Raw genomic sequence first — 40,552 nt, 5'->3', positions numbered from 1 at the left:
GGACGTAAAGCGAAGCAGTCCACACAACCGGCCCCGGAGGACCGTCACCGCACCCACAACAACCCAGCCCGCCGCAGGCGCAACGACGAGACGCCCCACGGCGGGACAGACAGGTACGTACGGGGGCGCCGCAAAGCGGCGGGGGCGGGGAGGATTACCGAGCGGTGCGGCTGCCGCCCGGTCGTGGTGACAGGGCCGCCATGACCAGGACGTCGTGCCATTCGCCGTCCCAGTAAAGCGCCTCGCGCAGCCGGCCCTCCACCTCGAAGCCGCACTTCTCGTAGGCCCGTCGGGCGCGCGGGTTGTAGGGGAAGACCTCCAGTTCGACGCGGTGCAGGCGCACCCGCTCGAAGGCGTAGGCCAACAGGAGGCGGATCGCCTCGGGGCCGATACCGCGGCCGGTGGCGGCGTCGGCGAGGGAAATGCGGAAGCTGCCGTGCGCGTTGTCCTTGTCGATCTGGCTCAGTGCCAGTTCGCCGAGGTAGCCGCCGGTTTCCCGGTCCTCGATGGCGAGGTCGAGGCGGTCGGGGCGCCCGGCGGCGGCTGCGCACCAGTCCTGCAGTTCGGGCAGCGTCCAGTCGCGGTGGGTGCCGGTCAGCCGGCGTATCCCGGGGTCCAGGAAGGTGGTGTGGAAGGCGTCCGCATGCCGGAGCGTGAGCGGTACCAGCCGGATCCGCTCGCCCGTGAGCACCGGCTTCTCGGAGAGGGCGGTGGCGTCGATCATGACGGGATGATGGCGGACGACGAACGGTGCGACAACCGTATTGCGGCGCCCCCGCACGTACCCGTCTACGGCGCCGCGGGGCTTGCTCACCGTGCCCCGGAGGACCGTCACCGCACCCAACACCCCCTAGTAGCCCGCCGCAGGCGCCACGGCGAGGCGCCCCGCGGCGGGAAAGCCAAGTACGTGGGAGGCGCCGCCAAGCGCAGCGTCACGGTGGATCGGCGTGTGCGCGCCCGTCAGCGGCGTCCCCGTGCCGCCGCGGCGGTTGGCGACGATTTCGGCGGCGATGGAGAGCGCGGTCTCCTCGGGGGTGCGTGCCCCGAGGTCGAGGCCGATCGGCGAGCGGAGGCGGTTGAGTTCGAGTTCGGTCAGGCCCACGTCGCGGAGCCGTTGCAGGCGGTCCAGGTGGGTGCGGCGGGAGCCCATCGCGCCGATGTAGGCGACGGGGAGTTTCAGCGCGCGCTCCAGCAGCGGTACGTCGAACTTGGCGTCGTGGGTGAGGACGCACAGGACCGTACGGCCGTCCAGGGTGCCCGCCGCATCTTGGGAGTCGAGGTAGCGGTGCGGCCAGTCGACGACGATCTGGTCGGCGTCCGGGAAGCGGGTGCGGGTCGCGAAGACGGGGCGGGCGTCGCAGACCGTGACGTGGTAGTTGAGGAATTTTCCGACCCTGACCAGCGCGGACGCGAAATCGATGGCGCCGAAGACGATCATGCGCGGGGCGGGGACGGAGGATTCGACGAGGAGGACGACCGGCTGCCCGCACTGCGAGCCGCCGGCGCCGATTTCGAGTGTGGTCGTGCGGCCCGCGTCGAGCAGGGCGCGGGTCTCCTCGATCGCGGTGCGGTCGAGGGCGGGGTGGCCGCCGAGGGTGCCCTCGTGGGTGCCGTCGGGGCGGACGAGCAGCGCCCGGCCGACGAGTTCGGCGGGGCCCTCGATGATCCGGGCGACCGCCGCCGCTTCCCCGGCGGCAGCGGCGGCCAGTCCGGTGGCGAGCGTGTCGGCGGTGCGGTCCGCCCACTCCCCCGCGGCTCCGCTGGGTGCGGAGCGCGGGGCGCCCGTCCGTATCGGCTGGACGAGGATGTCGATGATGCCGCCGCAGGTCAGGCCCACGGCGAAGGCGTCCTCGTCGCTGTACCCGAAGCGTTCCAGGACCGGTTCGCCGGTCCGCAGCGCCTCCTGGCACAGTTCGTAGACCGCGCCCTCCACACATCCGCCGGAGACCGAACCGATCGCCGTGCCGTCGCCGTCCACGGCGAGGGCGGCTCCTGGCTGGCGGGGCGCGCTGCCGTTGGTGGCCACGACGGTGGCCACCGCGAACTCACGGCCCTGCTCGACCCACCGGTGCAGCTCGTCGGCGATGTCCAGCATGTCGGTCTCCTTACGGATAACGGATGGGTGGATGCGGCGGATCAGTGGTGTACGCCCAGCCAGTTCTCGATCGGGTTGAGCGAGAAGTAGGCCAGGAACACCAGGGAGAGCACCCACATCAGCCAGCCGGGCTCGCGCCACTTGCCCTGCACGGCCTTGATGGCGACGTGGGCGAGGACGCCGGCCGCGATGCCCGCGGTGATGGAGTACGTGAACGGCATCAGGACCGTCGTCAGGAACACCGGGATGGCGGTCGCCGGGTCGTCCCAGTTGATGTGCTTGGCGTTGGTCAGCATCATCGAGCCGATCACCACCAGCGCGGCGGCGGCGACCTGGGTGGGGATGACCTGGGCCAACGGCGTGAAGAAGAGGCAGAGCGCGAAGCCCAGACCGGTGATGACGCTGGCGAAGCCGGTCCGTGCGCCGTCGCCGACGCCCGCGGTGGACTCGACGAACACGGTCTGGCCGGAGGCGCCGGTGAGACCGCCGAGGACTCCGCCCGCGCCGTCGATGGCCAGGGCCTTGTTCAGCCCGGGCATCTTGCCGTCCTTGTCGGCGAGGTTGGCCTGTTGGCCGATGCCGATGATGGTGCCCATGGCGTCGAAGAAGCCGGCCAGGACGAGGGTGAAGACGATGACGCCGATGGTGATGCCGCCGACGTTGCCCAGGCCGCTGAAGGAGACATGGCCCAGCAGTCCGAAGTCGGGGGTGTCGACGACGGATCCGGAGATCACCGGGGCGTTGCGGCCGCCCCAGTCCTTGACGGTCAGCCCGGCGACCTGGTGGACGATCGCGGAGAAGACCGTGCCGCCGACGATGCCGATGAGGATCGCGCCGGGGACCTTGCGGACCTGCAGCAGGAAGATCAGCAGGACGGTGAAGGCGAAGCAGAGCACCGGCCAGCCGGTGAGCATGTCGGCGGTGCCGAGCTGGATGGGCTTGGCGCCGGCCATACCGCCCGGGCCGGGCATGGAGGTGACGAAGCCCGCCTGGACGAGGCCGATGAGGCAGACGAACAGGCCGATGCCCATGGTGATGGCGTGCTTGAGCGGCAACGGGATCGCGTTCATGATCAGTTCCCGTGCGCCGGTGACCACCAGCAGAACGATCACGGCACCGTAGATGATGCACATCGCGAAGGCGTTGTCCCAGGTCATCTGCGGGGCGACCTGGAAGGACATCACGGCGGACACGCTCAGGCCGGCGGCCAGGGCGAGCGGGACGTTGCCGAGGAATCCCATGACGATGGTGGTGACGGCGGCGGCGAGCGCGGTGGCCGTGGTCACCTGGTCCGCGTTGAGGGTGGCGCCGGTGATGTCCTTCGTCGTCGTCAGGATCACCGGGTTCAGGAGGATGATGTACGCCATCGCCATGAAGGTGGTGACGCCGCCACGCACCTCCCGGCCGACCGTCGACCCTCTGTCGGATATGTGGAAGTACCGGTCGAGCCAGGACCGGCCGGCGGGCTGGCGCGAGCCGTTGCCCGCGTCTTCCGCCGTGGTCCTCGGCTCAGTGGACTGCTGGGTCATGGTGCCTTACTCCCAAGGTTCAAAGGGGCACTCGCAGCGTTGCGAGATTTGGGATGGATATTCGGCTGCACGACCCGGGGGACGGCCCGAGACGAACGTGGGGTACTGACTGCGGACGAGGCAGCAGCGACTGCGGTGGTGCGAGGGGGGAGGCTCCGGGCGGTGCACGGAGGAGGACGGACAGGGACACCCCTTGTCGCGTACCGCCCGGAGGCCGGGGTCCGGGGGCGTGCCCCCGGACGGCTCACTGGGTGCCGGTGAGGTGCTCCGGGCGCACCGGCGTCTTGTTGAGCTCCAGTCCGGTCGCGTTCCGGATCGCCGCGAGGACGGCCGGGGTGGACGACAGGGTCGGGGCCTCGCCGATGCCGCGCAGCCCGTAGGGGGCGTGCTCGTCGGCGAGTTCGAGCACATCGACCGGGATGGTCGGGGTGTCGAGGATCGTGGGGATCAGGTAGTCCGTGAAGGAGGGATTGCGCACCTTCGCGGTCTTGGGGTCGACGATGATCTCCTCCATGACCGCCACGCCCAGGCCCTGGGTGGTGCCACCCTGGATCTGGCCGACGACGGACAGCGGGTTGAGCGCCTTGCCGACGTCCTGGGCGACGGCCAGTTCGATGACCTTGACCAGGCCGAGCTCGGTGTCCACCTCGACGACCGCACGGTGTGCCGCGAAGGAGTACTGGACGTGGCCGTTGCCCTGTCCGGTGTGCAGGTCGAACGCCTCGGTGGGCCGGTGGCGCCACTCCAGTTCGAGCTCGACGGCCTCGTCCTCCAGGACGTCGACGATGTTGGTGAGGACCTCGCCGCCGTCGGTGACGACCTTGCCGTCCTCCAGGAGGAGTTCGGCGGTGGCCCAGGCCGGGTGGTACGAGCCGAACTTGCGCCGCCCGATCTCCAGGACCTTCTCGCGCACGGCCTCGCAGGAGTTCTTCACCGCGCCGCCGGTGACGTACGTCTGGCGGGAGGCCGAGGTCGAACCGGCCGAGCCCACCTGGGTGTCGGCGGGGTGGATGGTGACCTGCTGGACGCCGAGTTCGGTGCGGGCGATCTGGGCGTGGACGGTGACGCCGCCCTGGCCGACCTCGGCCATCGCGGTGTGCACGGTCGCGACCGGCTCGCCGTTGATGACCTCCATGCGCACCTTGGCGGTGGAGTAGTCGTCGAAGCCCTCGGAGAAGCCGACGTTCTTGATGCCGACCGCGTAGCCGATGCCGCGGACCACGCCCTCGCCGTGGGTGGTGTTGGACAGTCCGCCGGGCAGCGCGCGGACGTCGGCGCCCTCGGTGGTCTCCCACTGGTTCTCCGGCGGGAGCGGCATCGCCTTGACCCGGCGCAGGAGTTCGGCGACCGGGGCCGGGGAGTCGACCGGCTGCCCGGTCGGCATGATCGTGCCCTGCTCCATGGCGTTGAGCTGCCGGAACTCCACCGGGTCCATGCCCAGCTTCTTGGCGAGCTTGTCCATCTGGGCCTCGTAGGCGAAGCACGCCTGGACCGCGCCGAAGCCGCGCATCGCGCCGCAGGGCGGGTTGTTGCTGTAGAGCGCGATCGCCTCGATGTCGACGTCGTCGATGACGTACGGGCCGACGGAGAGGGACGAGGCGTTGCCGACGACCGCCGGGGAGGCCGACGCGTAGGCGCCGCCGTCCAGGACGATCTTGCACTTCATGTGTGTGAGCTTGCCGTCCTTGGTGGCGCCGTGCTCGTAGTAGAGCTTGGCCGGGTGCCGGTGGACGTGGCCGAAGAACGACTCGAACCGGTTGTAGACCATCTTCACCGGCTTGCCCGTGCGCAGCGCGAGCAGGCAGGCGTGGATCTGCATCGAGATGTCCTCGCGGCCGCCGAAGGCGCCGCCGACGCCGGAGAGCGTCATCCGGACCTTCTCCTCGGGCAGGCCGAGGACCGGGGCGATCTGGCGCAGGTCGGAGTGGAGCCACTGGGTGGCGACGTAGAGGTCGACGCCGCCGTCCTCGGCGGGTACGGCCAGGCCGGACTCCGGGCCGAGGAACGCCTGGTCCTGCATGCCGAAGGTGTACTCGCCCTTGACGATGACGTCGGCGCGCTTGGCGGCCTCGTCGGCGTTGCCGCGGATGATCGGCTGGCGGTGCACGATGTTGGGGTGCGGGACGTGACCGATGTGGTGGTCGTCGCGGTTCTCGTGGACCAGGACCGCGTCCGGCGCCAGGGCGCTCGCCTCGTCGGTGATCAGCGGCAGTTCGGCGTAGTCGATCTTGATCTTGGCTGCGGCGCGCCGGGCGGTCTCCGGGTGGTCGGCGGCGACCAGCGCCACCGGCTCGCCGTGGTGGCGGACCTTCTGGTGCGCGAGGACCGGGGTGTCCTGGATCTCCAGGCCGTAGTTCTTCACGTCGGTGGGCAGGTCGTCGTACGTGAGCACGGCGTAGACGCCCGGCATGGCCACGGCTTCGGAGATGTCGATCGACCTGATCTCGGCGTGCGCGACGGTGGAGCGCAGCGTCTGGCCCCACAGCATGTCCTCGTGCCACATGTCGGACGAGTACGCGAACTCGCCGGTGACCTTGAGGGTGCCGTCCGGCCGCAGCGTGGACTCGCCGATACCGGCCTTGGTCTTGCTGCCCTGGGTCAGCTCGGTGGGTGTGCGGGTGACACCGGCCATCGTGATCAGACCCCCTGTCCGGTGGTCGCGGCGGAAGCGGACTCACCGCGGGCGGCCGCGAGGCGGACCGCGTCGAGGATCTTCTCGTAGCCCGTGCAGCGGCACAGGTTGCCCGACAGCGCCTCGCGGATGTCGGCGTCCGACGGGGAGTCGTTGCGCTCCAGCAGTTCGTCGGCGGCGACCAGCAGGCCCGGGGTGCAGAAACCGCACTGGACCGCGCCGGCGTCGATGAACGCCTGCTGGATCGGGGAGAGTTCGGTGGTCTCGCCCGGCTTCGCCTGCCACTGCTTGGCGGCGTCGATGCTCGTGCCGGAGCTGCCGCAGGCGCCGCTCGCGCAGCCGCCGTGCTCGGCCCGCTGCTTGGCGTAGTCCGCCAGGCCCTCGACGGTCACCACCTCGCGGCCCTCGACCTGGCCGGCGGCGACCAGGCAGGAGCACACCGGCACACCGTCCAGGCGGACCGTACAAGAGCCGCATTCGCCCTGCTCACAGGCGTTCTTGGAGCCCGGGAGGCCCATCCGCTCGCGGAGGACGTACAGCAGGCTCTCGCCTTCCCAGACGTCGTCGGCCTCCTGGTGGCGGCCGTTGACGGTGAATGTCACGCGCACTGTGCGCTCCTCTCCTTGCCGCGGTAGGACTCCCAGGTCCAGCCGAGGGTGCGGCGCGCCATGATGCCGACCGCGTGCCGGCGGTACTTGGCGCTGCCGCGCACGTCGTCGATCGGGTTGCAGGCGCCGGAGGCGAGCTGCGCGAACTGCTTGGCCACGGACGGCGGGATGGGGTTGCCGGACTCCCAGAAGCCGCCCTCCTCCAGTGCCGCGGCGAGGAAGTCCTCGGCCTCGCGGGCCCGTACGGGGGTGGGTGCGGCGGAGCCGATGCCGGTGCGGACCGTGCGGGTCTCGGGGTGCAGGGCGATGCCGAAGGCGCACACCGCGATGACCATGGCGTTGCGGGTGCCGACCTTGGAGAACTGCTGCGGGCCGTCGGCCTTGGGCAGATGCACCGAACGGATCAGCTCGTCGGGCGCGAGGGCGTTGCGCTTGACGCCGACGTAGAACTCGTCGATCGGGATCATGCGGCGGCCGCGGACGGACTCGGCCTCGACCTCGCAGCCGGAGGCGAGCAGCGCGGGGTGGGCGTCACCGGCCGGGGAGGCGGTGCCGAGATTGCCGCCGACCCCGCCGCGGTTGCGGATCTGCGGGGAGGCGACGGTGTGGGAGGCGAGCGCGAGACCGGGGAGTTCGGTCCGCAGGTTCTCCATGATGTTGGTGTAAGGAACGGAGGCGCCGAGGCGCACGGTCTTCTCTCCGACCTCCCACTCGCTCAGGTCACCGATGCGGTTCAGGTCGAGCAGGTACTCGGGGCGGCGGTGGTCGAAGTTGATCTCGACCATCACGTCCGTGCCGCCCGCGATGGGCACAGCGGTGGGGTGCTCGGCCTTTGCGGCGAGCGCCTCCTCCCAGCTGGCGGGGCGCAGGAAGTCCATGGGTGGCCTCTTCTACGAAAAAGATGGGGTCGTTCGCTGCTCATGGTGAGGAGCCGGGGCCCTCGTCGCCATCGAGCCGTTCATGTCTTGTTCACGCGGTTGGACTCAGTGAACGCGCCCGGCACCCACCCGGTGCAGTCACCGAAAACATGAAGCGGTTGGCTGGCCAAGCCACCCGTCTTGTAGATTCGAACGAAAGACGAGGCTCTGAAACCTCGCGGCATTCCACCGGCAACACCAGACAGCAAAGAACGGCGGGCGAGGTCATGCGGCTCCGCGCACTCCTGGAAACCCACACCCTGGGCCTTCGGCTGCTCGGCGGCGAGGACGAACTGGACCGCACTGTACGCGGTGTGATGACCACGGACCTGCGGGATCCCAGCCGCTATCTCTCCGGCGGCGAGCTGGTGCTGACCGGTCTCGCGTGGCGCCGGGAGCCGGAGGACTCCGAACGGTTCGTACGGATCCTGGCCTCGGCCGGGGTCGCCGGGCTCGGCGCGGGCGAGGCCGAGCTGGGGTCGATCCCCGACGATCTCGTCCAGGCCTGCGCCCGGCACCGCCTGCCGCTGTTCTCGGTGGACGAGACGGTCTCGTTCGCGTCCATCACCGAGCACGTGGTGCGGCAGGTCTCCAGCGAGCGGGCCGGCGACCTGGCCGCCGTGGTGGACCGGCACCGCCGGCTGATGACGTCGGGCCCCACGGGCGGCGGCCCGGAGGTCGTCCTGGACCTGCTCGGCTCCGACCTGGACCTGCGGGCGTGGGTGCTCTCCCCCACCGGCCGGCAGATCGCCGGATCGACGCTGGCGGGCTCCGGGCCCGAGCTGCCCGCCGACCTGGCCGCCCGGCTCGCGGGTGAGCATCTGGCGGCCGCCCGCAGCGGCCGGCGCGGCCCCCACCGGGTCGGCCTGGACGGTGTCACGTACTCGCTGTTCCCGATCCGTCACGAGAGCCGTGACCTGCGGCAGACGCTGCTGAGCGACTGGCTGCTGGCGGTCGAGGCGGACGCCGGCGACTGGTCCGAGGAGCGGCTCGACCTGCTGCACGGCGTCACCCAGCTGATCGCCGTCGAACGGGACCGGCGCGACGCCGCCCGTACGGTCCGCCGGCGGCTCGCACAGGAGGTGCTGGAGCTCGTCCAGACCGGTGCGCCGCCCGCCGAGATCGCGGCCCGGCTGCGGGTCGCGGCGCCGGTGCTGCTGCCCGGCCTGGGCACCGCCCCGCACTGGCAGATCGTGGTGGCCAGGGTCGAGTGGGAGGGCGGCGATCTGCCCGGCGGCCCGGTGGCGCAGTCCCTCCTGGAGGAGGTGCTGGTGGACCCGGGCACCTTCGGGCCGGAGCCCTCCGACCGGATCGCGGTGGCGCACACCGGCGACGAGGCGGTGGCGCTGGTGCCGCTGCCGGTCCCGGACGAGCCCGGTGACGGCTCGGCGGCCGGCCTGCACGCCGATGCGCTGCTCTCCGTCGTCCGGGAGCCGCTGGGCCGCGGGCTGGACGGCGACGGACGGCTGACCGTCGGGGTGAGCGCCTCGGTGCACTCGGCGGAGGGGCTGCGCGGTGCCCTGGAGGAGGCCCGGCACGCCCGCCGGGTGGCCGCGGCCCGCCCGGGCCGGGTCTGCGCCGCCGGCCACGAGGAGCTGGCCTCGCACGTCCTGCTGCTCCCGTTCGTCCCCGACGACGTCCGCCGCGCCTTCACCGCCCGCCTCCTCGACCCGCTCCGCGACTACGACCGCCGGCACCGCGCCGAGCTGATCCCCACCCTGGAGGCGTTCCTCGACTGCGACGGCTCCTGGACCCGCTGCGCCACCCGCCTCCACCTGCACGTCAACACGCTCCGCTACCGGGTCGGCCGGATCGAGCAACTGACGGGACGGGACCTGTCGCGCCTGGAGGACAAGCTGGACTTCTTCTTGGCCTTGCGGATGAGCTGAGGGGCGGCCTGAGGGGGGAGGGTCGGTGGAGCTGGTTCGGCTTGTGGCCCGGGGGGGGTCGGCTTGGGGTTGCTCACGCCGGGGGTTCGGCTTGGGCCTAGAGGCTCCGCTTGGGCCGGGCGTTCGGCTTGCGCCGAGAGGTTCCGCTTGGGCCGGTGGGGCCGGTGGGGCTGGTCGGGGTGGGCTGGGCGTGAGCGGTCGGGGTCAGCGGCCGGGCGTGAGCGGCCGAGCGTGAACGGCTGGCGTGAACGGCTGGGCGCGAGCGACTGGGCGTGCGGATTCCGCGGGCCGGCTCGTCGGCCAGGCCGCCGCATGGGCCGGGCCGGCGTGGGGGCCGGGCCCGGCGTGTAAGCCAAGCCAGCAGAGGCCGGGCCGGTCACGGGCCCGGTGCGCACTGCCCCGCGCCCACCCGCCACCGTTCCGGAATCGGCCATTCGGGGTAACCCGAACGGGCGTCATCGCGCCAACTCCAAAGGGTGACTCACCGCCCCCGCCACCGCACGACGGCCCCGCGATGGCCCCGCGACAGGCCCGTTCAGGGCCGCCTCGCCCCTCCGTACCGGCCACGGCGCGATTGTGAATTCATTCACCCACCCCCTTGGCCGCACCACGGAATCCGTGCTGAGATTCGCCCAGGCTTCCTGTTTCCAGCTCAATGGCGCGCTCGGGGAGGGCAATGTGGCGGATACCGCCATGCCAGGATCCGCGGATGCCGCGGATTCCGTCAGTTCCACCGATCCGGTATCGCTCGCGGTACCAGCACCGGCACCCGCACCGGAAGTACCGCCAGCCAGAACGGTCGAGGGGGACGATCCCCTCGACCGTGCTGTTTGGCGGCTGCGCTCCCGTGGCTGTTGGGACGACGCGGCCGCACTCCTGGAACCACACTCCGCCCGTCACGCCCCCGCCGCGCTGCGGCGGGCCGCGCTTCTGGTGGAGCGCTGCATGTTCACGGCCACCGGCTGGGCCCAGGCGGAGGACGCACTGCGCGCCGCCGAGGCGCTGGCCGGCGACGACGACGAGCGGGGCGGCGCGGCCTGCGAACGCGGCCATCTCGCCTACGCCGCAACGGTGTTGGGCGTACGGGACCGGGCCGACGAGGCCCGTTCGGCGCTCGGTCGGGCGGCCGCGCTGCTCGCCCCGACCGCGCCCGGCCGCCCGCTGCTGGACTTCCGGCGCGGGCTGATGGCCGAACACGTCGCGGACAGCCCGGACTCGGCCCGCGCCGCCTACCGCCGTGCGCACGCCGGCGCCACCGCCCAGGGCGACACCCTTTTGCTGTCGTTCACCTGGCGCCATCTGGCCGGACTCGCCCTGCGGGACGGGGAGTTGACGGAGGCCCGGCACGGGTTCGCCGAGTCCCTGCGGATCCGCGAGGAACTCGGCTTCCTCGTGGGTACGGCCCCGGCGCTCGCGGCACTGGCCGACGCCGCCCCGGAGGACGACGCGGACCGCCTCCGCGCCGAGGCCGCCCGCCTCTTCCGCCTCATGGGCGGCGTCCCGACCTGGCTCGCCGACCACCTTTCGACGGCCACGGCAGCCACGTAACGCGACAAGCAGTGGGCCCGGGGCACCCCGTAAGACCCCGGGCCCCGGAGCGCCCCAGAATCACCCACCACGGCCCGCCGACCCGCCCTCCCCCAAACCCACCCCGCCCCCCATCCCCCACCCGACCGGGACATGTCAAGGCCCCGTCGTCGGCCATGCCCCTATTCGCTGCGAATGGCTGGAACGAGTCTGTCCTGGCGGCGGATCGGCCGGGGCGCGACGGTCGGTTGGTGGCGGTCTGTGGCGGTGCGAGGGACGAACCGTGAGGTGGGCGACGCGCACCGGCCGGGTGGGCGGCGGGGATGCGACGTGCCCCGTCTGCCACGAGAATGGCCTCAAGTCGCACTGTGAGCGGGCGGTGCGGCCTGGATGCTGGTCCAGGACCAGCTGGGCCCCTTCCCCATCGACAGAGTCCACCAGGAGGCCATCTGTGGCAGCAGGAGTGACCAACACGACCGCTGGAACCGACTGGGGCAAGGCGGATTTCGAGGCGATCTACAACTGCCCTGATCCCCGTCGGTACTTCACCACACTGCAACCCCTGGAGTACCAGATTCCGCACCACGGCCAGGCGGTGTTCCGCGCGCTGGCCGAGAACCTGCGACGACGCCGCGGTGATCGCCCCCCGCTGAGCATCGTGGACCTGTGCTGCTCATACGGGGTCAACGCGGCGCTGCTCAACCACCGGCTGTCCCTGACCGACCTCTACGCGCGCTATGCCGGATACCGCCCGGACGGTCCGACGACCGGCCAACTGATCGACGAGGACCGAACGTTCTACGCCACCCGGCGACGCGCCGAAGCCGTGCGGGTGACCGGCATCGACGCGGCGGACCGGGCCGTGGGGTACGCCCGCGCGGTCGGGCTGCTCGACCACGGGTTCGCGGAGAACCTGGAGCTCGACGAACCGAGCGCGGAGCTGCGCGCCGTACTGGCCGGCACCGATCTGATCACCGTCACCGGCGGCGTCGGCTACATCACCGCCCGTACCTTCGGCCGGCTCTTCGACTGTGTGAGCCGGCCGCCCTGGGTCGCGGCGTTCGTGCTGCGGACGGTCTCCTACCGGCCGGTGTCCGACCTGCTGTCCCGGGCCGGGCTGGTGACCGAGCAGCTCACCACCCGTACGTTCCGCCAGCGGCGGTTCGCCGACGCCGACGAGCGCCGCGCGGCGTTCGAGGCGCTGGCCCGGCGTGGGCTGTCCATCGCCGGCAAGGAGTCCGACGGCTTCTACCACGCCGACTTCTACCTCTCCCGGCCGGCCGCCGAGGTCGCGGAGCTACCTCTGGCGGAACTGCTGCCCGGCTGAGCGAGTCGGGTCAGGTGGTCGAGCCGGATCAGGTGGACGAGTCGGGTCAGGTGGAGGAGCCGGCCCCGCCGCCGCACGCCGTCAATGCGGGTGCCGGGCCACCGACACGTGCTCCCGGGCGATGCGTTCGGCGACCGTGTACTCCTGGGCGATCAGGGCGTCGAGCAGGGCGGTGTGCTCGGAGGCGTCGGCCAGTAGCTCGGCGGTGCGCAGCCGGGTGCCGCCGGCCGCCGACCACTGGGCGCGGCGGAGCAGGTCGCCGGTGACCTCGGTGAGCCGGCGGTTGCCGGTGAGCGACATCACGGCCTGGTGGAAGGCGTGGTCGGCCTCGGCGTAGTCGGCGCGGTCGCCGCGGGCGGCGGCCGCGACGCCCGAGGCGGCGAGCGGGCGCAGCTCCTCCCAGCGTTCCGGGGGCAGCGCCCGGGCCAGCCGGACGATCGCGGGCACCTCCAGCATGGTGCGGACCTCGGCCAGCTCGGCGAGGTCGCGGGAGCTGCGTTCGGCGATCCGGAAGCCTCGGTTGGGCACGACCTCGACGGCGCCCTCGCCGGCGAGCTGCTGCATGGCCTCCCGGACCGGGGTCGCGGACACTCCGTAGCGCTCGGCGAGGGCCGGGCCGGAGTAGACCTCGCCGGGGGCCAGCTCACCGTCGACGAGGGCCCGGCGCAGTGCGGCCAGCACCTGGGCGCGGACCGAGTGCCGCCGGGGCGCGGCGGGACCGGGCTGCGCGGGCACCCAGGCCCGTGCGCGCGGCTGCTGCTCCGCTGTGCCCTGCTCCATGGCGGCTCCTTCTGACATTCCCAGCACGATAGGCGGCCTTGGCGATAGTTCAAATCCGGAAGGAGCGGAACGGCCGGTCCTGGCCCCCTTACAGGTGGTGCAGGACTGGCTCGCGAAGGGCACGGGTAAGGTTTCGGATAAGGTAAGCCTTACCTGCCCAACGCTCGCGATTCGGTGGTCACCCCCATGGCTTCTGCCCTCGCCGCCCCGCCCGTCACGCACCCCGTCGCCGAGTCCTACGCGCGTCTCTCCGCGGTGTTCCCCGGCCTGCGGGTGTCGCTGTGGGACGCGGCGCCGCCGACCGGGGACGGCTGGGTGTGCGCGGCCGGGCTCGCGGCCGGCGGGGAGGCCCTGGAGTCCTTCCTGGCCTGGGACGCCGCCCAGATCCAGCGGGACTACGGGCAGTCCGCCCGGCCGGACGTCGTCGCCAGTTTCGCGCTGCACCGTTACGCCTGGCCGGCCTGTCTGCTGATCACCATCCCGTGGTTCCTGCACCGCCGGGTGCCGTACCTGCCCGTGCAGGACGTCTGCTTCCAGCGCGAGCTGGGCCGGATGGCGGTGCGCATCGGGTCGTTCGGGTGCCTTCCGGACGACCCGGCGGCGGCGCTGCCCGGTGCCCGGGTGGTGCCGGACGAGGAGGCCCTGCGCGCGGAGGTGCGGGCGGCGGTGGCGGGGCATCTGGCGCCCGTCCTGGAAGGTTTCCGCCGGCGGATGCGGCGCGGTCCGCGGGCGCTGTGGGGCATGGCCTCCGACGAGATCGTCGAGGGGCTGTGGTACCTGGGGCACCTGCTGGGCGAGGAGCCGCGCGCGGTGGCGGAGCTGGAGCGGCTGCTGCCGGGCGCCACCGCCCCGTACGTGGGCGGCGCGGGATTCCGTACGCTGACCGGTCCGGACGGGGCGGCGCTGCAGACCCGGGACCGGGCCAGCTGCTGCATGTTCTACACGCTGCGCCCCGAGGACACCTGCATCACCTGTCCGCGCACCTGCGACGCTGAGCGCCTCACCCGTCTCACCGCAACCAGCTGACCCCCACACCACCCGTTCGGGTCGCCGCATTCGAACTCAACTCGCCGTGCGCATACGGAAGTTCGAGGGCGGCGTCCGCTATCTGCCGGTCCTCCGCCTCCTTGGCGTTCTCTTGCCCCGAAAGCCCTTGGGGGCCGAGTGGATTCCGCCAGGATGTCGCGCGAAATCGCGTATCCGAGGCAAGGGATCCCCGCAATGAGAACGACCGAGATATCGCTGGACTGGCTGGTTCCCGGCATCCTGTCGCTGGGTGCCGTGATGGGCGCCGCGACGCTGGTGGTGCGCGGCCGCCGGGCGGCCGCGCAGTCGGGCTCCGACGACTCCTGGGAACGCAGCGAGGAGCGCCGCCGCCGCAAGGAGGCCATCTTCGCCTCCGCCTCCTATCTGCTGCTCTTCTGCTGTGCCGCGGTCGCCGCCGCGCTGTCCTTCCACGGACTGGTCGGCTTCGGCGTCCAGAACCTCGGCCTCACCGACGGCTGGGAGTACCTGGTGCCGTTCGGGCTCGACGGCGCGGCGATGTTCTGCTCGGTCCTCGCCGTGCGCGAGGCCAGTCACGGCGACGCGGCGCTGGGTTCGCGCATGCTGGTGTGGACGTTCGCGGGCGCCGCGGCGTGGTTCAACTGGGTGCATGCGCCGCGCGGCCTGGACCATGCCGGCGCCCCGCAGTTCTTCGCCGGGATGTCGCTGTCGGCCGCGGTGCTCTTCGACCGCGCGCTGAAGCAGACCCGCCGGGCCGCGCTGCGGGAGCAGGGACTGGTGCCCCGGCCGCTGCCGCAGATCCGGATCGTGCGCTGGCTGCGCGCGCCCCGCGAGACCTTCGCGGCCTGGTCGCTGATGCTGCTGGAGGGCGTACGGACGCTGGACGAGGCCGTCGAGGAGGTCCGCGAGGACCGGCGGGAGCGGGAGCGGAACCGCTTGCGCCGCCGCGAGCAGGGCAAACTCGACCGGGCCCGGATCAAGGCGATCAACCGCCAGCACCGGGGCTGGGGCATCGGCCGGGGCGGCGGGCGGCAGCTGGCGGTCACACCCGCCGGCGCCGAGATGGCCGGTCCGGACTCCGCCATAGCCGGCGATCCGCCGCCCCTGCCCGCCGTAGAGCTGCCGGTGCGCTCCCGCCCGGCCCTCAAGGCCGTATCCGGCGCTGACCCCGACGCGGTCACCGCCACCGATACCGTCGATCCCACGACCCGGTCCTGGCGGGCCGTGGACCTCACCGCGGAGGACGACACCCAGACGCTGCCCCGTCTGGACTCCCTGGAGGAGAAACTCGCCGAGATCGAACGACAATTCGGCTGACCGGCGGCGGACCGCGCCGACCGACACCCCCGACTCCTGGTCAGGCCGGTCCGCCGCCCAGCTCGAACCAGACGCATTTGCCGAATCCCTCGCTGCGTATCCCCCATGCGTCGGCCAGGGCGCGGACCAGCATCAGCCCCCGGCCCGACGTCCCGTCGGTGCTCGCCGCACGTACCTCCGGGCGCCCGGGCGCGCAGTCCCGCACCTCGACCCGCAGCCGGTCGCCGACCTTCGCCGTGACCACCGCATCGCCCTCGGCGTGGACCAGGGCGTTGGTGACCAACTCGCTGGTGAGCAGCGTGGCGACCTCCGCGAGCTCGCCGCCACCGGGTGCCGCCCACCGGCTGAGTAATTGCCGCAGTTCCCGCCGCACCTCGCCGACCGCGCGCAGATCGGCCCGGCGCACCTTCCGCTCCAGCACGCCCGGCGCCCGCGCCGCGCCCCCCGCGCCCTGCTCGGTCGTCGTCTGTCGTCTTTCCCGTTCCTCGCGCCGCACAGGCTGACGCATACTCTCCCCCGCCCCCCACGGACCTCGGCGTCCGGTCTCGAACAGCCTCACGGTCAGCATGCCCATCGGATCAGTCGCCATGCTTCCGTCCGCTTCCGCTTCGGGGCGCGCGGTCGCCCGCGCGCCGGGTGGCCGGCCGGCCCGCACCGGGTATGCCTGTCGGGTGGGGCCGGACGAGCGGGAGGAGCCGCCGTGCACGACGACCGACTGCTGGTGGAGGGGCGCCTGGAACGGGCGCTGGGGCAGTTCATCCGGCCCGCGGTGTACGCGGCGCGGGTGCCGCTGCGGCTGGCCGTCCGGCATGCGCCGGGCGAACCGCGGCCGGTGGCGGAGGCGCTGGGCGCCGATTACGTGCCGTTCGCGGCGGGCGAGATGTGGGGGCCGCCGTGGTCGACGAGCTGGTTCCGGCTGGCGGGTGAGGTGCCCGAGGAGTGGGCGGGGCGGCGGGTGGAGGCCGTCATCGATCCCGGGTTCAGCGGCGACGGGCCCGGCTTCCAGGCGGAGGGCCTGGTGTACGACGCCGAGGGCGTACCGCTGAAGGGGATCCATCCGCGCAACCGCCATGTTCCCGTCGCCGCCCCGGCCCGCGGTGGCGAGGAGGTGCGGCTGCTGCTGGAGGCCGCCGCGAACCCGGCGGTGCTGCGGGACTTCCGCCCCACCGATCTCGGTGACGTGCGCACCGCGCCGGACCGTCCGCTGTACCGCTTCGCCTCGGCGGACCTGGCCGTCCTCGACGAGACCGTCTGGCATCTCGTGCTCGACATCGAGGTGCTGGCCGAGCTGATGCCGGAGCTGCCGGCCGACCGCCCGCGCCGGCACGAGATCCTGCGGGCGCTGGAGGACATGCTGGACGCGCTGGACCTGCACGACGTCGCGGGCACGGCGGAGGCCGCCCGGACCGCGCTGGCCGAGGTCCTCCGCCGCCCGGCCGCGGCCAGCGCCCACCGGCTCTCGGCCACCGGGCACGCCCATATCGACTCCGCCTGGCTGTGGCCGCTGCGGGAGACCGTCCGCAAGGCGTCCCGCACCTTCGCCAACGTCACCCAACTGGCCGGGGAATACCCGGAGTTGGTGTTCGCGTGCTCGCAGGCGCAGCAGTACGCCTGGGTCAAGGAGCACCAGCCGCACATCTGGGAGCGGATCAAGGAGGCGGTGCGCAACGGCACCTGGGCGCCGGTCGGTTCGATGTGGGTGGAGTCGGACGCCAACATGCCCGGCGGCGAGGCGCTGGCCCGGCAGCTGGTGCACGGCAAGCGTTTCTTCCTGGAGGAGCTGGGGGTGGAGACCGAGGAGATCTGGCTGCCGGACTCCTTCGGCTACACCGCGGCCTTCCCGCAGCTGGCCCGGCTGGCCGGCGCGCGGTGGTTCCTGACGCAGAAGCTGTCCTGGAACCAGACCGACCGGATGCCGCACCACACCTTCTGGTGGGAGGGCATCGACGGCACCCGCGTCTTCACCCACTTCCCGCCGGTCGACACCTACAACTCGCGGCTGCACGGTGCCGAACTCGCCCATGCCGAACGGAACTTCGCCGAGAAGGGCCGCGCCACCCGCTCCCTGGTCCCGTTCGGTTGGGGCGACGGCGGGGGCGGTCCGACCCGCGAGATGCTGGAGCGGGCCCGCCGGCTGCGTTCCCTGGAGGGCTCCCCGCGGGTCGAGATCGAGCCGCCGGCCCGGTTCTTCGCGGCGGCCCACGAGGAGTACGGGGCGACCGCGCCGGTCTGGTCGGGCGAGCTGTACCTGGAGTACCACCGCGGCACGTACACCTCACAGGCCAAGACCAAACAGGGCAACCGGCGCAGTGAACACCTGCTGCGCGAGGCGGAGTTGTGGGCGGCGACGGCGGCGGTCCGGGCGGCGGCCGGGGACGCGGAGGCCGGGTACGCGTATCCGTACGACGCGCTGGACCGGATCTGGAAGACCGTGCTGCTGCACCAGTTCCACGACATCCTGCCGGGCTCGTCGATCGCCTGGGTGCACCGGGAGGCCCGGGACACTTACGCGGCGGTCGAGGCGGAGCTGACCGGCATCATCGAGGAGGCACTCGCCGCACTGGGCCGGGCGTCGGACGGCGCGCCGCCCACGGTGTTCAACGCCTCGCCGTACGACCGGGACGAGATCGTCGAGCTGCCGGGGGACGGGGACGGCGCGGGTTCGGCCATCGCGGTCCGCGTCCCCGCGCTGGGTGCGGCGGCGGTCCGCCCGCCCGGCCCGGACTCCCCCGTTCCGCCGCCCGCGCCCGTCCGCGCCACCACCGGCGACGACGGCACCCGCACGCTCGACAACGGGCTGCTCCGGGTCCGCGTCGACACCGACGGCCTGCTGACCTCGGTCCGCGATCTGCACGCCGGGCGGGAGGTGCTGGCGCCCGGCGCCCGGGGCAATCTGCTCCAGCTGCACCCCGACCACCCGACCAAGTACGACGCCTGGGACCTCGACCGGCACTACCGCCACCGGCACACCGATCTGACCGCCGCCGAGTCCGTCGAACTGCTCGCCTCCGGGCCGCTGACCGCGACCGTGCGGGTGACCAGGTCGTTCGGCGCGTCCCGGGTCGTCCAGGAGCTGACGCTGCGGGCCGGTGCGCACCGCCTCGACGTGCTCACCGACATCGACTGGCACGAGTCGGAGAAGGTCCTCAAGGCCGCCTTCCCGTTGGACGTGCACGCCGAACGGTCCACCGCGGAGATCCAGTTCGGGCACGTCCACCGCCCCACCCACACCAACACCAGCTGGGACGCCGCCCGTTTCGAGATCTGCGCGCACCGCTGGCTGCGGGTGGCCGAGCCGGGCTACGGCGTCGCGCTGCTCAACGACTCCACCTACGGCCACGACGTCACCCGCGTCCCGCACGCCGAGGGACTGGGCACGACCGTACGGCTGACCCTGCTGCGCGCCCCGCACAGCCCCGACCCGGCGACCGACCAGGGCAGCCACCGGTTCCGCTACGCGCTGCTGCCGGGGGCCACGACCGGTGCCGCGGTCGCCGAGGGCCTCGCCCTCAACCTCCCCCTCCGGACCGCCGCCGCGCCGCCGGTGCCGCCGCTGATCCGCGTGGACCACCCGGCGCTCACCGTCGAGTCGGTCAAGCTCGCCGAGGACCGCAGCGGCGACGTGGTGGTCCGGCTCTACGAGTCCCGGGGCGGCCGGGTCACCGCCACCCTCTCGCCCGGTTTCCCGGTCGAACGGGCCATCGTGACCGACCTGTTGGAGCGTCCGCTGCACGACGAGGAGGCGGGGCCGACCGCGGAGCTGACGCTGGAGCTGCGCCCGTTCCAGATCCTGACGCTCCGGCTCCGGCCGCAGCGCCCCGCCGGCTGACCGCGCGCCCCCGGCGGCTCACACCCGGGGGATGTTGCGCAGGTTGGAGCGGGCCATCTGGAGCATCCGGCCGACCCCGCCGTCCAGCACGATCTTGCCGGCCGACAGCGCGAAGCCGGACACCATCTCCGCGCTGATCTTCGGCGGGATGGACAGCGCATGCGGATCGGTGACGACGTCGACCAGCGCGGGCCCGTCGTGCTGGAAGGCGTCGCGCAGCGCCCCGCGCAGCTGCTTGGGCTTCTCCACCCGGACGCCGTACACCCCGGCCGCCCGGGCGATCGCCGCGAAGTCCGGGTTGTGGTTGGTGGTGCCGTACGACGGCAGGCCGGAGACCATCATCTCCAGCTCGACCATGCCCAGCGAGGAGTTGTTGAACAGCACCACCTTCACCGGCAGGTCGTACTGGACCAGGGTGAGGAAGTCGCCCATCAGCATGGCGAATCCGCCGTCGCCGGACATCGAGACGATCTGGCGGCGGCGGTCGAGGAACTGGGCGCCGATCGCCTGCGGCAGCGCGTTGGCCATGGAACCGTGGCTGAAGGAACCGATGACCCGGCGGCGGCCGTTGGGGGTGAGGTAGCGCGCCGCCCAGACGTTGCACATCCCGGTGTCGACGGTGAAGACCGCGTCGTCGGCGGCCTCCTCGTCCAGCACCGAGGCGACGAACTCGGGGTGGATCGGCAGATGCTTCTCCACCTTCCTGGTGTACGCCTTGACCACACCCTCCAGCGCGTCCGCGTGCTTCTTCAGCATCCGGTCGAGGAACTTCCGGTCCGTCTTCGCCCGGACCTTGGGGATCAGACAGCGCAGCGTCTCGCGGACGTCGCCCCAGACGGCGAGATCGAGCTTGGTGCGGCGGCCCAGGTGTTCGGGCCGGACGTCGACCTGGACGATCTTGACGTCGTCGGGCAGGAACGCGTTGTAGGGGAAGTCCGTGCCGAGCAGGAGCAGCAGATCGCACTCATGGGTGGCCTCGTAGGCCGCGCCGTACCCGAGCAGTCCGCTCATGCCCACGTCGTAGGGGTTGTTGTACTGGATGAACTCCTTGCCGCGCAGGGCGTGCCCCACCGGGGCCTTCACGCGCTCGGCGAACTCCATCACCTCGGCGTGCGCACCGGCCGTACCGCTGCCGCAGAACAGTGTGACGGTGCGGGCCTCGTCGACCATCCGGGCCAGTGCGTCGATCTCGTCGTCCCCGGGCCGCGCCAGGGGCCGGGTGGTGACGAGTGCGTGCTGGAAGGCGCGTTCGGGCGCCGGTTCGGCGGCGATGTCCCCGGGCAGGGAGACCACCGCGACGCCGCTCTGCCCGACGGCGTGCTGGATGGCGGTCTGCAGTACCCGCGGCATCTGTTTGGTGCTGGAGATCAGCTCGCTGTAGTGGCTGCACTCGGCGAACAGCCGGTCGGGGTGGGTCTCCTGGAAGAAGGTGGTGCCGATCTCGCTGGAGGGGATGTGCGAGGCCAGCGCGAGGACCGGGGCCATCGAACGGTGCGCGTCGAAGAGGCCGTTGATGAGGTGCAGATTGCCCGGGCCGCAGGAACCGGCGCAGGCCGCGAGCCTACCGGTGAGCTGCGCCTCCGCCCCGGCGGCGAAGGCGGCGGCCTCCTCGTGCCGGACCTGGATCCAGTCGATCGCGGAGTTCCGGCGCACCGCGTCGACCACCGGGTTGAGGCTGTCGCCGACGACCCCGTAGAGGCGCCGCACCCCCGCCCGCACCAGGATGTCCACGAACTGCTCGGCCACGGTCTGCTTCGCCATGTCGCTGTCGCTCCCAGGGTCGGAAGGGGTCGGGGCCGGGGGGAGGGGGCCTGCTCCCATGAACCCATGCGGGAGGGCGGTCCGCCTCCGCTGTCCGCCGTCTGCCCGGCGGGCCGGCGGGGGGTGTTGGGCCGGTCGGGTGTCCGCGGCGGCCGGCGCCGGGCCGTACGGTCGCCGGCGGCCGGCAAGCGGTTCCGGGCCGGGTCCGGCAGTCTGGGGCCATGAGCGCGTGGCAGCTGGTCGCGGTCGGTCTGGTGATGCTGCTCGGGCTGATCGGGGTGCTGGTACCCGGTATCCCCGGGCCGCTGATCGTGTGGGCGGGCGTGCTGTGGTGGGCGGTGACGGAGAAGTCCGGCACGGCCTGGGCGGTGCTGATGGGCGCCACCGCCCTGCTGTTGCTCAATCAGGCGCTGAAGTGGCTGCTGCCGGTGCGCGATCTGCGGGCCGCGGGCGCGCCGTACCGCACCCTGTTCCTGGCCGGTGCGGCCGGGATCGTCGGCTTCTTCGTGCTGCCGGTGATCGGCGCCGTGGTGGGCGCGGTCGGCGGCCTCTACCTGCTCGAACGCGTCCGGCTCGGCGGCCACGGTGAGGCCTGGGCCTCGACCCGCACGGTGATGCGCACCCTCGGCCTGAGCGTGCTGGTCGAACTGCTCGCCTGTCTGCTGGTGGTCGGCGGCTGGGCGGGGACGGTGCTCGCGACCTGAGCCGACGCCCTCGGGCCGGAACGGTTACCGCGGGGAGGTGGTCGCCGGCCGCACTTCAGCCGGCCGCCGCCGTGGTGGGGGCCGCCCGCTCGCCCGGCGGGAGCAGCCCCGCCCGCCACAGATGGTGCAGGGCGTACGCGCCCCAGGGCCGCCAGGCCCCCGCTGCCCCCTCCGCCCGGTCCGGGCCCTCGGCCGCCTCGGCGCGCTCGCCCCCGTCCGGGCCGCCCACGTCCGGGTCGCCCAGCGCCCGCATCCTGATGTACGCGGCGGTGTGCGGCCCGACGCCGGGCAGCGCGGCCAGCGCCCGCTCGGCGGCGGCCCGGTCGGCGCCGGCGTCCAGCAGGACCGTGCCGTCGGCCAGCGCGGTGCACAGCGCGCGCACCGGCTCGGGGACGTCCGCGCCGGTCAGCTCCGCGGGCGCCGGGAAGAGGTGGGTCAGCCCGCCGTCCACGGCGTCCAGCGGCTTCCCGTAGGCCCGCACCAGTTCGGCGGTGCGCTCCGGGGGTCCGCCGAGCACGATCCGTACGGCCATTTCCTCCGGGTCCGCCGCGCCCGGCGAGCGCAGGCCCGGGCGCTCGGCCACCAGCGGGGCGAGCCGCGGGTCCGCGCCGAGCCGCTCGGCGACGGCGTACGGGTCGGCGTCCAGGTCGAAGAGCCGGCGCAGCCGCTGTACGGCCGTCGACAGGTCCCGCAGATCGGTCAGCAGCAGCCGGCACTCCAGCCAGCCGCCGTCCCCGCCGCGGGCCGCCGGGCACACCCGGCCGGCCGGCGGCCGGTGCCGTCCGCGCGGTCCCGTGGGCGGCTCCTCGACCTCGGCGATCCCGCTGCCGTAGGTGAGCCGCAGGGTGCGGCGGTAGGTGCGCGGGCCGGGCTCGCCCCGGACCTCCTCCACACCGGGTACCGCCCGCTCCGCCAGGAAGTCGAAGATCTCCACGGCCGCGTACGGGCCCCGGTAGGCCAGCCGCAGCGGAATCCCGCCGGGCGCCGCGCCACCGCCGGCGCCCGGGGCGGGCCGCGGCCGGGGACGCGTGGTCATGACGCCGCCGCGCCCGGGCCCGCCCCCCGCGGCGGCCCTCAGCTCGCTCGGCGTACCGGCGTAGATCTCCCGCATGGTGTCGTTGAACTGCCGGATGCTGGCGAAACCGGCCGCGAACGCCAGCTCGGTCACCGGGAGCGCCGTGGTCTGCAGCAGCACCCGCGCGGTGTGCGCCCGGCGGGCCCTGGCCAGCGCGACCGGCCCGGCGCCCAGCTCCGCGGTCAGCTGCCGCTGTACCTGGCGCGCGCTGTATCCCAGCCGCCGCGCCAGCCCGGCGACGCCCTCCCGGTCGACCACACCGTCGCCGATGAACCGCATGGCCCGGCCCACCAGGTCGGCGCGCACGTTCCACTCCGCGGAGCCGGGCACGGCGTCCGGCCGGCACCGCCGGCAGGCCCGGAAACCGGCGGCCTGCGCGGCCGCGGCCGACGGGAAGAACCGCACGTTCACCCGCTTGGGAGTGACCGCCGGGCAGCTCGGCCGGCAGTAGATACCGGTCGTCACCACCGCGAAGAAGAACTCCCCGTCGAACCGTGCGTCCCGGCTGGACACCGCTTCGTACCTGGTCCCGTCGTCCATCACCCCTCCAGTCTGCGCCCGGCAGGACGCCCCGGCTGGCGGATTTCGGACCTGGCGTTCGCGGGGGGGGGGACGCCGTCGGGGGGCCCGGCACCGGCTCCCGGGCCCCGGGCCCCGGGGCACCCACCGGCTCCCGGGCCCCCGAGCACCGGCACCCGGGCCCCCGGCCCCCGGCTCAGCTCATCCGCCCTGCTTCTCGACCTCAGCTCACCGTCCCGACCCCCTCTTCCGTTCCATCATGTGCCGGCCGAGCGCCTGCTTCTGCTTCCAGTCCCGCCGGAGCTCGGCCCGCAGCCGGGCGTCCGTCTTGGCCACGATGCGCTGGTTCTCCCGCAGCAGCTTCTGGTAGCTCGCCAGTCGGCGCTCCGCCAACTCGCCGTTCTCCAGGGCGGCTCGGACCGCGCACCCCGGCTCGGACTCGTGCGCGCAGTCGTGGAAGCGGCAGTCCTCGGCGAGCGCCTCGACGTCCGAGAACGTCCGGGACAGCCCGCCCTCGGCGTCCCACATCCCGACCCCGCGCAGCCCGGGCGTATCGATCAGCACACCGCCACCGGGCAGCGCGAGCAGATCGCGGGTGGTCGTGGTGTGCCGCCCCTTGCCGTCCCGGTCCCGGGTGGTCTGTACGGTCTGCACGCCCGACCCCACCAGCGCGTTCGCCAGCGAGGACTTGCCCGCACCGGACTGCCCCAGGAGTACGGACGTCCCCCCGGCCAGTACGGCGGCCAGCACATCGAGCCCCTCACCGGTCAGCGCGCTGACGGCCAGCACCCGCACCCCTGGAGCGGCCGATTCCGCGTCCGCCACCAGGTACGCCGGCCCGTGCCCGTCCCCGGCCAGGTCGACCTTGGTCAGCACCACGAGGGGCTGTCCCCCGCTCTCCCAGGCCAGCGAGACGAACCGTTCGATCCGCCCGAGGTCCAGCGCATCGGCCAGCGAGACCGCGATCACCGCGTGATCGACGTTCGCCGCCAGGATCTGCCCCTCGGAACGTTTCGACGACGTGGACCGCACGAACGACGTGCGCCGCGGCAGCAACGCCCGTACGACGCCGTCCACATGGTCACCGGCCCGCCCGTTCTCCAGATCGATGACGGCCCAGTCACCGGTGCACGGCACCCGCATCGGATCGCCGGTCGCCACCAGCGCGGTGTCCGCCAGCACGGTCCGGATGCCGTCGCCGTCGGGCACCACGGCATCCACACGGCCGCGATCCACCCGGACGACACGGCCGGGCACGAACCCCTGCCCGGCAAAGGGGGTGAAACTCTCCGCGAATCCGTCGTCCCAGCCGTAGGCCGTCAGCGGATGTGCAGCAGAAAGATCGAGGTCGAACAACGCAAGGACCCTTCAGGGAAAGTGGCCCCGGCGCACGTCGCCGCGTGCGCACATGCACCCGTGCGCAGCAACAGGAAGAGAACGGAAGTGACGACGAGTCAGCCGGAGACCACGGAGGTGAAAGTGATGAACTCCTGGATGCGGGCAGCGCCCTTCGCAACGACAGCCATCGTTGTTCACCTCCCAGATTCCTCAACGGCCGACAAGGACGACGGTCTCCGACCGCCCTCCGGAACCCGCCCACCGTAAACCAGCACCACTCCGCGCCGCCAACCTTTTTTCCACGGCGGCGCCGCGTCGGCCGGTGGTCGGTGAACGTCAATCGCCGCCCGCGTCAGCCGTGTTGCCCGTGCTCGCCAGCTGGGCCGCCACGCCGCCCAGGATCATGCGGAGGCCGAGTTCGAAGCCGCGGTCGTCGAGGGCGGTCGGGGACGGGTCGATGCGGGTGGCGGCTTCGAGGGAGTCGGCCAGGGCGGGGTGGTCGGGGCGGTAGCCGGCGGGCGGCTTGGTGAAGCCCGCCGCGTAGGTCTCCAGGGCCGAGCCGATCACCAGGAAGTCGAGGGCGGCGGCGGTCTCGGCGGCCAGGGCGGGGGTGCAGCCCGCGCCGATCAGGGTGGCGAGCAGGGTGTCGTACTCGCGCAGCGCGCCCTCGGTGTGCACCGCGCGGCGGGCGACCAGGGCGATGGCGTTGGGGTGGCGCTGGAAGACCCGCCGGTAGCCGCGGGCGTACGCGGCGATGCCCTCGGTCCAGGGCTCGCGGCGCAGCGGGGCGTGGTCGATCTCGGCGTCGAGCAGTTCGCTGACGGCGTCCAGGATGTCGTCCTTCGAGCCGACGTGGTTGTAGAGCGACGCCCCGCGCACACCCAGCCGGTCGGCCAGTGCCCGCATGGTGAGTGCTTCGTAGCCGCGGTCGTCGATCAGCTCCAGAGCCGCGTGCGCTATGGCCGTCCTGCTCAGCAATGTCTGATGTGGGCGGCCCACGGGACCCCTCGCTTCCCTTCGGATTCCTGGCTTTTCAAGGTTACTCATCGGCAGGGGCTTCACAGGGCGGCCTGGCATCCCTACCTTCGCGGACTAACAAAGTTAGTTTTACTCCGAACCGCCAGCCGAGGTAACGCCATGCCCCACTCCCCGCCCCCGCACCGGCCGCCCGTCGGCGGCAAGGACAGCGCCGCCCGGGACGGCGACAGCGCCCGTCTCGCATCGCTGGGTTACCAGCAAGAACTCCGCCGCAGCCTGAACATCCTGGGAAACATCTCCATGGGCTTCGCCGTGGTCTCCCCGGTGGTCGCGCTGTACGCGGTCTCCATGATCGGCACGATGATCGCCGGGCCCGCGTGGATCTGGGCGCTGCCCGTGGTCCTGGCCGGGCAGTGCCTGGTGGTCAACGTCTACTCCGAACTGACCTCGCAGTGGCCGCTGGCCGGCGGCCCCTACCAGTGGGGGCGGCGGCTGATCGGCCCGCGGTTCGGCTGGCTGAGCGGCTGGGTCTGGCAGTTCGCGGTGATGTTCGGGAACACCACCGTCGCCTACCTGGCGGCGCCCTGGGTGTTCGCCCTCATCGGGGTGACACCGTCGCCCGGCGCGATGGTCGCCGTCTCGATGGCGATCGTGCTGCTGTGCGCGCTGGTCAACGCGTACGGCATCAACCTCCTGAAGTGGTTCGTCTCGGCGGGCATCGCGGGTGAGGCCATCGCCTCCGTCCTCGTCGGTCTGTCCCTTCTGCTCTTCTTCCGCAAGCACCCGTTCTCGCTGTTCACGCACACCTTCGGTGCCGAGGCGCTGTCCGGCGGGTCGGTGCCGCTGGCGCTGCTGACCGTGCTCGCCGTCGCGGGCTGGGCCTTCATCGGCTTCGACGCCTGCGTGTCGACGGCGGAGGAGACCAAGGACGCCGGCCGGCAGGTGCCCCGGGCGATGTGGTGGGCGCTGCTGTCCGTCGGCGCGGTGGTCATCCTCAACGCGGTGGCGGTCGCCCTCGCCTATCCGCACACGGCCACCGCCGTCGCGGGCAAGGACGTCGACCCGGTGACCACGGCCGTGGTCACCTCGTTCGGCTCCTGGTCGGACAAGCCGTTCGTGGTGGTCGTGCTGGTCAGCTTCCTCGCCTGCGCCATGGCGTCCCAGGGCGGTGCGGCCCGGGGCCTGTACTCACTCGCCCGGGACGGGGTGTTCCCGTTCTCCCGGCAGGTCAGGAAGGTCAACAAGCAACAGGCGCCGATCGGCGGGCTGATCGCCTCCACCCTCGTCTCGGGCGTGGCACTGCTGCTCGGCCTGAACGCCACCGCGATCGGTTCGCTGATCGCCTTCGGCACGGCGGCCACCTTCGTGCCGTTCTTCCTGGTCTCCGCGGCCGCCCTGATCGCGCGACTGCGCGGCACCTGGGTGCCCGGCGGCCATATCAGGCAGGGCCGCAGGGGCACGGTGCTCAACGTCCTCGCCGTCGCCTGGACCGGCTTCGAGGTCACCAACGTCGCCTGGCCGCGCGCGGTGCTCGCGCCACCGGGCGCTCCCTGGTACCAGATCTGGGCCGCACCGCTCGGCGTCGCGGTGGTGTTGGGCGTCGGCACGCTCTATCTGATGGCCCGTCGGCCGCAGGACAAGATCCTGGCGGGGGTGGGGCCAGGTGCGGGTCCCGCGGACGCGGCGGATGCCGAGGACGCGGGCGGGGACCCGCAGTTGCGGCCACAAGCCCCGGCACGGCCCTAGGCAACAGCCGGTCCCGAGGGTCCGCCGCCCGCCCCTCGACCGCGCGCCCCTCTCTCCCCTTCCCCTCCCTCTCCCCCAGTGCCCGCCCCCCATGTCAGAACCCATCTGAGGAGTTCAGCATGACCGAACCCAACGCATCCGCATCCCCATCCGCATCCCCATCCGACATCACCCCCGCATCCGGCAACGGCCCTGGAAATCCCCGGAAGTTGGCGCTCAGCCGGCGCGGCTTCATGACCGCCTCCGCGATGGCCGCCGCCTCGGCCGCCTTCGTCGGTGCCGGTGCCGGGCGCGCCGGCGCCGCCACGTACAACGGGACGACGTACACCGTCCCCGGCGAGTGGGCGCCGCACGCGGGCTGTCTGATGGCCTTCCCGTGGGACGCCAGTGACAACTGGGGTGAGAAGCTCCCGGCGGTGCAGAACGAGGTCGCCAACGTGGCCCGGGCGATCGCCCAGTTCGAGCCGGTCACCATGGTGGCCAATACCGGCACGGCCGACTTCGTACGGCAGCAGGTCGGTCCGACCGTCACCGTCATCGAATACCCCATCAACGACTGCTGGCCGCGCGACAACGGCCCGATCTTCGGCGTCGACCGCAGCGGACAGCAGCTCCTCGGCCTGGACTTCGGCTTCAACGGCTGGGGCAACAAGTTCCCGCACGACAAGGACGACAACCTGCCGATCGGCGTCTGCGACTACCTGGACGTTCCGCGGCTGCCCGTCGACATGGTCTTCGAGGGCGGTGCGCTGCTCCAGGACGGCCAGGGCACGCTCATCGGTACCGAGGAGTGCCTACTCAACCCGAACCGCAATCCGGACCTGACCAAGGCCCAGATCGAGGCGAAGCTGCTCGACGCCTACCAGGCGACCAAGATGATCTGGCTGCCGTACGGGATGTACGGGGACACCGTCACCGACGGCCATGTCGACCTCGTCGCCGCCTATGCCGGTCCGGCCCGCCTGCTGATCAACCTGCCGTCCGACACGGGCGACCCCAACCACGCGCGGCTGTCGGAGAACAAGAGGGTGCTGCAGGCCAGCACGGACGCCCAGGGCCGCCGCTTCACCCTGACCGAGATGCAGCAACTGCCCACCTTCACCGTGGGCACGGACGAGGTGATCACCTTCAGCTACACCAACTACTACCCGACGGCCACCGGTGTCGTGATGCCCACGGCGGACATCCCGGCGTCCGACACCGCGGCCCTGGCCACCCTCCAGTCCCTCTTCCCCACGAAGCGGATCGTCGGCGTCTCCGCCCGTACCCTCGCCTGGGGCGGCGGCGGGGTGCACTGCATCACCCAGCAGATCCCGAGGACGGGCTGAGCCGTTTCCCTGACCCGATTCCCTGACCCGTTTCTCCGGGCCGATGCTCTGAGCCGATTCAGCGAACGGGTCGCCGCCCGGCCTGTGCCGCGCCTCGCCCTCGGGCGGTGCGGCACAGGCCGCCACCGTCAGCAGCTCGCCCCGCCCGCACGGGAACAGAATGCTAAATATGGGACATGAGGGAAAAATTCCGGCAGGGCGTTGACGGGTCGCAGGGCTCGTCGTCGTCCGTCGGGGGCCGCCTCCGGGCGCTGCTGACGGCGCGCAGTGTGGCGGGCCAGGCGTTCGTGGTGCAGCTCGCCCTCGTGCTGCTGTTGATCGTCGCCGCTGTGGTGGCACTGGTCTTCCAGGCACAGAGTTCGCTCATGGACGATGCCCGGGAGCGTTCGCTCGTCGAGGCGGAGAGCTTCGCGCACACGCCGGGCACCCTCGCCGCCATGAAGTCCAGGGATCCGAGTGCGGTGCTGCAGCCCCAGGCGGAGGCGACCCGGAAGGCGACCGGGGTCGACTACATCGTGGCGTTCCGGCCCGACGGGGTCCGCTGGACGCATCCCGACCCCCGGCTGATCGGGAAACGGGTGGTCGGGCCCAGCTTCCGGAAGGCACTCAAGGGCAGCACGCTGACCGACACGTTCACCTCCCCCGTGGGGCCCGCCGTGGCCACCGTGGTACCGGTCGAGGACAGGGACGGATCGGTGGTGGGGCTGGTGTCCGTGGGAATCCGGGCCGAGCGGGTGGAGCAGCGGGTGGAGCACCAACTGCCGCTGCTGATCGGATTCGCGGCGGGCGCGCTGCTGCTGGTCAGCGGCGGGGCGGTACTGGTCAACCGCCGGTTGCGGCGGCAGACGCACGGGCTGGACCCGGCCGATATGCGGCGGATGTACGACCACCGCGACGCGGTGCTGCACGCCGTACGGGAGGGCGTGCTGATCATCGACAGTGACGGGCGGCTGGTGCTGGCCAACGACGAGGCACGGCGGCTGCTCGATCTGCCCGAGGGCGCGGACGCGGAACGGCGGCCGGTCGCGGAGCTGGGGCTGGAGCCACGGCTCAGCGCCCTGCTGACGTCGGGCAGGGAGGCCACCGACGAGGTCTATCTGGCGGGTGACCGGCTGCTCGCGGTCAACGTCCGGCCGACCGCGCCGTTCGGCGGTCCGGCCGGTTCGGCGGTGACGCTGCGGGACACCACCGAACTGCGGGTGCTGGCCGGCCGGGCCGACGTGGCCCAGGAGCGGCTGAAACTGATCTATGACGCGGGGCTGCGGATCGGGACGACGCTGGACGTCGGGCGGACCGCGGCGGAGCTGGCCGACGTGGCGGTGCCGCGGTTCGCCGACGTGGTCACCGTCGAGCTGCTGGAGCCGGTGCTGCGCGGTGACGAACCGGAGGCGGCGCTGACCACCGAGCTGCGGCGGATGGCGGTCCGGGGCGTGCCGGAGGGCTCGGCGATCTACCGGGTCGGGGAGGTGCTGCGGTTCGTGCCCGGTACGCCGATGGCGACGAGCCTGGCCGACCGCCGGACCGTGCTCGTACCCGATCTGCGCCGGTCGGAGGAGTGGCGGCGGCAGGACGTGGAGGGCAGCCGGCGGGTGCTGGACGCCCGGATCCGGTCACTGATCAGCGTGCCGCTGCAGGCGCGGGGCGTGGTGCTGGGGGTGGCCAGCTTCTGGCGGTCGGAGGACTCGGACGACTTCGAGGACGAGGACCTGACCTTCGCCGAGGAGCTGGCCGCGCGGGCCGCGATCTCCATCGACAACGCCCGCCGCTACACCCGCGAGCACACCACCGCCGTCACCCTGCAGCGCAGCCTGCTGCCACAGGCCCTCCCCGAGCAGTCCGCGCTGGAGGTGGCGCACCGCTATCTGCCCGCGCAGGCGGGCGTGGGCGGCGACTGGTTCGATGTGATCCCGCTGCCCGGTACCCGGGTGGCGCTGGTCGTCGGCGATGTCGTCGGGCACGGGCTGCACGCCGCCGCGACCATGGGCCGGCTGCGCACCGCCGTGCACAACTTCTCCGCCCTCGACCTGCCGCCCGACGAGCTGCTCAACCATCTGGACGAGCTGGTCAGCCATATCGACACGGACGAGGCCCGGGCGGCGGGCCGGCGGCCCGGGGGCACGGACGGCGACGCGGTGGCCTGGCCGGGCATCGGCAGCGACATCGAAGGGGCGCAGCCCGACGGGAGCCGGACCGGCATCACCGGTGCCACCTGTCTGTACGCCATCTACGACCCGGTGGCCGGCCGGGCGACGATGGCCCGGGCCGGGCATCCGGGCCCGGCGCTGGTGCACCCGGACGGGTCCGTCTCGTTCCCCGAGGTGCCGGTCTCCCCACCGCTGGGACTGGGCGCGAGCGTGCCCGTGGAGCTCGCGGAGCTCACGCTGGCGGAGGGTTCGCGGCTGGTGCTCTACACCGACGGGCTGGTGGAGGACCGCGACCGCGATATCGACACGGGGCTGGCGATGCTGCACACCGCCCTCGCGTCCGGTGGACGGCGGGACCCGGACCAGATCTGTGCGGCAGTCCTCGACGCGATGCTGCCCGAGCACCCCAGCGATGACATCGCCCTGCTGGTGGCGCGTACGCAGCTGCTGGATCCCTCCCGGGTGGCCGAATGGGACGTGCCGTCCGACCCGGCCGCGGTGGCGCCGATCCGGGCCGCCTGCCTGCGGAAGCTGGAGTCGTGGGGCCTTGCGTCGATCGAGTTCACCACCGAGCTGATCCTCAGTGAGCTGATCACCAACGCCATCCGGTACGGCGCCCAGCCCATCCGGGTGCGGCTGCTGCACGACCGCGCGCTGATCTGCGAGGTCTCCGACGGGACCAGTGCCTCGCCGCATCTGCGCCGGGCCGCCATCACCGACGAGGGCGGCCGCGGGCTGTTCCTCGTCGCCCAGTTCGCCCAGCGCTGGGGCACCCGTTACACCCCGGGCGGCAAGGTCATCTGGACCGAGCAGTCCCTCGAAGACGGACAGCAGGAGGGCGGCCCGGACTCGGCCGAGGACATCCTCGACCAGTGGGACGACGTGCCGGCGCTGTGACCCGGGCGGACCGGACGCCCGTCCTCCGGTCCGTGCCCGGACGCCCGTCGTCATATCCGTGCCCGGACGCCCGTCGTCACGTCAGGTGCCCGGACGCCCGTCGTCGCGTCAGTGCCCGGATGCCCGTCCGTGGACCCGTGGCTAAGCTCGTTCGGGGGGCCGACGACCGATCATGGAGGCTCCGATGGTGCTGCTGCCCGACGTGCGTGATGTGGCCCCGCGGCTGGCCACCGGCGCGTTCGTCCTGAATGCCGGGCTGACGATGCTGAAGGCCGACCGGGCGACCGCCGAGGTCCTGCACGGAATGGCCTGCACCGCCTACCCCTTCCTGCGGAGGATTCCCGCCGAGCGGTTCACCCGGCTGCTGGCGTGCTCGGAGGTCGCGGTCGGCGGCGCGCTCCTCGCGCCCTTCGTACCCACCCGGCTGGCCGGACTGGCGCTGACCGGGTTCTCCGGCGGGCTGGTCGGGATGTATCTGCGGACCCCGGGGATGCACGAGCCGGGCAGCCCGCGGCCGACCGACGAAGGGATCGTGCTCGCCAAGGACGTCTGGCTGCTGGGGACCGGGCTGGGGCTCCTGGCGGCGCCGGGCACGCGGCGGCGCGCCGCGCGGGGCCACCGGTGCCGGCATGCCCACCACCGTTACGGCCACAAAGCGGCACGTCAGCACGTCCGGTGCCGCTGCTGGTGACGCGCGCGCCGGTGACGGCGGGCCCGCAGCGCGGTCTACGGATGCCGTCGTACGGCCCGTAGCACGGCGGCGCCGCCCGCGCCCGCGAGCGCGGCGAGCAGGAGGACCAGCAGGCCGGTCCGGTCCGGTGAACGGAAGGCCAGGTCGGAGTGGCCGTTCAGCACGAAGCCGTCGTAGAACAGCCAGGACACCAGGGCCACCGCCGGCCGCAGCACCGGGCGGGCCGGCACGGCGGCGACCAGCGTCAACAGCGCGAAAACGGCGAGCGCGACCGCGGTGTGGGCACTGCCGCCGGTCAGCAGCAGGACGGTCACCAGCAGCGCCGCGGCGACGGTGCCGAGCGGCAGGGCGAGTTCGGCGCCGAGGGTGTGTGCCGGCGGGGCCCGGTGCGCCCGCGCCGGGCGGGCCGGTGCCGCGGTGCGCGGGCGGGGGCGCGGGGGGACGCGGGTGAGCTGGGGGAGGTGCGGAAGGTGCGGGCGGCCCCGGCCCGTCGGGGGATGCAGGGTGACCACGCCGAACACCTCCTGCCGTCGTACCTTCCGCCAGCGTGCGCGTCGGAGCAGACGTGCGGCCCCCGTGTGGGGTGCCTTGACGCGGTGTCTACGGGCCGCCGCGACATATTGACGCGTTCCTGACGCCGGGTTGGCGTATCGGGCGGGCAGAAGTGGCCAGGGTGGCAGAAACGGGCGATAGCCGGTGATGCATACTCGCTCCTCGTTGCCCGAACCGACGACCGCTGAACGACAGGACGAACCCGCATGAGCACGCGTACCGAGGCCGAGGCCGAGGCCGAGCCCCCGCCTGCCGCTCCGGCCGTTCCCGGCCAGCGATGGCGCAGCTGGCTGCTGGACGGACTGAGCAGCCGGACCGCCCGCCACCCCGGGCCGCACGGCACGCCGCCGGCCGAGCACAAGGGGCACCACTGGTGGCGCGTCATGTGCCTGACGGGTGTCGACTACTTCTCGACGCTCGGATACCAGCCGGGTATCGCCGCGTTGGCGGCCGGACTGCTCTCGCCGTTCGCCACACTGGTGCTGATCGCGCTGACCCTGCTCGGTGCCCTGCCGGTGTACCGCAGGGTGGCCAAGGAAAGCCCGAACGGCGAGGGTTCGATCGCCATGCTGGAGCGGCTGCTGCCCTGGTGGGCGGGGAAGTTGCTGGTCCTGGTGCTGCTGGGGTTCGCCGCCACGGACTTCGTCATCACGATGACGCTGTCGGCCGCGGACGCCTCGGCGCACGTGGTGGAGAACCCGTTCGCGCCGGCGGCGTTGCACGGCGCGAACCTGTGGATCACCTTGCTGCTGCTGGCCGCGCTGGGCGCGGTGTTCCTCAAGGGCTTCCGTGAGGCGATCGGCATCGCCGTCGGGCTCGTCGGGCTGTACCTGGTGCTGAACGTCGTCGTGCTGGGCACCGCGGCCTGGCATGTGCTGGCGCACCCGGTGGTGGTCGGTGACTGGTGGGGCGCGATGACCGCCGAGCACTCCTCGCCGCTGGCGATCGTCGGGGTGGCGCTGCTGGTCTTCCCGAAGCTGGCACTGGGCATGTCCGGCTTCGAGACCGGCGTGGCGGTGATGCCGCAGATCCGCGGCGAGGCCACCGACACCGTGGCCAAGCCGGCCGGCCGGATCCGCGGCACCCGCCGGCTGTTGACCACCGCGGCGCTGATCATGAGCGGCTTCCTGCTGCTGTCGAGCCTGGCCACCACGCTGCTGATCCCGCAGAAGGAGTTCGAGACCGGCGGTTCGGCCAACGGCCGCGCGCTGGCCTATCTGGCGCACGAGTACCTGGGCGAGGCGTTCGGCACGGTCTACGACATCTCCACCATCGCCATCCTCTGGTTCGCCGGTGCCTCGGCGATGGCCGGGCTGCTGAACCTCGTACCGCGCTATCTGCCGCGCTACGGCATGGCCCCGGAGTGGACCCGGGCGGTGCGCCCGCTGGTGCTGATCTTCCTGGCCATCGCCTTCGGCATCACCGTCATCTTCAACGCCAGCGTCGACGACCAGAGCGGGGCGTATGCCACGGGTGTGCTGGTGCTGATGCTGTCGGCGTCGTTCGCGTCCACCGTCGCGGCCCGGCACCGTCGGCACCGGGCGGCCGCCGTCGGCTTCGGCGCGATCACCCTGGTCTTCGGCTACACCCTGGTCACCAATGTCATCGAGCGGCCGGACGGTCTGAAGATCGCGTTGCTGTTCATCCTCGGGATGCTGCTGACCTCGTTCGCGTCCCGGGTGCACCGGGCCTTCGAACTGCGGGCCGTCCAGGTCGACTTCGACGAGACCGCGGCCCGGCTGATCGACACCGCGATCGCGGCCGGGCCGCTGCGGGTCATCGCGAACGAGCCGCAGGAGCGGGACGCGCAGGAGTACCGGGAGAAGGAGTACAGCCAGCGCGAGGAGACCCACATACCCGACGGGCGGCCGGTGCTGTTCCTGGAGGTCACGGTCACCGACTCCTCGGACTTCACCACGAACCTCCACGTGCGGGGCGCGGAGGAGTACGGCGCGCAGATCCTGCGGGTGGAGGGCGCCGGCGTGGCGAACACCATCGGCGCCGTGCTGATGCAACTGCGCGAGCGCACCGGCGAGGTGCCGCACGCGTACTTCAACTGGACCGAGGGCCATCCGCTGAGCCATCTGCTGCGGTTCCTGGTCTTCGGTGACGGTGAGGTCGCGCCGGTGACCCGTGAGGTCCTGCGCCGTGCCGAGCCGGACCCGCGCCGCCGTCCGCGCGTCCACGTGGGCTAGCGGTAGCCCCGAGGGAACACGCCCGACGCCCGGCCCCGTCGCACACGGGGCCGGGCGTCTCAGTCCGATGTTCCGGTGCTCGACGAGCAGCCGGACCGCCCCCCCGGCCCGACCCGTGGCGCGTCTTCGCCGGGGACCGGGCGGCTACGGCGCCGGTCCCCGGCGAAGGTCCGGGCGAAAGCGATCAGCGTGACACGGCGGGCTCGGGATAGAACTCGCGCGGCCGGCCGCGGCTGTCCTTGAGCCGGCCGAGCAGGCTCGCCGGGTACTCGACGAGCCAGTAGCTCGCGGCGGCCACCGGCAGCGCCGCCAGCACCACGATCAGCAGGGCGGGCCAGAAGCCCTCCCGGCCGCCGGGCAGCAGCCCCGCGTGGTGCAGCTGGAGCATCACCGGTTCGTGCCAGATGAACAGGCTGTAGCTGACCAGTCCGACGGCGGTCAGCCAGCGGGCCGTCAACAGCCGGTGCCAGAGCGGGGGTTGGCGTACGTGGAGGGTGCTGAAGATCAGCACCACCCACAGTGCCGAGGCGATCGGGTGGTAGAAGGTGAAGGTGAAGTTCTCCGGACCGGAGTCCAGGGAGAGCGCGAACAGCCCGGCCAGTGCGAGGCCGGCCGGCAGCAGCGCGGTGCGCGGGCCGAGCCGGCCCCGGTCACCGAGCGCGGCCGTCGCGACGGCCAGCCCCATCCCGGCCGCGAACCCGCCGAAGCGGGCCTGCGGCCCGAAGTACACCACCCAGTCGGTGTGCGGCACCCCGAACCCGTAGTGGGCGACGGCGATCCAGGCGAGCGGCGCGGCGTACAGCACCGCGCAGCCGGCCGCACACAGCGCCACCCGGCTGCCGCGCCGCCGCAGCGGCCGGCAGGCCCGTACGGCCAGCGGTCCCAGCGCCACCAGCACGGCGTAGAACAGCACCTCCAGCGACAACGACCAGGTGGGGCCCAGGGTGTAGAAGATCCGCTGCTGGTCGAAGACATGGGTGAAGGTGAGGTGTTCCACCAGGTCCCGCCAGTTGCCCGGCAGGGACGGGTTGCGGCTCGCCCAGACGACCAGGACCGCCAGGACGTACAGCGGCAGGATGCGGATCGCCCGGCGGAAGAGGAACAGCCGGGCCGGGCGGAGCGAGCGCCCGTCGATCGCGGCCCGCGCGTACGACAGCGTCAGCAGGTACGCGGACAACACGAAGAACAGGTCGATGACTTCGAGCGAGAGGACCGCACCCACCAGCGGGTTGTCGACCGGCGGGTGGCTGCCCCCGGCGTCGTGGCGGACGTACTGCTGCCAGACGTGGAAGGCGACGGTGCTCAGCGCGGCCAGTCCGCGGAAGCCGTCGATGGCACCGGCCCGGTTGCCGGGCGGGGCGGCGGCCCGGGTGCTCATCGGGGGGCCACCGTCTTCGCGGCGACGCGCGGGGTGACCCGCCACTGCCGGTCGCCCAACGCCTCCTTGAGGTGCGCCTGCCGGGCCACCATGTTCTTGAAGTGGCTGTAGAAGACGGTCGAGACGAGGAGGTACGACCAGAACCACGGGCGGCGCGAACGGAGTTCGGGCACCGCCAGCCGCCAGGCGAAGAGCGCCTGCACCGGGCCGGCCGCCAGGGTGAAGAGCACGGCCAGCACGCACACCGGCACGGCCCAGTCCAGGTGCGTGAAGCCGCCGGCCCGCCACGCCGAGTACAGCAGGATGGGCAGGATCTGCAGGGTCAGCCAGGGCTGCACCTCCCGCCAGCCCAGCAGCACGAACAGGCCCAGCTTCTGACGGGCCGTGAACACCGGTGACCGCAGGCCCCGCCAGAGGTGTTTGAGGGAGACCTGGAGCCAGCCCTGGGCCCAGCGGGAGCGCTGGTTCCACAGTGCCTTGAGGGTGGTGGGCGCCAACTCGCGGGAGATCAGGGTGCGGTCGACCGCGAACCGGGCGCCCTCGCCCAGGGCGCGCAGCGTGGAGTCGATGTCCTCGGTGAGCATCGAGCCGTGCATCCGGGTGCGGGCGAGCAGGTCGGTGCGCCAGAAGCCGTTCGAGCCGCCGAAGACGCCGAAGCCGTAGAGCCGGGTGCGGCCCGGGTGACTGACCGCGTAGATCGCCTCGAACTCCACCGCCACCAGCCGGGCGACCGGGGAGCTCTCGCCGTTGCGGATCACGCAGTGGCCCTGGACCACGTCGTGGCCGTTGGACAGCCAGTGCCAGGCGTCCTTGAAGGCGGTCGGGGCGGGGTGGTGGTCGGCGTCGAAGATGCCGACGAACTCGCCGCGGACCCGGGTGACCGCGGCGTTGACGTTCTGTGCCTTGGAGGTCGAGCCGGCGACCGGCAGCAGCACCAGTCGCGGGTCGCGGGCGGCGATCTCGCGCAGGGTGTCCTCGACCGGCAGCGGGTGCGGCGTGTTGTACGCCAGCACGACCTCCAGCTCGTTGGGGTAGTCCAGGCGCAGGAAGGACTCGACGGTGTCGACGATGGTGGCGGCCTCGTTGGGCAGGTACGCCGCGATGACCGCGCTGGCCGGTGGATAGGGCGCGCCGGGTTTCTCCGGCCGGGCCGCCGCGTCGAGCGAGAAGAGGCACTCCAGGACGATCAGCACCGCGGAGAGCACGAGCCCGGACACCACCACCCAGTACATGGCCGAGCCCAGGTCCCAGCCGAGCGTGTACGCCTGCTGGTAGAGCACGAACGGCACCGCGACGCCGAGCAGCAGCGCCAGGACCGGCGAGAGCGCCGAGAGGACGGGCCGGATCAGCGTGCTGAGCGACGGCCGGCGGTGCCGGTGCGGGGTGCCGCGCATCCAGGGCGCGTACCGGACCGGCCGCAGGTCCCGGTGGCGGAGTGCTTCCTGTACGGCGTCCAGGGCCTGGGCGGTGGCCTCGGTGCCGGCCGCGCAGCCGGTGAGCGGCAGCCAGCCGATGGCCGGTGTGAGGCGGACGTTCTCGTCGGCGACGATGAAGCGGGTGCCGGCCACGGTGGCGGCGAACTTCGCAAGGCCGCGGTGGGCGGTCTCCTCGTCGACGCCGGGCAGCAGCATCAGCAGATGGCCCTCGTCGTCCCGGCCGAGCCGGTCGCAGAAGCTGCCGGCCTGCTCGGCCACCCCGGCCAGCCGCTCGGCGACCTCCCGGCGGACCCGGGGCCCGAGCCGGGCCTCCAGGGTGGTCATCTCGGCGACCCCGACGACGGCGAGCACCCCGCCGTGCCGGGCGGCTTCCGGGCGCTGGAGCTCGCGGTCGAGCTCGTCCAGGAAGTGCGGCTGGGAGTAGAGGCCGGTGCGCGGGTCGCGCAGCAGGTTCTCGACGGGGACCGGGACGCGGCGGAGCTTGGCCTCGATCCGGGCGGAGAGTTCGACCGGGTCGGAGGCCTCGGGTATGCAGTCGTCGGCGCCCTGCCGGAGCATGTCGACGACGTCGGCGGGCTCCGGGCTGGTGGTGACCATGAGCAGCGGCAGGGCCCGTCCGGCGGGGGCGGTACGGACCTCGCGGATCACCTCCAGGCCGGTGTCGTGGTGCGCGGCCCTGCCGGGACCGGCGTGCCCGTCGGGGGCGTCGAGGGCGACGATGGCGTCCGGGTGTGCCTGGCCCATCCGCCGGTCGACCTCGCCGGGCGGGGCGTGGGTGACGTCGTGGCCGGTGGCGCGCAGGGTCCGGGTGAGGCGCTCCAGGCGCGGTCCTGGGGCGCCGACGACGAGTACGTGCGTCGTCGGGTCGAGTGCGTCGTCGAGCAGGGCCGTGGGTGAGCCCCGGTGGTTTTCGTGGTGCGAAGTGAGCACCTGGGAATGTCCTTTCGGGCAAGGAGACATGCGAAGGCGGGCCCGGGCGCCGTGCGTGCGGCGGTCCCGGACCGTCAGCCGGTTCAGTGGGCTGTCAGATGCATGACATGCGATTCGCCGCGGTCGTTCTGGATGTCCGTCTCTCCGCGGGACGGACGACGACGCGCGGACGCACGGCTGCTGACGCAGCCTCCAAGCCTAAGAACGCCTCGGGGCGTTCCTGTAGTGAGCGCATATGAAGGGTCCCATCCTGATCGGATCGTGGGGGGAGGACCGGATGTCAGGTGTGCAGCCGGCCGGTCCGCCAGGCGTTCCGGTCGGCAACGCCAGCCTCGGGGTTCACTGTGACACCGCACCTTCATCTGCGTAACGCTCTGATTACGGCCCGCCGTCCGGGCGATCTCGATGTGCGCTACCACCCGGTAAGCACCGCCCTATCGGCTATACCCAGTAAGCGAGTTGATGAGGGAAATGGGACAGATCGTGAAGTTCTGACGCGTCAAGGCCTCGGAGGGTCCCGGCGCCTTGGAGTCGAAGGGGAAATGGAGGTTCGTACCTATGGACGATCTGTTAATCTGCCCGCTCCTGGATGTTCCTCCATCCCTTCTCCCCCCAAAGCACCCCTCAGCGCCGGGTGCAGCGAGGTGTCCCGCACGTGTACAGCACTCCGTTTTCTCCCGCAGAGGCCAGATCCGCGCGGGCCCGGGTGGGCCTGACCACGGCTCAGGTCGCCCAGTCCATGACGGCCTGCGGCGCCCCGGTCCGGCCCGAGCTCATCGAGGCCTGGGAGTACGGCTCCCAGGCCCCCACCGAGGCACAGCTGTTCGTCCTGGCGGACGTCCTGTGGTGCCCGCCGACCGTGCTGATGGGTGTCGAGCCACGGACCCTGGCCGAGCACCGGATGGCACGTCAGATGGGCGTGGAGCGGCTGGCCCAGCTGATCGGCATGGACCCGGCGGTCTACCGGGCGGCCGAGGCCGCGAACCGGTGGAACGGTGACTACCGGCAGACCAAGGCGCTGGTGGAGGCGCTAGGGCTGTCGCTGCGGAAGCTGATCGGCGTGATGGGACGGGACGAGGAACTCGCCGGGCACCTGCGGTCGGCCATCGAGGGCCGCTGGAAGGCACACGTCGGAGCGGTCATCGAGATCACCACGCTGAACAAGACCCGGGTCAGCGACGCGCTGCGCACCATGCACGCGGAGTTCGCGGAGTTCTCCGAGCGCTACATGGGACACCTGGTGGCGCGCAACGACGACTCCCGGCTCAAGGAGGTCGCGGCCGAACGGTCGGCGTATCTGCGCCGACTGGCCGACCACTTCTGGGAGTTGATCGGTGAGGCCGGCGAGGCGCCGCCGTTCAACTCCCTGACCACCCACTAGTAGACGGCGCCGAGGAGCGCGGCGGGCGGGGAGGGGTGCGGGCC

General features: G+C 72.4%; 28 protein-coding genes. 13 read left to right on the top strand and 15 right to left on the bottom strand.

Annotation, left to right across the window (positions count from 1 at the left end):
• Positions 1–154: 154 nt before the first annotated feature.
• From ACFV1J_RS35050 to ACFV1J_RS35025, 6 genes are all read right to left on the bottom strand, one after another.
• The gene (locus ACFV1J_RS35050) at positions 155–724 is read right to left on the bottom strand and encodes a GNAT family N-acetyltransferase (protein ID WP_385865108.1); all 570 of its coding nucleotides are present in this window, start codon (positions 722–724) and stop codon (positions 155–157) included.
• A 126-nt stretch (positions 725–850) separates the two neighbouring features.
• The gene (locus ACFV1J_RS35045) at positions 851–2,095 is read right to left on the bottom strand and encodes an XdhC family protein (protein ID WP_385865106.1); all 1,245 of its coding nucleotides are present in this window, start codon (positions 2,093–2,095) and stop codon (positions 851–853) included.
• A 41-nt stretch (positions 2,096–2,136) separates the two neighbouring features.
• Positions 2,137–3,624, bottom strand: a complete 1,488-nt coding sequence (locus ACFV1J_RS35040) for an NCS2 family permease (RefSeq protein ID WP_385865105.1) — start codon at positions 3,622–3,624, stop codon at positions 2,137–2,139.
• Positions 3,625–3,868: 244 nt separating this feature from the next.
• Entirely contained in the window at positions 3,869–6,256 is a 2,388-nt protein-coding gene (locus ACFV1J_RS35035) for a xanthine dehydrogenase family protein molybdopterin-binding subunit (protein ID WP_385865103.1), read from the bottom strand.
• Between the two features lie 5 nt (positions 6,257–6,261).
• On the bottom strand, positions 6,262–6,864 hold the full coding sequence (locus ACFV1J_RS35030) for a (2Fe-2S)-binding protein (protein ID WP_385865102.1): 603 nt from the start codon (positions 6,862–6,864) through the stop codon (positions 6,262–6,264).
• Positions 6,855–7,742, bottom strand: a complete 888-nt coding sequence (locus ACFV1J_RS35025; RefSeq protein ID WP_385865100.1) for an FAD binding domain-containing protein — start codon at positions 7,740–7,742, stop codon at positions 6,855–6,857. The genes ACFV1J_RS35030 and ACFV1J_RS35025 overlap by 10 nt, the downstream gene beginning before the upstream one ends.
• 266 nt (positions 7,743–8,008) lie before the next feature.
• Here ACFV1J_RS35025 and ACFV1J_RS35020 point away from each other — a divergent pair, with 266 nt between their 5' ends.
• The 3 genes from ACFV1J_RS35020 to ACFV1J_RS35010 all read left to right on the top strand — a co-directional run bounded on the left by ACFV1J_RS35020 (position 8,009) and on the right by ACFV1J_RS35010 (position 12,524).
• Entirely contained in the window at positions 8,009–9,670 is a 1,662-nt protein-coding gene (locus ACFV1J_RS35020) for a PucR family transcriptional regulator (protein ID WP_385865098.1), read from the top strand.
• Positions 9,671–10,363: 693 nt separating this feature from the next.
• Complete coding sequence (locus ACFV1J_RS35015) at positions 10,364–11,218, top strand: hypothetical protein (RefSeq protein WP_385865097.1); 855 nt, start codon at positions 10,364–10,366, stop codon at positions 11,216–11,218.
• Between the two features lie 430 nt (positions 11,219–11,648).
• On the top strand, positions 11,649–12,524 hold the full coding sequence (locus ACFV1J_RS35010; RefSeq protein ID WP_385865095.1) for a hypothetical protein: 876 nt from the start codon (positions 11,649–11,651) through the stop codon (positions 12,522–12,524).
• A gap of 81 nt (positions 12,525–12,605) precedes the next feature.
• Here ACFV1J_RS35010 and ACFV1J_RS35005 read toward each other — a convergent pair whose 3' ends face one another.
• Entirely contained in the window at positions 12,606–13,304 is a 699-nt protein-coding gene (locus tag ACFV1J_RS35005) for a GntR family transcriptional regulator (protein ID WP_385865093.1), read from the bottom strand.
• A 186-nt stretch (positions 13,305–13,490) separates the two neighbouring features.
• Here ACFV1J_RS35005 and ACFV1J_RS35000 point away from each other — a divergent pair, with 186 nt between their 5' ends.
• The gene (locus tag ACFV1J_RS35000) at positions 13,491–14,330 is read left to right on the top strand and encodes a (2Fe-2S)-binding protein (RefSeq protein ID WP_385865091.1); all 840 of its coding nucleotides are present in this window, start codon (positions 13,491–13,493) and stop codon (positions 14,328–14,330) included.
• Between the two features lie 195 nt (positions 14,331–14,525).
• Positions 14,526–15,626, top strand: a complete 1,101-nt coding sequence (locus ACFV1J_RS34995) for a DUF2637 domain-containing protein (protein WP_385865089.1) — start codon at positions 14,526–14,528, stop codon at positions 15,624–15,626.
• A gap of 40 nt (positions 15,627–15,666) precedes the next feature.
• On the opposite strand, the gene ACFV1J_RS34990 is transcribed toward ACFV1J_RS34995, so the two are convergent.
• Positions 15,667–16,134 carry an ATP-binding protein gene (locus tag ACFV1J_RS34990; RefSeq protein WP_385865087.1) on the bottom strand — a complete coding sequence of 156 codons (468 nt, stop codon included), beginning with the start codon at positions 16,132–16,134 and terminating at the stop codon, positions 15,667–15,669.
• Positions 16,135–16,326: 192 nt separating this feature from the next.
• Between ACFV1J_RS34990 and ACFV1J_RS34985 the strand changes: the two genes are divergently transcribed.
• Positions 16,327–19,455 (top strand): alpha-mannosidase, encoded by a 3,129-nt coding sequence (locus ACFV1J_RS34985; RefSeq protein ID WP_385865085.1) that lies wholly within the window; start codon positions 16,327–16,329, stop codon positions 19,453–19,455.
• Positions 19,456–19,473: 18 nt separating this feature from the next.
• On the opposite strand, the gene ACFV1J_RS34980 is transcribed toward ACFV1J_RS34985, so the two are convergent.
• Positions 19,474–21,216: a pyruvate dehydrogenase gene (locus tag ACFV1J_RS34980; RefSeq protein ID WP_385865083.1), complete on the bottom strand. Its 1,743-nt coding sequence runs from the start codon at positions 21,214–21,216 to the stop codon at positions 19,474–19,476.
• A gap of 221 nt (positions 21,217–21,437) precedes the next feature.
• On the opposite strand from ACFV1J_RS34980, the gene ACFV1J_RS34975 reads away from it, so the two are divergent.
• A complete protein-coding gene (locus ACFV1J_RS34975; protein ID WP_385865081.1) occupies positions 21,438–21,920 on the top strand; it encodes a DUF456 domain-containing protein in 483 nt (160 codons plus the stop codon).
• A gap of 55 nt (positions 21,921–21,975) precedes the next feature.
• On the opposite strand, the gene ACFV1J_RS34970 is transcribed toward ACFV1J_RS34975, so the two are convergent.
• From ACFV1J_RS34970 to ACFV1J_RS34960, 3 genes are all read right to left on the bottom strand, one after another.
• Positions 21,976–23,535 carry an AlkA N-terminal domain-containing protein gene (locus ACFV1J_RS34970; protein WP_385865079.1) on the bottom strand — a complete coding sequence of 520 codons (1,560 nt, stop codon included), beginning with the start codon at positions 23,533–23,535 and terminating at the stop codon, positions 21,976–21,978.
• Between the two features lie 207 nt (positions 23,536–23,742).
• Complete coding sequence (rsgA, locus tag ACFV1J_RS34965) at positions 23,743–24,870, bottom strand: ribosome small subunit-dependent GTPase A (protein WP_385865077.1); 1,128 nt, start codon at positions 24,868–24,870, stop codon at positions 23,743–23,745.
• 318 nt (positions 24,871–25,188) lie between these two features.
• On the bottom strand, positions 25,189–25,851 hold the full coding sequence (locus ACFV1J_RS34960) for a TetR/AcrR family transcriptional regulator (RefSeq protein ID WP_385865076.1): 663 nt from the start codon (positions 25,849–25,851) through the stop codon (positions 25,189–25,191).
• Positions 25,852–25,989: 138 nt separating this feature from the next.
• Between ACFV1J_RS34960 and ACFV1J_RS34955 the strand changes: the two genes are divergently transcribed.
• The 4 genes from ACFV1J_RS34955 to ACFV1J_RS34940 all read left to right on the top strand — a co-directional run bounded on the left by ACFV1J_RS34955 (position 25,990) and on the right by ACFV1J_RS34940 (position 32,636).
• A complete protein-coding gene (locus ACFV1J_RS34955; protein ID WP_385865074.1) occupies positions 25,990–27,576 on the top strand; it encodes an APC family permease in 1,587 nt (528 codons plus the stop codon).
• Between the two features lie 119 nt (positions 27,577–27,695).
• Positions 27,696–28,904, top strand: a complete 1,209-nt coding sequence (locus ACFV1J_RS34950) for an agmatine deiminase family protein (RefSeq protein ID WP_385865073.1) — start codon at positions 27,696–27,698, stop codon at positions 28,902–28,904.
• 176 nt (positions 28,905–29,080) lie between these two features.
• Positions 29,081–31,945, top strand: coding sequence for a SpoIIE family protein phosphatase (locus tag ACFV1J_RS34945; RefSeq protein WP_385865071.1), 2,865 nt, complete (start codon positions 29,081–29,083; stop codon positions 31,943–31,945).
• Positions 31,946–32,129: 184 nt separating this feature from the next.
• Complete coding sequence (locus tag ACFV1J_RS34940; protein WP_385865069.1) at positions 32,130–32,636, top strand: hypothetical protein; 507 nt, start codon at positions 32,130–32,132, stop codon at positions 32,634–32,636.
• Positions 32,637–32,671: 35 nt separating this feature from the next.
• Here the strand turns inward: ACFV1J_RS34940 and ACFV1J_RS34935 are convergent, their stop codons facing one another.
• Entirely contained in the window at positions 32,672–33,148 is a 477-nt protein-coding gene (locus ACFV1J_RS34935; protein ID WP_385865067.1) for a DUF4118 domain-containing protein, read from the bottom strand.
• A gap of 246 nt (positions 33,149–33,394) precedes the next feature.
• On the opposite strand from ACFV1J_RS34935, the gene ACFV1J_RS34930 reads away from it, so the two are divergent.
• Positions 33,395–35,383 carry an amino acid transporter gene (locus tag ACFV1J_RS34930; RefSeq protein ID WP_385865066.1) on the top strand — a complete coding sequence of 663 codons (1,989 nt, stop codon included), beginning with the start codon at positions 33,395–33,397 and terminating at the stop codon, positions 35,381–35,383.
• A gap of 184 nt (positions 35,384–35,567) precedes the next feature.
• Here ACFV1J_RS34930 and ACFV1J_RS34925 read toward each other — a convergent pair whose 3' ends face one another.
• Complete coding sequence (locus ACFV1J_RS34925) at positions 35,568–36,761, bottom strand: acyltransferase family protein (protein WP_385865064.1); 1,194 nt, start codon at positions 36,759–36,761, stop codon at positions 35,568–35,570.
• On the bottom strand, positions 36,758–39,127 hold the full coding sequence (locus ACFV1J_RS34920; protein WP_385865062.1) for a glycosyltransferase: 2,370 nt from the start codon (positions 39,125–39,127) through the stop codon (positions 36,758–36,760). Before ACFV1J_RS34920 ends, ACFV1J_RS34925 begins: the two co-directional genes overlap by 4 nt.
• 655 nt (positions 39,128–39,782) lie before the next feature.
• On the opposite strand from ACFV1J_RS34920, the gene ACFV1J_RS34915 reads away from it, so the two are divergent.
• The gene (locus ACFV1J_RS34915; RefSeq protein WP_385865059.1) at positions 39,783–40,508 is read left to right on the top strand and encodes a transcriptional regulator; all 726 of its coding nucleotides are present in this window, start codon (positions 39,783–39,785) and stop codon (positions 40,506–40,508) included.
• The last annotated feature ends 44 nt before the right edge of the window (positions 40,509–40,552 follow it).

The organism is Streptomyces sp. NPDC059649 (genome assembly GCF_042734445.1).
Taxonomy (GTDB): domain Bacteria; phylum Actinomycetota; class Actinomycetes; order Streptomycetales; family Streptomycetaceae; genus Streptomyces.
Note: the sequence above shows the minus strand (reverse complement) of the source record. Positions and strands in the feature narration are given on the sequence as shown.

What these genes read in the sequence shown, in the direction of transcription:
- ACFV1J_RS35020 (WP_385865098.1), top strand. Translation starts at nt 8,009, where the DNA reads ATGCGGCTCCGCGCACTCCTGGAAACCCACACCCTGGGCCTTCGGCTG.
- ACFV1J_RS35025 (WP_385865100.1), bottom strand. Translation starts at nt 7,742, where the DNA reads ATGGACTTCCTGCGCCCCGCCAGCTGGGAGGAGGCGCTCGCCGCAAAG.
- ACFV1J_RS35035 (WP_385865103.1), bottom strand. Translation starts at nt 6,256, where the DNA reads ATGGCCGGTGTCACCCGCACACCCACCGAGCTGACCCAGGGCAGCAAG.
- ACFV1J_RS34975 (WP_385865081.1), top strand. Translation starts at nt 21,438, where the DNA reads ATGAGCGCGTGGCAGCTGGTCGCGGTCGGTCTGGTGATGCTGCTCGGG.
- ACFV1J_RS34990 (WP_385865087.1), bottom strand. Translation starts at nt 16,134, where the DNA reads ATGCGTCAGCCTGTGCGGCGCGAGGAACGGGAAAGACGACAGACGACG.
- ACFV1J_RS35005 (WP_385865093.1), bottom strand. Translation starts at nt 13,304, where the DNA reads ATGGAGCAGGGCACAGCGGAGCAGCAGCCGCGCGCACGGGCCTGGGTG.
- ACFV1J_RS34955 (WP_385865074.1), top strand. Translation starts at nt 25,990, where the DNA reads ATGCCCCACTCCCCGCCCCCGCACCGGCCGCCCGTCGGCGGCAAGGAC.
- ACFV1J_RS35040 (WP_385865105.1), bottom strand. Translation starts at nt 3,624, where the DNA reads ATGACCCAGCAGTCCACTGAGCCGAGGACCACGGCGGAAGACGCGGGC.
- ACFV1J_RS34980 (WP_385865083.1), bottom strand. Translation starts at nt 21,216, where the DNA reads ATGGCGAAGCAGACCGTGGCCGAGCAGTTCGTGGACATCCTGGTGCGG.
- ACFV1J_RS35000 (WP_385865091.1), top strand. Translation starts at nt 13,491, where the DNA reads ATGGCTTCTGCCCTCGCCGCCCCGCCCGTCACGCACCCCGTCGCCGAG.
- ACFV1J_RS34970 (WP_385865079.1), bottom strand. Translation starts at nt 23,535, where the DNA reads ATGGACGACGGGACCAGGTACGAAGCGGTGTCCAGCCGGGACGCACGG.
- ACFV1J_RS35045 (WP_385865106.1), bottom strand. Translation starts at nt 2,095, where the DNA reads ATGCTGGACATCGCCGACGAGCTGCACCGGTGGGTCGAGCAGGGCCGT.
- ACFV1J_RS34940 (WP_385865069.1), top strand. Translation starts at nt 32,130, where the DNA reads ATGGTGCTGCTGCCCGACGTGCGTGATGTGGCCCCGCGGCTGGCCACC.
- ACFV1J_RS34925 (WP_385865064.1), bottom strand. Translation starts at nt 36,761, where the DNA reads ATGAGCACCCGGGCCGCCGCCCCGCCCGGCAACCGGGCCGGTGCCATC.
- ACFV1J_RS34945 (WP_385865071.1), top strand. Translation starts at nt 29,081, where the DNA reads ATGAGGGAAAAATTCCGGCAGGGCGTTGACGGGTCGCAGGGCTCGTCG.
- ACFV1J_RS35015 (WP_385865097.1), top strand. Translation starts at nt 10,364, where the DNA reads ATGCCAGGATCCGCGGATGCCGCGGATTCCGTCAGTTCCACCGATCCG.
- ACFV1J_RS34995 (WP_385865089.1), top strand. Translation starts at nt 14,526, where the DNA reads ATGAGAACGACCGAGATATCGCTGGACTGGCTGGTTCCCGGCATCCTG.
- ACFV1J_RS35050 (WP_385865108.1), bottom strand. Translation starts at nt 724, where the DNA reads ATGATCGACGCCACCGCCCTCTCCGAGAAGCCGGTGCTCACGGGCGAG.
- ACFV1J_RS34950 (WP_385865073.1), top strand. Translation starts at nt 27,696, where the DNA reads ATGACCGAACCCAACGCATCCGCATCCCCATCCGCATCCCCATCCGAC.
- ACFV1J_RS34930 (WP_385865066.1), top strand. Translation starts at nt 33,395, where the DNA reads ATGAGCACGCGTACCGAGGCCGAGGCCGAGGCCGAGCCCCCGCCTGCC.